General features: G+C 71.1%; 52 protein-coding genes and 1 pseudogene (2 of these 53 running past the window's edge). 23 read left to right on the top strand and 30 right to left on the bottom strand.

The window, feature by feature from the left end; all coding sequences use genetic code 11:
- Positions 1-609 carry the 5' portion of a deoxyribonuclease IV gene (locus O7597_RS11520; protein WP_269740575.1) on the bottom strand. Its footprint begins 183 nt before the window's first position, so only the first 609 of its 792 coding nucleotides appear in the window; the start codon lies at positions 607-609; the stop codon falls past the left edge of the window.
- A 511-nt stretch (positions 610-1,120) separates the two neighbouring features.
- Here O7597_RS11520 and rpsF point away from each other — a divergent pair.
- The 4 genes from rpsF to rplI all read left to right on the top strand — a co-directional run bounded on the left by rpsF (position 1,121) and on the right by rplI (position 2,761).
- Complete coding sequence (gene rpsF / locus O7597_RS11515) at positions 1,121-1,411, top strand: 30S ribosomal protein S6 (protein WP_093409369.1); 291 nt, start codon at positions 1,121-1,123, stop codon at positions 1,409-1,411.
- 99 nt (positions 1,412-1,510) lie between these two features.
- Positions 1,511-2,020, top strand: coding sequence for a single-stranded DNA-binding protein (locus O7597_RS11510; RefSeq protein WP_164448791.1), 510 nt, complete (start codon positions 1,511-1,513; stop codon positions 2,018-2,020).
- A gap of 41 nt (positions 2,021-2,061) precedes the next feature.
- The gene (gene rpsR, locus O7597_RS11505) at positions 2,062-2,301 is read left to right on the top strand and encodes a 30S ribosomal protein S18 (protein WP_007073789.1); all 240 of its coding nucleotides are present in this window, start codon (positions 2,062-2,064) and stop codon (positions 2,299-2,301) included.
- Positions 2,302-2,314: 13 nt separating this feature from the next.
- Positions 2,315-2,761 carry a 50S ribosomal protein L9 gene (rplI, locus tag O7597_RS11500; RefSeq protein ID WP_269740576.1) on the top strand — a complete coding sequence of 149 codons (447 nt, stop codon included), beginning with the start codon at positions 2,315-2,317 and terminating at the stop codon, positions 2,759-2,761.
- Positions 2,762-2,840: 79 nt separating this feature from the next.
- On the opposite strand, the gene O7597_RS11495 is transcribed toward rplI, so the two are convergent.
- On the bottom strand, positions 2,841-4,496 hold the full coding sequence (locus O7597_RS11495) for a hypothetical protein (protein ID WP_281582705.1): 1,656 nt from the start codon (positions 4,494-4,496) through the stop codon (positions 2,841-2,843).
- A 390-nt stretch (positions 4,497-4,886) separates the two neighbouring features.
- On the opposite strand from O7597_RS11495, the gene dnaB reads away from it, so the two are divergent.
- Positions 4,887-7,823: a replicative DNA helicase gene (gene dnaB / locus O7597_RS11490; protein ID WP_281582704.1), complete on the top strand. Its 2,937-nt coding sequence runs from the start codon at positions 4,887-4,889 to the stop codon at positions 7,821-7,823.
- Between the two features lie 25 nt (positions 7,824-7,848).
- Here the strand turns inward: dnaB and O7597_RS11485 are convergent, their stop codons facing one another.
- The 5 genes from O7597_RS11485 to O7597_RS11465 form a co-directional block, all read right to left on the bottom strand.
- Positions 7,849-8,523: a maleylpyruvate isomerase N-terminal domain-containing protein gene (locus tag O7597_RS11485; RefSeq protein ID WP_281582703.1), complete on the bottom strand. Its 675-nt coding sequence runs from the start codon at positions 8,521-8,523 to the stop codon at positions 7,849-7,851.
- A 139-nt stretch (positions 8,524-8,662) separates the two neighbouring features.
- Positions 8,663-9,052, bottom strand: a complete 390-nt coding sequence (locus tag O7597_RS11480) for a zf-TFIIB domain-containing protein (protein WP_269742694.1) — start codon at positions 9,050-9,052, stop codon at positions 8,663-8,665.
- Positions 9,053-9,071: 19 nt separating this feature from the next.
- Positions 9,072-9,704 (bottom strand): phosphoribosyltransferase family protein, encoded by a 633-nt coding sequence (locus tag O7597_RS11475; protein WP_281582702.1) that lies wholly within the window; start codon positions 9,702-9,704, stop codon positions 9,072-9,074.
- Positions 9,705-9,714: 10 nt separating this feature from the next.
- A complete protein-coding gene (locus O7597_RS11470) occupies positions 9,715-11,025 on the bottom strand; it encodes a glycosyltransferase 87 family protein (RefSeq protein WP_281582701.1) in 1,311 nt (436 codons plus the stop codon).
- Positions 11,026-11,038: 13 nt separating this feature from the next.
- The gene (locus O7597_RS11465; protein WP_281582700.1) at positions 11,039-13,549 is read right to left on the bottom strand and encodes a bifunctional diguanylate cyclase/phosphodiesterase; all 2,511 of its coding nucleotides are present in this window, start codon (positions 13,547-13,549) and stop codon (positions 11,039-11,041) included.
- A 689-nt stretch (positions 13,550-14,238) separates the two neighbouring features.
- Here O7597_RS11465 and O7597_RS11460 point away from each other — a divergent pair.
- From O7597_RS11460 to O7597_RS11435, 6 genes are all read left to right on the top strand, one after another.
- A complete protein-coding gene (locus O7597_RS11460) occupies positions 14,239-17,346 on the top strand; it encodes a BTAD domain-containing putative transcriptional regulator (RefSeq protein ID WP_281582699.1) in 3,108 nt (1,035 codons plus the stop codon).
- Positions 17,347-17,636: 290 nt separating this feature from the next.
- Positions 17,637-20,414 carry a BTAD domain-containing putative transcriptional regulator gene (locus O7597_RS11455; protein WP_281582698.1) on the top strand — a complete coding sequence of 926 codons (2,778 nt, stop codon included), beginning with the start codon at positions 17,637-17,639 and terminating at the stop codon, positions 20,412-20,414.
- A gap of 232 nt (positions 20,415-20,646) precedes the next feature.
- Positions 20,647-21,138: a cyclic pyranopterin monophosphate synthase MoaC gene (moaC, locus tag O7597_RS11450; RefSeq protein WP_269740585.1), complete on the top strand. Its 492-nt coding sequence runs from the start codon at positions 20,647-20,649 to the stop codon at positions 21,136-21,138.
- A complete protein-coding gene (locus O7597_RS11445) occupies positions 21,135-21,617 on the top strand; it encodes a MogA/MoaB family molybdenum cofactor biosynthesis protein (RefSeq protein ID WP_269740586.1) in 483 nt (160 codons plus the stop codon). The genes moaC and O7597_RS11445 overlap by 4 nt, the downstream gene beginning before the upstream one ends.
- A gap of 9 nt (positions 21,618-21,626) precedes the next feature.
- Positions 21,627-22,883: a molybdopterin molybdotransferase MoeA gene (locus tag O7597_RS11440; protein WP_269740587.1), complete on the top strand. Its 1,257-nt coding sequence runs from the start codon at positions 21,627-21,629 to the stop codon at positions 22,881-22,883.
- Positions 22,877-23,296, top strand: coding sequence for a molybdenum cofactor biosynthesis protein MoaE (locus tag O7597_RS11435; protein ID WP_269740588.1), 420 nt, complete (start codon positions 22,877-22,879; stop codon positions 23,294-23,296). Before O7597_RS11440 ends, O7597_RS11435 begins: the two co-directional genes overlap by 7 nt.
- Before the next feature lie 9 nt (positions 23,297-23,305).
- Here the strand turns inward: O7597_RS11435 and O7597_RS11430 are convergent, their stop codons facing one another.
- Together O7597_RS11430 and O7597_RS11425 are read right to left on the bottom strand one after the other, a co-directional pair.
- Positions 23,306-24,745, bottom strand: a complete 1,440-nt coding sequence (locus O7597_RS11430; protein ID WP_269740589.1) for a glycosyltransferase 87 family protein — start codon at positions 24,743-24,745, stop codon at positions 23,306-23,308.
- 233 nt (positions 24,746-24,978) lie between these two features.
- Entirely contained in the window at positions 24,979-25,524 is a 546-nt protein-coding gene (locus tag O7597_RS11425; RefSeq protein ID WP_164448805.1) for a DoxX family protein, read from the bottom strand.
- A gap of 137 nt (positions 25,525-25,661) precedes the next feature.
- On the opposite strand from O7597_RS11425, the gene O7597_RS11420 reads away from it, so the two are divergent.
- The gene (locus tag O7597_RS11420; protein WP_269740590.1) at positions 25,662-26,207 is read left to right on the top strand and encodes an N-acetyltransferase; all 546 of its coding nucleotides are present in this window, start codon (positions 25,662-25,664) and stop codon (positions 26,205-26,207) included.
- A gap of 319 nt (positions 26,208-26,526) precedes the next feature.
- Here O7597_RS11420 and O7597_RS11415 read toward each other — a convergent pair whose 3' ends face one another.
- The 7 genes and pseudogenes from O7597_RS11415 to O7597_RS11385 form a co-directional block, all read right to left on the bottom strand.
- Positions 26,527-27,768 carry an ATP-binding protein gene (locus O7597_RS11415; protein WP_269740591.1) on the bottom strand — a complete coding sequence of 414 codons (1,242 nt, stop codon included), beginning with the start codon at positions 27,766-27,768 and terminating at the stop codon, positions 26,527-26,529.
- A gap of 134 nt (positions 27,769-27,902) precedes the next feature.
- A pseudogene (locus O7597_RS11410) lies at positions 27,903-28,361 on the bottom strand (flagellar basal body protein FliL); the annotation flags it as partial.
- A gap of 612 nt (positions 28,362-28,973) precedes the next feature.
- Positions 28,974-32,195 carry a UvrD-helicase domain-containing protein gene (locus O7597_RS11405; RefSeq protein WP_269740592.1) on the bottom strand — a complete coding sequence of 1,074 codons (3,222 nt, stop codon included), beginning with the start codon at positions 32,193-32,195 and terminating at the stop codon, positions 28,974-28,976.
- Positions 32,196-32,256: 61 nt separating this feature from the next.
- Complete coding sequence (locus O7597_RS11400; protein ID WP_269740593.1) at positions 32,257-33,573, bottom strand: metallophosphoesterase; 1,317 nt, start codon at positions 33,571-33,573, stop codon at positions 32,257-32,259.
- Positions 33,574-33,586: 13 nt separating this feature from the next.
- Positions 33,587-33,841 (bottom strand): MoaD/ThiS family protein, encoded by a 255-nt coding sequence (locus O7597_RS11395; RefSeq protein WP_269742695.1) that lies wholly within the window; start codon positions 33,839-33,841, stop codon positions 33,587-33,589.
- Positions 33,838-34,845: a GTP 3',8-cyclase MoaA gene (gene moaA / locus O7597_RS11390; RefSeq protein WP_269740594.1), complete on the bottom strand. Its 1,008-nt coding sequence runs from the start codon at positions 34,843-34,845 to the stop codon at positions 33,838-33,840. The genes O7597_RS11395 and moaA overlap by 4 nt, the downstream gene beginning before the upstream one ends.
- Positions 34,842-35,756: a fructosamine kinase family protein gene (locus tag O7597_RS11385; RefSeq protein ID WP_269740595.1), complete on the bottom strand. Its 915-nt coding sequence runs from the start codon at positions 35,754-35,756 to the stop codon at positions 34,842-34,844. Before O7597_RS11385 ends, moaA begins: the two co-directional genes overlap by 4 nt.
- Before the next feature lie 150 nt (positions 35,757-35,906).
- On the opposite strand from O7597_RS11385, the gene O7597_RS11380 reads away from it, so the two are divergent.
- A complete protein-coding gene (locus O7597_RS11380) occupies positions 35,907-36,941 on the top strand; it encodes a DUF4192 domain-containing protein (RefSeq protein ID WP_269740596.1) in 1,035 nt (344 codons plus the stop codon).
- A gap of 162 nt (positions 36,942-37,103) precedes the next feature.
- Entirely contained in the window at positions 37,104-37,814 is a 711-nt protein-coding gene (locus O7597_RS11375) for a GAP family protein (RefSeq protein ID WP_281582697.1), read from the top strand.
- 19 nt (positions 37,815-37,833) lie between these two features.
- Here O7597_RS11375 and fdhD read toward each other — a convergent pair whose 3' ends face one another.
- Positions 37,834-38,688 (bottom strand): formate dehydrogenase accessory sulfurtransferase FdhD, encoded by an 855-nt coding sequence (fdhD, locus tag O7597_RS11370; RefSeq protein WP_281582696.1) that lies wholly within the window; start codon positions 38,686-38,688, stop codon positions 37,834-37,836.
- 221 nt (positions 38,689-38,909) lie between these two features.
- On the opposite strand from fdhD, the gene O7597_RS11365 reads away from it, so the two are divergent.
- The 3 genes from O7597_RS11365 (at position 38,910) to O7597_RS11355 (ending at position 40,953) form a co-directional block, all read left to right on the top strand.
- A complete protein-coding gene (locus O7597_RS11365) occupies positions 38,910-39,509 on the top strand; it encodes an NTP transferase domain-containing protein (protein ID WP_281582695.1) in 600 nt (199 codons plus the stop codon).
- Complete coding sequence (locus tag O7597_RS11360; protein WP_281582694.1) at positions 39,506-39,790, top strand: DUF6457 domain-containing protein; 285 nt, start codon at positions 39,506-39,508, stop codon at positions 39,788-39,790. The genes O7597_RS11365 and O7597_RS11360 overlap by 4 nt, the downstream gene beginning before the upstream one ends.
- Before the next feature lie 83 nt (positions 39,791-39,873).
- Positions 39,874-40,953, top strand: coding sequence for a hypothetical protein (locus O7597_RS11355; protein WP_281582693.1), 1,080 nt, complete (start codon positions 39,874-39,876; stop codon positions 40,951-40,953).
- A gap of 6 nt (positions 40,954-40,959) precedes the next feature.
- Here the strand turns inward: O7597_RS11355 and O7597_RS11350 are convergent, their stop codons facing one another.
- From O7597_RS11350 to O7597_RS11340, 3 genes are all read right to left on the bottom strand, one after another.
- Positions 40,960-41,916 carry a zinc-binding dehydrogenase gene (locus O7597_RS11350; RefSeq protein ID WP_281582692.1) on the bottom strand — a complete coding sequence of 319 codons (957 nt, stop codon included), beginning with the start codon at positions 41,914-41,916 and terminating at the stop codon, positions 40,960-40,962.
- Between the two features lie 115 nt (positions 41,917-42,031).
- A complete protein-coding gene (locus tag O7597_RS11345) occupies positions 42,032-43,948 on the bottom strand; it encodes a beta-propeller domain-containing protein (protein ID WP_281582691.1) in 1,917 nt (638 codons plus the stop codon).
- 58 nt (positions 43,949-44,006) lie between these two features.
- Positions 44,007-44,465 (bottom strand): Lrp/AsnC family transcriptional regulator, encoded by a 459-nt coding sequence (locus tag O7597_RS11340; protein ID WP_164448819.1) that lies wholly within the window; start codon positions 44,463-44,465, stop codon positions 44,007-44,009.
- A gap of 59 nt (positions 44,466-44,524) precedes the next feature.
- Here O7597_RS11340 and ddaH point away from each other — a divergent pair, with 59 nt between their 5' ends.
- Positions 44,525-45,358: a dimethylargininase gene (gene ddaH, locus O7597_RS11335; RefSeq protein ID WP_348650799.1), complete on the top strand. Its 834-nt coding sequence runs from the start codon at positions 44,525-44,527 to the stop codon at positions 45,356-45,358.
- Positions 45,359-45,418: 60 nt separating this feature from the next.
- On the opposite strand, the gene O7597_RS11330 is transcribed toward ddaH, so the two are convergent.
- Together O7597_RS11330 and O7597_RS11325 are read right to left on the bottom strand one after the other, a co-directional pair.
- On the bottom strand, positions 45,419-46,618 hold the full coding sequence (locus tag O7597_RS11330) for an ABC transporter substrate-binding protein (protein WP_269740604.1): 1,200 nt from the start codon (positions 46,616-46,618) through the stop codon (positions 45,419-45,421).
- A 77-nt stretch (positions 46,619-46,695) separates the two neighbouring features.
- On the bottom strand, positions 46,696-47,493 hold the full coding sequence (locus O7597_RS11325; protein ID WP_269740605.1) for a prolyl oligopeptidase family serine peptidase: 798 nt from the start codon (positions 47,491-47,493) through the stop codon (positions 46,696-46,698).
- A gap of 100 nt (positions 47,494-47,593) precedes the next feature.
- Between O7597_RS11325 and O7597_RS11320 the strand changes: the two genes are divergently transcribed.
- Positions 47,594-48,196: a bacterial proteasome activator family protein gene (locus O7597_RS11320; protein ID WP_269742697.1), complete on the top strand. Its 603-nt coding sequence runs from the start codon at positions 47,594-47,596 to the stop codon at positions 48,194-48,196.
- A gap of 48 nt (positions 48,197-48,244) precedes the next feature.
- Here the strand turns inward: O7597_RS11320 and O7597_RS11315 are convergent, their stop codons facing one another.
- The 3 genes from O7597_RS11315 to O7597_RS11305 all read right to left on the bottom strand — a co-directional run bounded on the left by O7597_RS11315 (position 48,245) and on the right by O7597_RS11305 (position 50,768).
- Positions 48,245-49,057 carry an HAD family hydrolase gene (locus tag O7597_RS11315; RefSeq protein WP_269740606.1) on the bottom strand — a complete coding sequence of 271 codons (813 nt, stop codon included), beginning with the start codon at positions 49,055-49,057 and terminating at the stop codon, positions 48,245-48,247.
- Positions 49,057-49,878, bottom strand: a complete 822-nt coding sequence (locus O7597_RS11310) for an HAD-IIB family hydrolase (protein ID WP_269740607.1) — start codon at positions 49,876-49,878, stop codon at positions 49,057-49,059. The genes O7597_RS11315 and O7597_RS11310 overlap by 1 nt, the downstream gene beginning before the upstream one ends.
- A 176-nt stretch (positions 49,879-50,054) precedes the next feature.
- Positions 50,055-50,768 carry a hypothetical protein gene (locus O7597_RS11305; RefSeq protein WP_281582690.1) on the bottom strand — a complete coding sequence of 238 codons (714 nt, stop codon included), beginning with the start codon at positions 50,766-50,768 and terminating at the stop codon, positions 50,055-50,057.
- Between the two features lie 156 nt (positions 50,769-50,924).
- Here O7597_RS11305 and O7597_RS11300 point away from each other — a divergent pair, with 156 nt between their 5' ends.
- The 3 genes from O7597_RS11300 to O7597_RS11290 all read left to right on the top strand — a co-directional run bounded on the left by O7597_RS11300 (position 50,925) and on the right by O7597_RS11290 (position 52,614).
- Positions 50,925-51,356 (top strand): OsmC family protein, encoded by a 432-nt coding sequence (locus tag O7597_RS11300; protein WP_269740609.1) that lies wholly within the window; start codon positions 50,925-50,927, stop codon positions 51,354-51,356.
- 128 nt (positions 51,357-51,484) lie between these two features.
- Positions 51,485-51,829 carry a metallopeptidase family protein gene (locus O7597_RS11295; protein WP_216592783.1) on the top strand — a complete coding sequence of 115 codons (345 nt, stop codon included), beginning with the start codon at positions 51,485-51,487 and terminating at the stop codon, positions 51,827-51,829.
- Between the two features lie 68 nt (positions 51,830-51,897).
- On the top strand, positions 51,898-52,614 hold the full coding sequence (locus tag O7597_RS11290) for an AIM24 family protein (protein WP_164448827.1): 717 nt from the start codon (positions 51,898-51,900) through the stop codon (positions 52,612-52,614).
- 76 nt (positions 52,615-52,690) lie between these two features.
- Here the strand turns inward: O7597_RS11290 and pheA are convergent, their stop codons facing one another.
- From pheA to O7597_RS11270, 4 genes are all read right to left on the bottom strand, one after another.
- The gene (pheA, locus tag O7597_RS11285; protein ID WP_269740610.1) at positions 52,691-53,647 is read right to left on the bottom strand and encodes a prephenate dehydratase; all 957 of its coding nucleotides are present in this window, start codon (positions 53,645-53,647) and stop codon (positions 52,691-52,693) included.
- 9 nt (positions 53,648-53,656) lie between these two features.
- Positions 53,657-54,337, bottom strand: coding sequence for a hypothetical protein (locus O7597_RS11280; RefSeq protein ID WP_348650798.1), 681 nt, complete (start codon positions 54,335-54,337; stop codon positions 53,657-53,659).
- A gap of 47 nt (positions 54,338-54,384) precedes the next feature.
- Positions 54,385-54,843, bottom strand: coding sequence for a PAS domain-containing protein (locus O7597_RS11275; protein ID WP_269740611.1), 459 nt, complete (start codon positions 54,841-54,843; stop codon positions 54,385-54,387).
- A 166-nt stretch (positions 54,844-55,009) separates the two neighbouring features.
- Positions 55,010-55,750 carry a hypothetical protein gene (locus O7597_RS11270; RefSeq protein WP_269740612.1) on the bottom strand — a complete coding sequence of 247 codons (741 nt, stop codon included), beginning with the start codon at positions 55,748-55,750 and terminating at the stop codon, positions 55,010-55,012.
- A gap of 163 nt (positions 55,751-55,913) precedes the next feature.
- Here O7597_RS11270 and O7597_RS11265 point away from each other — a divergent pair, with 163 nt between their 5' ends.
- Entirely contained in the window at positions 55,914-57,134 is a 1,221-nt protein-coding gene (locus tag O7597_RS11265; protein WP_281582689.1) for an arginine deiminase, read from the top strand.
- Between the two features lie 12 nt (positions 57,135-57,146).
- Here O7597_RS11265 and O7597_RS11260 read toward each other — a convergent pair whose 3' ends face one another.
- Positions 57,147-57,391: the 3' end of a DUF5926 family protein gene (locus O7597_RS11260; protein WP_269740614.1), read on the bottom strand. It continues 640 nt past the right edge of the window; only the last 245 of its 885 coding nucleotides appear in the window; its start codon lies beyond the right edge, outside the window; the stop codon is at positions 57,147-57,149.

The following is a 57,391-nucleotide window of genomic DNA, read 5'->3' as shown; positions in this document are numbered from 1 at the left end:
GAACCCGTCCTTCGAGTTGTTGGCGTGCACCAGGTCGATCCGACCGGTGATCGCCTTCACCCGATCGACCAGACCGAGCAGTTCCTCCCCGCCGGCATGCGCGTGGCAGGTGTCCAGGCAGAAGCCGACCTCCTGGTCACCGATGGTGTCCCAGAGCCGAGCGAGCGCATCCAGCCGTCGCGCACACGCGTTGTCACCACCGGCGGTGTTCTCGATCAGCACCGGAAGCCCGAAGCCGCCCGACTCGGCCGCGTACGACAGGGCCTTGCGCCAGTTGTCGAACCCGGTCGCCGGGTCGTCGCCGGCGTTCACGTGCCCGCCGTGCACGATCAGGCCTTTGGCGCCGATGGCGGAGGCCGCCTTCGCATGCGCGAGCAGCAGTTTGCGACTGGGGATCCGGATCCGGTTGTTGCCGGTGGCGACGTTGATGACGTACGGCGCGTGCACGTAGACGTCGACGTCGGCACCGCTCAGCACCGCCGCGTCGGCGCGGGGCTGCGGCGCCTTCCAGCCTTGAGGGTCGGAGAGAAAGAACTGCACGGCGTCTGCCGCTCGGGCGGTCGCCTCCGCCAGCGGGTCGGTCGGATCGACGTGGGCTCCGATACGCATGCAGGCGAGCCTACGTCCCGCCTCGGACGGTCGGGGCGATGCCCGCTGTCCGGCCGCGTCACCGGCACCGACGGTAGTCGTTGATACCAATGGATCCTCCGGTTCACGGCGACCCGACCGGAACTCGACAGGGAAATTGTCGGTAATTCCGGGATTTGCCCCGTGAAGCACCGGCTTCCGCGATAACGTCAGGTAACAACGTGATAAAGCTCCGCGGGGCGTCTCCGGTCCAACCTCATCGGTGTGGTCGTTCCTCCCCAGGTCCCACCCAAGGAATGCGGACCAGGCGCCCCGCGGCCCCGTGGCCGGGGGTCCGCGCCGACAGTGACGTCGGCGCGGACCCCCGGTTCGCGTGCCCCGTCACCTCGGTGATGGTGATCGTCGGGGCCGGGTATCCTGGTCCGGTTGTCCGTCCCCGGTCGGGTTCCCCCGGTGCCGGAACGGGCCACGACGCACGACCTCCTGCCACGGAAGGACCGTGGCCGCATAGCCCACAGGAGGTGAGCACGTCTTGCGTCATTACGAGATCATGGTGATCCTCGACCCCAGCCTCGAGGAGCGCACCGTCGCCCCGTCGCTCGACACGTACCTGAATGTGATCAGGACCGCGGGTGGCTCGGTGGAGAAGACCGATGTGTGGGGCCGCCGGCGCCTCGCCTACGAGATCAACAAGAAGGCCGAGGGCATCTACGCCGTCATCGACCTCCAGGCGACGCCGGAGGCGGTGGCCGAGCTGGACCGCCAGCTGCGGCTCAACGAGTCCGTGCTGCGTACGAAGGTCCTCCGGCCGGAGATGCGCTAGCAAACCCACCCCGGCCCCACCCGGATCAGCCTCACCGTCACTGTCGGAGGGTTCTGAGAACCTGTACGGCGGAACGGATGAGCGCGCGAGGAGTTGGTCATGGCAGGAGACACCACCATCACGGTCATCGGCAACCTGACCGATGACCCCGAGTTGCGGTTCACCCCCTCCGGTGCCGCGGTCGCCAAGTTCCGGGTCGCCTCGACGCCCCGGTTCATGGACAAGGCGTCCGGTGAGTGGAAGGACGGCGAGCCGCTGTTCCTTTCGTGCACCGTCTGGCGGCAGGCCGCGGAGCACGTGGCGGAGTCGCTACAGCGCGGCGCCCGCGTGATCGTCTCGGGTCGGCTGCGTCAGCGGTCCTACGAGACCCGCGAGGGTGAGAAGCGCACCGTCATCGAGCTGGAGGTCGACGAGATCGGCCCGTCACTGCGCTACGCCACGGCGAAGGTGCAGAAGATGTCCCGGTCCGGCGGCGGTGGCGGCGGCTTCGGTAGTGGTGGCGGTGGTGGCCAGGGCGGCGGAGGCAACTTCGACGACCCCTGGGCTTCGGCCGCACCGGCTCCCGCACGTTCGGGTGGCGGCAACTTCGACGAGGAGCCTCCGTTCTAATGGCGCCGAGCGCCCGTGATCGTAAACCAGGAGCAAGAGCAATGGCGAAGGCTGCGGCACTGCGCAAGCCGAAGAAGAAGGTGAACCCGCTCGACAAGGACGGGATCACCTACATCGACTACAAGGACACCGCGCTGCTGCGCAAGTTCATCTCCGACCGCGGCAAGATCCGCGCTCGGCGGGTGACCGGCGTCACCTCGCAGCAGCAGCGGCAGATCGCGCGTGCGGTCAAGAACGCCCGTGAGATGGCGCTCCTGCCGTACACCGCGACGGCCCGCTGAGAGAGGCACCGACATGAAGATCATCCTGACGCAGGAGGTGTCCGGGCTCGGTGCCCCGGGCGACATCGTGGAGGTCAAGAACGGCTACGGCCGTAACTACCTGCTCCCGCAGGGCTTCGCGATCGCCTGGACCAAGGGCGCGGAGAAGCAGGTCACCCTCATCAAGCGGGCCCGTTCGGCCCGCGAGATCCGCGACCTGGATCACGCCAACGAGGTGAAGGCGCAGCTCGAGGCCCTCAAGGTGAACATGAAGGCCCGTGCCGGCGAAGGTGGCCGGCTCTTCGGCTCGGTCACCCCGGCCGAGATCGTCGACGCCGTCAAGGCGGCCGGCGGCCCGTCCCTCGACCGGCGGCGGCTGGAGGTTTCCGGTCACATCAAGTCGATCGGGTCGCACCCCGTGCGGATCAAGCTGCACCCCGAGGTGACCGCCACGTTCAACCTCAACGTCGTGCAGGGCTGATACCCGGCACCGGCGAACGACGCGGGGCCCGCACCGTCCACCGGTGCGGGCCCCGCGTCGTCTTCCACGGAATACCCGGTCAACCGATGGGCTGGCCGGTCACCGCGCTGATCATCACCGTCGAGAGGCCGCCACCCACCACGGCGGCGGCGAGCGCCACAGTGGTCGGACGCCAGGTCGTACCCACCCGACGCAGCAGCGTCGCGATCGCCAGGCTGCTGACCAGGGCCAGGCCGAACCGCGGCAGCCCGCCCACCATCGCCCCGAACGCCCGCGCCCGGGGTGACTCACACCCGCCGCCGCTGATGTCGGTCACACAGCCCACGGGTGGCGCCCCGTCCAGGGTCAGCAGCCAGACGAAGACCACGACCGCCGGTAGGACGTAACAGGCCGCCGTGTAGAGCAGCGGCAGCCAGGGACCACCCGGATCGGGATCGAGCAGGTCGTCTTCCAGCCGGCGGTTCCAACTGGCGTTGCCCACCGACTCGATGCGGCGCCGTACCGCCGCCATGCCGACCGGCCCAGGCTGCGGCACCGCAGCCGTACGTCGCCGGGGCACCGCCCGGGGACGCGGCGCCGTGTAGCCCACCACCGGCGACCGGGGTGCCGACGCGGGCGCGTCCACCCACCGTGGATCATCACCGGCAAGTCGGGTGCCCGGCCAGAAGGTCTCCTGCGGTGGCTCCGGCTCCGGCCGGGTGCTCCACGACCACTGCTGGACACCCGGTGCGCCATCCGACCGGGGGTGCTCCGTACGATCCCAGCGGTCCGGCTCGGAATAATCCTCCCACCGGTTACGGTCCCGCTGCCGTTCCCGTCGATCGAGCTCGGGGTCGCGGTCCCACTGGCCCGTGCTGTCCGGCTCCAGCCACTGCTCTGACGCCGACGACTGAAGCCACTGGCTCGTGCTGTCCGCGTCCCAGGGGTCGACCGGGGCGGAATCGGCACGCCGGTTGGGACCGGCGGGCTGCTGCCAGGCGTGCAGACCGGAGGCGTCCCACGGATCCACCGCGGGCGGTCGTACCTCGGGTTCCGCGGCCCGATCCCACGGCTCCGCCGCCCGCTCCCAGGGATCCACGGCCGAACCGGGTGCCGGTTCCGCCGCCCGCCGCCGACGTCGCGGCGTCGGGGCGGCGGCCGACTCCGAGTCGGACGTCTGCTCGGCCTCGTCCTCCAGCCCGGACCAGGTCACCTGGCGTTGCCGGGACTGTGCGCGGCGGGGCCGGCTCTGCGGCGTCACACCGGAGACCGGATCGTCCTCCTCGGCCCGCCGGCTGCCGACGTACCCCTCCTCCTGTGGACGGTCGAAGGTCCACTCGCGGGTATGGTCGGACTGCGGTGGCACCGCCGGCGACGAGGCGATGGCGCGGGGTTGGGAATCGCGCCAGTCGGCCTCCTGGGAGCGCCGGCTGCTCTCGCTCCGGTAGACCCCTGACGATCGGCGGCCGCCGTCGCCGTAGCGCGGCCGGTCGTCGTCATCGTCGTCCGGCGCGGCATGCCGACCACCACCGTCGACGCTGCTGACGCCCGACTCCAGCGCCCAGCGCGGCAGATAAGGCTCGGCCGGTTCCTCCTGGCCACGCTCGATCGCTCGCCGACGGCTCGGGGTGCGGTAACGCTCGACCGCCGAGTCGTAACGTGCGGCCCGTGGCTCCTCGACGGGCTCGGCCCACGAAGCGGTCGGTCGCCGCTCGCGCGGACCGTCCTCCCCGCGTGCCCAGTCCCGGTAACTCACGGCCGGAGCGTGACCCTTCTCAACCGAACGTGCAATCCGCTGTCCAGGTGTAGCCGTAGGCCACCGATCTTACGGGAGGTTCAGGACAAAGCCCTACCCGGAAATTCCCTCCACAGGCTGGGGAAAGAGTTTGCGCAGGTCAGAGGGCCTTCGCCAAGAATTCCCCATCCGTTATCCACACCCTGTGCACACGCTGCGCACATGCTTGTCCACCTGAGTCCACAGGTTGTCCCGAGGCTCATCCACCGCCACGGTTGAGTGGCCGACCTCGGACTCCGTATGGTGGCCACGACCTGCTGATCCGATGGCCCCCGATCGAAGCGGCCGGTCGACGTTGTCGCACCCGGGCGGTAAGCCTGGAACCGATCCGACGCAGTGGAGGGGGGCCCGGTGTCGGTCACCGACGACAGGCGGACGGAGTCGTTTCCGGCCGGTGGGCAGCAGCCCGGCAACGGGCCACACGACGGTCAGTTCGACAAGACGCCGCCGCAGGATGTGGCCGCGGAGCAGTGCGTCCTCGGCGGCATGCTGCTCTCCAAGGACGCCATCGCCGACGTCGTCGAGATCCTCAAGACCAACGACTTCTACCGCCCGGTGCACGCCACCATCTTCGACACCATCCTGGAGATCTACGGCAGGGGCGAGCCGGCCGACGCCATCACCGTCGCGGCGGCACTCGCCGACTCCGGCGACCTGGCTCGGGTGGGTGGCGCTCCATACCTGCACACGTTGATCGCGAGCGTGCCGACCGCCGCGAACGCCGCCTACTACGCCCGGATCGTCAGCGAACGCGCGGTGCTCCGACGTCTGGTCGAGGCCGGCACCCGGATCGTCCAACTCGGCTACGGCACCGCGAGCGGCGGCAGCCGGGACGTGGACGACATCGTCGACCTGGCTCAGCAGGCCGTCTACGACGTCACGGAACGTCGGGTCAGCGAGGACTTCGCGATCCTGGCCGACATGCTGCAACCGACGCTCGACGAGATCGAGGCGGTCGGCGCCCAGGGCGGCGTGATGACCGGCGTGCCGACCGGCTTCACCGACCTGGACCGCCTGCTCAACGGGCTGCACGCCGGTCAGTTGATCATTGTGGCGGGGCGACCTGGCCTTGGAAAGGCGCTGGCACTCGACACACCCCTGCCGACCCCCACCGGCTGGACGACGATGGGTGAGGTGCAGGTAGGCGATCAGCTGATCGGTGCGGACGGCCGCCCCACCACCGTCACGCACGCCTACGAGGTGCGCCACGACCGCCCCTGCTACGAGGTCGAGTTCTCCGACGGATCAGTCATCGTCGCCGATGCCGAGCACCTGTGGACGACGACCACCCGGGCCTCACGCCACCAACAGAATGAGCTCCGGCCGCGCTACCAGTGGGATGCCTCGGCACGCGCCAAGGCGGCAGCCGTACACCGGGCTGTCACCGCCATCCCCGACCGGCTTGTCACCCACCGGGAAGCCGTGGAGATCGCCGGATCCCGGTTCCGGTACGTCCTGCACGTAGTGGCGGCCAAGGTGGGCATCGCCGGCACTGTCGAACGTCAGTACTCGCGAAACGGCAAGCCCTGGCGTCGGACGGTCGACGCCTACAGCGCCCATGCCCTGTTCGACGCCCACCTGAGCCGGGTGAGTCGGGTCATGAACAGCAATACGACTGTGGCACACCCTCGGGCCGTAACTACCGAACACATCGTCGCGACACTGCGGCATCCGGCTGACGGGCGCGCAAACCACGCGGTGACCAATGCTCAACCGCTGTCCCTTCCCGCCCGCGAGGACCTGCCGATCCCCCCGTACACGCTTGGCGTGTGGCTGGGCGACGGGCACTCGGCAGGTGCCCGGTTCACGTCGGCGGACCCGGAGATCGCACAGTATGTCGAAGCCGATGGCTTCATCGTCGCCCCGGGAAGCGGGACCTACTCCTACGGCATCAAGCTGCCACCGCGGGCACCACTCGACGATCGTCGCTGCATCGTCTGCGGCGTCATCTTCACTCCCCGCGCGTCTGCGGTAAGAACCTGCGGAAGGACGTGTGGCGCCAGGTCGAGGGGCATGGTCGGGACCGCCGACCGCGGAGGCTGCGAGACCTGCGGTACGACAACGAAGTCGAGCTGGAACGGCGCCCGCCACTGCGCAACGTGTCGCCGGTTGCGTGGCTCGTTCACCGGGCTGCTTCGAGCCGCCGGTGTCCTGAACGACAAGCACATTCCGCAGCCTTACCTCCGAGCGTCGGAGGAGCAGCGACGGGAGCTGCTGGCGGGACTGCTCGACACCGACGGTACTGCTGCGGCAGCCGGACACGTCCAGTACACCACCACCTCGGAGCGGCTAGCCAAGGATGTGTACGAGCTCGTCGTCAGCCTGGGCTACCGATGCTCGATCAACCGCAAGCGAGTCAACGGCCGTACCCCCGAAAGCTCGACGGCTTTCACATTGAGCTTCTCGACGGCGGACGAGGTATTCCGGCTGACCAGGAAGCGGGAGTCGCACGCTACGCGCCGACACGCGGTCGGCCGGGCGGGTACCCGATCCCGCTACATCGTGGATGTGCGACCGGTGCCGAGTGTCCCCGTGCGGTGCGTCACGGTCGACAATGAGGATCACCTTTACTTGGCCGGTCGATCAATGATTCCCACGCACAACAGCACCGCGAGCATGGACTTCGCGCGCAACGCCGCGATCCGTGCCAACCAGGCATCGGCGATCTTCTCGTTGGAAATGAGCAAGGTCGAGATCGTCATGCGGCTGCTCTCGGCCGAGGCCCGAGTGCCACTGCACGTGCTGCGAAGCGGGCAACTGTCCGACGACGACTGGACCAAGCTCGCCCGATGCATGGGTGAGATCAGCGAGGCGCCGCTGTTCGTCGACGACACGCCCAGCATGAACCTGATGGAGATCCGGGCGAAGGCCCGTCGGCTCAAGCAGCGGCATGACCTCAAGTTGATTGTGGTCGACTATCTTCAGCTGATGACGTCGCCGAAGCGTACCGAGAGCCGGCAGCAGGAGGTCGCGGACCTGTCGCGTGGCCTGAAGCTGTTGGCCAAGGAGGTCGAGTGTCCGGTCATCGCGGTCAGCCAGCTGAACCGTGGCCCGGAACAGCGCACCGACAAGCGCCCACAATTGTCTGATTTGCGCGAGTCTGGCTCAATTGAGCAAGATGCTGACGTTGTCATACTTCTGCACCGTGACGACTACTACGACAAGGAGTCGCCGCGGGCCGGGGAGGCGGATTTCATCGTCGCCAAGCACCGGAATGGTCCGACCGACACGGTGACCGTCGCCGCTCAGCTGCACCTGTCGCGCTTCGTCGACATGGCGATCGTCTGACCTGGCCCAACCGAGTCCGACGGGCTCAGCCGAGCACCGGGAAGCGGGCGGCGTATTCGCCGAAAGCGCGCCGCTCCGGCCCGGTGAGCGGCAGCCGCCCGGTGGCCCTGAGCAGGTAGTCGTGGTCGTTCCAGCCGTCCGGTCGGGTAACGGCGCCGCCGAGCAGGGCGTCCACGGTGGCCACCGCGACCCGGGTCGCGGCCGGCCCGGGCGCGGGCGCGTCCGGTAGATCCAGGACCAGGTCGAGGTGGTGGACTACAGCTTCGGTGGTGAAGGTGTCCAGCAGGTCGGCTACCCGCAACACGTGCCCTTGAGTGGTGACGAAACCGGCCGGATCCGCCTTACCTGCGGCGCGCGCGGCGGCCGGCGCGGTGTCGGCCCAGAGCCGGACCACCCCGGACGGGCGGTCGAACGCGGCAGCCGAGCGACGGGCCCACCAGGCGTGCCGGGCGCTCCCGTCGCCGCCCGGAAAAGAGTGCCAGTAGCTGACCGAGTCCACGGTGGCCGGTCCGTCGGCGGGGCTGGCCAGCGCGACGAGCGCCCGCTGCGCGTCGCAGAGCACGTGGAAGAGCAGGTCAGCGACCAGCCATCCCCGACAGCGGGTCGGTCGCTGAAGATCGCTGTCGTCCAGGTCTGCCACCACGGTGCTGATGCCGTCGTACGCGTTGGCCAGTGCGATGTGCGAAGCTCGCGACCCCATGCCGGCAGCGTCCCACAACCGGTGTCGTCCCGCGCTTCGAGACCCGGATGCCGAGGACACGATCAGCCGAGGACGCGATCGGTGGTGCGGGATGGAGGACCGGGCCGGTCAGGCGGCCCGGTCACCCAGGTTGTGCCGCTCAGCCGAACATCTCGTCGAGGAAGCTCTTGCGCTTCTTCCGGCGGTAGTGCCCGTGGTAGCCGTAGTGCTGCTGACCGTGGCCGTAGGCAGGTGCCGGGGCCGGGTAGCCGTGCGACGGGGGCGGGGGCGGGGGCACGGCACCGTAGCCCGGCTGGTGTGGCGCGGGCGGCGGAGGTGGGGGCTGGTAGCCGCCGCCCGGACGGGGCGCTTGCTGGGCCGGGGCAGGGGTCTGCTGCGCGCTCCAGTTGGCCTCCGCCTCGAACAGCTTCTCCAGCTCACCGCGGTCGAGGAAGATCCCCCGGCACTCGCCGCACTGGTCGATGACGACGCCGCTGCGCTCGTACTGACGCATTTCTCCGTGACACTTGGGACAGGTCAGGCTCATTATTCGACGGTACCTGGTCCACTCACGCGGAGGCGGTCAGCGCCTCCGTCACCTCGTCGTCCGAAACCTCGTGGAAGTCGTCGTAGTACGCCCCGACGGCGGTGAAGGCCTCCGGACGCTGAGCACAGATCACCTGGTCGGCCTCGCCGGCGAGCGTCTCGTACGCGTCCTGGGCACCGACCGGTACGGCGACCAGCACCCGACGGGCGTCGAGCTGACGGGCCACTGCCACGGCGGCCCGGGCGGTCGCCCCGGTGGCCAGCCCGTCGTCGACGATGACGGCGGTTCGGCCGGTCAGCTCCAGTGGCCCCCGGCCAGCTCGGTAGAGCTGTTCGCGCCGGTCCAGTTCCGCCTGCTCCCGGCGCTGTACGTCGGCCATGTCGGCGGAGCTGAGCTGCCCGGCCACCACGTCGTTGAGTACGCGTACGCCGGCCGGGCCGAGCGCGCCGAAGGCGACCTCGGGGGCCCACGGCATGCCGAGCTTGCGGACCACCAGCACGTCCAGCGGCGCGCCGAGGCGTTCGGCGACGACCCGGGCCACCGGCACGCCCCCGCGTACCAGGCCCAGTACGACGACGTCCGGTTCGCCGATCAGGGCGGTGAGTCGGTCGGCGAGCACCCGGCCCGCCTCGGTGCGGTCGCGGTAGGTGGTCATGCCTTCAGGTCTACGCCCTGCGAGTCGTCTTCGCTCGCCGGTTGCCGGATCCCGGGACGTCAAGTGCTGCTGCCCAGACGAGGAACGCCACCGGATAGAGCAGATAGCCGAACCGGGTGCTCGGCATCAGCAGGATCGCCACGAGCAACCCGTACCCGCAGACGAGCGCCGCCGTGCGCGCGGTTCGGGGCGGACGGCGGGCGAGCCGGACGGCGATCGCCACCGCCGCGGCGACCAGCAGGCCCGCAGCCACGGCCCGACCCGCCGGCAGCGCCTCGGCGATCAGGTGACCGGGGAACGGTGACTGTGCCGGGCTGGAGACCAGGCCGTGCCCGAGGGGGAACCGCAGCACGTTCTCCACCAGGGCGTCTGAGTCCACCAGCAGGGTGGGCAGCAGCGCGGCGGCGGGTACGCCGAGGGCGCCAGCGGCCACCCGCAGCCCCGCCCGGCGGCAGATGCCCCAGCTGACCAGCACGGCGGCGACCGGCCAGGCGAAGAGTTTCAGCGCACCGGCGAGCCCGACGGCGACGCCGGCCCAACCGGGTCGAGCGGTGGCGGCGAACGCGAGGGCCAGCAGGCAGAGTGCGAGTACGGGTAGATCGTCGCCGCCGGTGGCGAGGGTCAGTGCGCAGATCGGCAGGACGGTCGCGGCCTGTACCCCGCGCAGTACGGCCGCGTCGTGCCCGACCGTCGCGGCCGTCCGCTCGGGTCGGCGCAGGACGCGGACGGCGAGCAGCAGGGCGAGGGCGGTGCCGACCGCGAACCAGACCCGGGCGTCGCTCCACCACGCCTCGCTGGCGGCGCGGGGCAGCCCGAACAGGGCCATGCCCGGTTGGTACGGCGTGTAGCCGAGCAGTTGTTCGCCGAGCGGCAGCGCGGCGATGGCGTCCGGCCCCAGGTAGGGGGTGCCGGTCTCCACCAGTCGCCGCCCGGACTCCTCGACGACGAGCACCTCCTCCTGGGCCCGGTCGGTGCGTCCTGCCGCGCGCTGCACGCTCTGCACGACGAGGGGGAGCAGGGCGACGGTGGTCCAGGTCAGGACGGTGACCAGCCAGCGGGCGGGCAGCCCGGTGAACGCCGAGCCGGGCCGGTACCGCCGCAGCAGGAGTTGACCGAGCGCCATGATCGCCGCGGCGAGGTAGCCGAGCGCGGCCACGCCGCCCCAGGCGCGGTGCGGTAGGAGGGTGGAGGTGGCTGCGGTGACCGCGGCGAAGCCGGCGGAGACCGCGTAGAGGCCGAGGTCGAGAGCGAGTCCTCCGGCGGCGGTGTCGATCCGGTGCCACCACCCGGTACGGGGGCGGGTGGGGGTGGTGGTGCTCACCCGGGCAAGTCTGTCAGGCCGGCTGGTGACGACCCCGGCCACCCTGTCGGCGTCCCTGCGGTAGCCGGACCACCGCGCCAACGTCGTGCAGGGCGACCGCCAGGCAGCCGACCCGGCCGCCGGTACCGCGCTGGAGTGCGGCGAGCAGCGTTCCAGCCGGCAGCGGGCGCGCGAAGAGATGACCCTGGCCGGCGACACAGCCCAGTTCCCAGAGGGTGTGTCGCTGCGCCTCCCGCTCCACACCCTCGGCCACCACGGCGAGGTCGAGGCTGCGGCCGAGATCGAGGGTGGAACGGATGATCGCGGCGGCCTCGGTGGAGGATTCCATGCCGGTGACGAAGCTCCGGTCGATCTTCAGTTGGTGCACCGGGATCCGGGAGAGCAGCGAGAGCGAGGAGTAGCCGGTGCCGAAGTCGTCCAGGGCGAGCCGGACGCCGGCAGCACGTAGCCGGGTGAGGACCCGGTCGACGACGTCGAGCTGACTGAGGGTGAGGGTCTCGGTCAGTTCCAGGATCAGCCGGTCGGGTGGCAGGTCGTGGGCGCGCAGGCGAGCCAGCACCGAGTCGGGGAACCGGGTGTCGAGCAGGCTGCGGGGGGAGACGTTCACCGCCACGGGTACGTCGAAGCCGGCGTCGCGCCAGGTGCCGGCCGCGACCAGGGCCTGGTCGAGGATGGCCTCGGCGAAGGCCGGGAGCAGGCCCGAACGTTCGACCGTCTCCAGGAAGCGCAGCGGGTCGATCATCCCGTGGGTGGGGTGACGCCATCGGGCCAGCGCTTCGGCGGCGATGACCTCGCCGGTGCCGAGGTCGACGATCGGCTGGAACTTGACGGTGAACTCGTGGTCGGTCACGGCCCGGGTCAGGTCCCCGCCGAGCGTGAGACGACCCAGGTCGGCGGTGTCCCGGGCGGACGCGTAGCTGGCCAGCCGCTGCCCGGCCCGCTTGGCCTGGTACATCGCCACGTCCGCACGCCGGAGCAGTTCGACCATGCCGCCGGTGGCGGGGGCGGCGGCGATGCCGCCGCTGGCCTCCACGTTGATCCGCATGCCGTCGATGTCGAAGGGTTCGTGCAGCGCCGCCAGCAGCGTCTCGGCCCGGTGGGCAGCGACTGCGGGCGCGGGCAGGGCGCGCAGGAGTACGGCGAACTCGTCGCCACCGAGCCGGGCGACCAGGTCGTCGGCGTGGGCGGCGGCGCGCAGTCGTTCGGCGACAGCGGCCAGCATCTGATCACCGGCGGTGTGGCCGAGGGTGTCGTTGACCTCCTTGAAGTGGTTCAGGTCGATCAGCACGAGGGCGGTGACCCCGTCGGCGTGCCGTTGGTTCAGGTGGTCGTTGCCCGCGTCGAGCAGGTGACGCCGGTTCGGCAGGCCGGTCAGCGCGTCGTGTGTCGCGTCGTGCGCGTGCGCCTGGGCTACCCGGGCGAGTTCCGCGTACGCCTGAGCATTGCGGATGGCGGTGCACAGTGCTGAGGCGAAGGTGTAGAGGGTGTACTGCTCCCGCTCGGAAAGCTTCACCGGTCCGCGGAAGCGCAGCCGCAGCATGCCCACGTCGACCGTCTTGTCGTGCCCTTCGAGGCGGGCAGGGACCACCGCGCCCTGGACGGTGGTGGGCTCGGCTGCCGACCCGTCGTAGGTGACGCCGTCGGCGCCGCCGCGTACCACCCGGTCGGTGTCACGCAGCTCGACCTCCACCTCGTCGGCGGAGAAGAGTTCGGCCGCCCGGGTGACCGCGGTGGTGAGGACCTCGTCCAGCTCGACCACGTTGAGCGCGTCGGTCGTCTGGGCGAGCCGCTGCCACACCTGCTGCTCGGTGCGCTGCCGAATCCGGCCGGAGTACGCCAAATGCAGACTGAGCACCAGCGGCGGAACGGCGAGCAGCAACCGAGTGTCGATCTCCAGCAGTAGGAGCGTGCAGAGGGCGACGGCGAAACGTACGCAGAAGCCACCGACGCGGAGGTCCAGGTTGTCCCGGAATTGTCGGGAAATCCTGGTTCCGGTGGCCAGGGCGATGACCGGAATGGCGAGGAGGTCGTCGACGAGTGCGGCGGCCAGGTAGGCCAGCGCCAGCATCAGCGACATGCGGAGCAGGTCCTCCGCTGGCCGGGACCAGTCCAGGAGCGCCAGGGTCGCGCCGGCGGCCCCGGCGACGAGGATGTTCTTGCCAATGCTGAAGGCCATCTTGATGACTGGCAGCCGGAACGATGCGATCGCGACGCCGAGCCCGGTACACAGCACCACCCAGGATGTCGGAGCGACGGCCACTCCGATCACGATGGCCATCTCGTTCCAGTTGATCTGGTGGGTGGTCGACCGGATGCGTATCCGCGCCTTGACCGACGTGCCCACCGCGATCATGAAGACCACCGTCGCGATGGTCGCGAAGTCGTCCAGCGACCTCGGTGTGGTGGAGGTCAGGATGAGTCTTGTCGATGCGAGGACGACTATCCCTGCAGATACGACGACGAGACCGACTAGCAGCCGTAGCCGCCGATCGGTCTCAGTGCCGCCTTGCCTGGAAAGTGTCATGACACCTCAGGTCGCGCCCTTACCTCAGGTCACCCTACCTCGGTAAGGCCGGTCGGGAAGTTTGTTGGAGCCTCAGCCCCACTCGCTGCCTTTCACGCCCTACTCCTCACTCGTCGGGAAGCGGGAATCCTGATTGAACGTGCCCGCCTCGCGTGTTGGGAGGAGCTTAAGTAGAAAATCTGATGCTTAGCGATAATAAATGTCGCTATGCTCTCTATCAGCCAATACCGTCCTGATTCGTGACGTTCTGTCTATGATGTCCGTGCGCAGCGTTCGATCAGGAGTGCGCGTACAGGTTGTTTTCGGGTGTAAGGCCGAACGCAAAGAAGATCCTGCTACCCGTCAGTGTGACGGTCAAACAGGCGCTGTGCACCGACGAAGTGGGTCGACTGCAATGCCGATACGTCCGCTGCTCGACGTCGGGGTCGACGATCTGTGAGTGCGCCGTTCAACGGCTGACCCCCTCGTCCGCACACCATTGTCCGCCGGGCGGAGGAGGCGAGAGCGCCTGAAGATTCGAAGCGCTTCGTCTTCAGCTGTTCCCTAAGACGTAACCTGTGCTCCCACCCGGAAAGCCGGCTCCGTTTCTTGTCGCTCCGGTCGAGCTCGCCGTACCGATTGCAACGTGGCGGGTGCCGGCGGCGCTAAGCTGCATACAGTGATCCTTTGAATGCGGTCAGAGGGGTCGGGTGCAGATTCAGCTTCTCGGCGGTCTCGCGGTGCGCCTCGGCCCACAGGCGTTGCCGCCCGGAACGCCCAAGCAGCAGACCGTCCTGGCCATGCTGGCCTGCAACGCGGGGCAGTTGGTGTCGGTCGAACAACTCGTCGACGAGCTGTGGTCCGATAACCCGCCTCCCTCGGCTATCCCGAATGTCCGTACTTATGCAGCTAATTTACGACGCGGCCTTGAGGCGATGTTTCCTGATCGGGACGTGCTGATCCGCGCTCGAAACGGTTACCGGCTCGATGTCGAGTGCTCGGACGTGGACCTTTGCGCCTTCCGCGCAGAGGTGACCGAGGCGCGGCGGCTCCTCAGCGCGGACGAGCGGGAGGCGCTCCGACTCGTATCCCGTGCGCTGGCCCGCTGGCGCGGACCGATGCTCGCCGGGACAGCCCTCGGACCCGGGCTCGCCGCCCAGGTGGCCGCCGCGACCGAGGACCGGCTGCTGGCCACCGAGTTGTACGGCGAGCTGCAAGTCCGGCTCGGCCACTATGACGAGGCACTGCCGGTGCTACGGGAACTGCTGACCATGCATCCGCTGCGGGAGCCGGCTCACCTGTTGCTCATGCGGGCGCTCCACCTGGGGGGAGACTCCGCCGGTGCCGTGGCGGCCTACACCGCAGCTCGTCGAACCCTGCGGGAGCAACTGAACGTCGAGCCCGGTGAGGAACTGCAACGGTTGTATCGCCGTATCAGCCGGCAGGACGGCCGGTCTCGCCGGTCCGGAGCAGCCGGAGCGCTGGGTAGGGAGTCGACTGTTGCCGACGACCAGGAGCGTCGACTGCTCTCCTACCTCCCGCGGACGGTTCCGGACTTCGTGGGCCGTGCCGACGCCGTTGAGCACCTGCTGTCCATGACCCTGCGGACCGGCGAGCAGAACTGCGCAGTCCATCTCGTCGACGGCATGGCCGGCAGCGGCAAGACGACGCTTGCGGTACACGTCGCCAACCGGCTCATCGACCGATTTCCGGACGCCCAGTTGTTCATCGACCTCAAAGGCCACGACCCCGCCGAGAAGCTGGACAGTTCGACGGCTCTGGCGGCCTTGCTGCGGCAACTCGGCACACCCGCCGGTCGGATACCGCCGGACCCCGGAGACCGGCTCGACCGATGGCGTCGTGCCCTGGCTGGTCGCAAGGTGATCATCGTGCTGGACAATGCCGCCGACGCCGAGCAGGTCCAGCCCCTGCTGCCTACGGCGTCGGGAAGCCTGGTGATCGTGACGTCGCGTCGGCGGATCAGCGGGCTGGACGTCGGTCCGCCGGTGTCCCTGCCGCTACTCGACCCGGCGGAGGGTGTCGCACTGCTGGCGTCCACAGCAGGGGCGGAGCGGGTGGCTGCGGAGCCCGAGGCGGCAGTGGCGGTGGTGCAGAGCTGTGGTCACCTGCCGCTGGCGATCCGGCTTGCCGGTTCACGGCTCGCGCATCGTCCGAACTGGCGGGTGGCGGACCCGGCAACGCTGCTGGCGAGTAAGGCGCGCCGGCTGGATCACCTGACCTCGGGGGACCGTAGTGTGGCCGGCGCGTTCGCCGCCCTGTACGCCGCACTGAACGAACCAGCGCAGCGACTTTTCCGACTGCTCAGCGTGCATCCGGGAGACGAGTTCGGCCTGCTGGCCGCCAGCGCGTTGGCCGGCCTGTCACGCGACGAAACCGCCGAGATACTGGACGCCCTGCTGGACTCCCACCTGATCGAGGAGTTGACGGTGGGGCGTTATCGGATGCACGACCTGATTCGGCAGTACGCCAACGAACTGTCCAACCGGGTGGACCAGACAAGTGTGCGAAGAGAAGCGCTCGCGGATCTTCTCGATCTGATGCTGCACATCTCTCTTCCGGTGGCCGACAACCTCGAGGTAGGCCGTCTCGGTATCCATGTCTCGCTCGGGTCCGCGCGTCGCCCGGACCTGGTCAAGATGCCGTACGACGCTGCCGAGAAGTGGTTGGAGACCGAGCGGTTCAACATGGTCATGCTCGTCGGCAGAGCCCACGACTGGGGCTTCTACCAGGAAACGTGGCAGTTGGCGCGGGTCCTGTGGCGTTTTCTGTACACCCGGGGATGCTATGACGACATCGTCGGAACAAATCGTCAGGGTCTTGCGGCCGCGGAAACGATCGGCGACGAGAAGGCCATGGCCGTGATGCACAACTACCTCGCCTCGGCCTATCTGCGGACCGGCAACTATACAGGTGCGCTGGCGCACGTGGACAAGGCCGTGGAGATTTGTGAGCGCCGTGGTGACCGAATCAACCATGCGCGCTACGAGGCGAATCTCGTAGCAATTTACTGGCTCCTCGGTGAACCGGAGAAGGCGGTGACCACGGGACTGCACCGCATGCGAAGAGGCGTCATCGCGGATACCCATGGGACCGCTCACCTGCCGAACCTGGGCTTGGCGTTGGCGCTACTCGGCAGATACGACGAGGCGCTGCGTGTGCATCGCCTGCACCTCTATCTCGGACGCCAGTTAGGTAGTCAGTTCCATATTCTCAACGCGCTCGGTCACATCGGTGCGGTGAAGTGTCGCATGGGGAAGTACGACGTGGCAGCCCGCGCGTTGCGTGCGGCGCTCGTCATGCGGCAACGCACCGGACACCGTTACGCGGAGCCCGAGGTCCGGAACGACCTCGGGGTGGCCCTACGTGGTCTCGGGCGCACGGGTGAAGCGGTCCGCGAGCACGAGACCGCCCGAAGAATGGCAGCCGATGCCGGCGAACCTCACGTGGAGGCGGCGGCCCTGAACGACCTCGCGCTGACCCTTGCCGAATCCGCGAAAACCCCGAGACTGATCGAACTGCACCGCGAGGCGCTGCGGATTGCCACTCGCGTGGCGCACCCCTATGAACAGGGGCGCGCCCTAACCGGATTGGCCGAGCACATGTGGGGCATCGATCCAACCGAGGCCCTCCGGCACTGGACGCGGGCGCTGGCGATCTTCCGACGGATGGGGGTGCCAGAGCGGATTGACGTGGCCCGGCGTTTGGCGGAAGCCGAAGTCCAGCAGCCGCCGGAAGGCCTGCAATCGACCGCCGCCGCGCTGTCTCCAGCCCTGCTTGACAAGGGGTTGCAAGAGTGAAGATCGAGGTGCTTGGCGGCTTTCGAGTCTCGTTCGGTTCGTCCGGAGTGGACCTCGGCACGCCGAAGCAACGAACCGTCCTGGCCAAGCTGGTGATGAGCCCGCGCCGGACGGTCGCCATAGAGGAACTGATCGACGAGATCTGGCCCGGCGATCCACCGCGTTCGGCCGTACCGAATGTCCGGACCTACGCCGCAAACCTTCGACGGACCTTCGAGGCGCACGACGCTGGCCGGGGGGTGCTGGTACGTCAACGCGGTGGGTACCGACTGGAGATCGCCACCGACGACGTGGACCTGTTCCACTTCCTCGACCAGGTCGAGCGGGCTCGTCAGCTCCACCTCCGCGACGACCCGGAGACCGCGCGGTCGCTGCTGAGGCGGGCGGTGCCCCTCTGGCACGGGCCACCCCTGCTGGGTGTGCCTCTCGGGGCTTCGCTGGCTGCCCACGTGGCGGCGGCCCAGGAACAGCACCTCCTCGCGGTGGAATTTCTCGCGGACCTTCACCTTGCGGCGGACCGCGCCGAGGAGGCCCTTTCGCTGCTGTGGCCGACGGTTACCGCCCATCCCATTCGTGAGCCCGCGCTGCTGCTGCTCATGAGAGCCCTGCATCGACGCGGTGACGTGACCGGCGCGATCTCGGTATTTCGGTCCGCGGCCCGAGTGATGCGGACCGAACTCGGCGTCGAACCTGGACCGGATCTCCGGCGTCTGCATCAGGAGATGACCAAGCACCGACCAGGTGCGGTGTCTGACGCCGTGTCGGCGGCATCCGGCGGCAGCGACGGGTCGAGCGCGCGGACCGCGACGGAGCCAGACACCGGTCGGACGGATTGGGACTGGCTGCCCAGACCGGTGGCTCATTTCGTTGGCCGGGAGGCCCTCGTCGAGCGGATGGTCGACCGGAGTCGGGACGTCGCAGGCTCGGCACCCGTCGTTCACCTGATCGACGGGATGGCGGGTAGCGGCAAGACGACCCTCGCCGTGCAGGTCGCCAGACGGCTGGCGGCTTCCCATCCGGATGGCCAACTCTTCATCGACCTGCGCGGTCACGACGAGGGCAACGTGATGGATCCCGCCACCGCCCTCGTGGTGCTCCTGCGCCAGTTGGGTGTGCCGGCCCCCCGAATTCCAGTTGATGTCGACGAACGGCGAGGGTTGTGGCGCAGGGAACTGTCCGCTCGCCGTGCGGTCGTCGTGCTCGACAACGCGGCGGACAGTGACCAGGTTGCTCCGCTGTTGCCGGTCACCGCGTCGTCGGTCATCCTGATCACCTCCCGTCGTCGACTTCTCGACCTGGATGTCGGGCCGCCCGAATCGCTGTCGGTGCTGTCGCCAGAAGAGGGTGTCCGCCTGCTCGCGGTCAGCGCCGGAGACGAGCGGGTGCACGCGGAACCTGAGTCCGCCGCAGAGATCGTCCGCAGCTGTGGTTACCTGCCGCTGGCGATCCGGCTGGTCGGCTCGCGACTGGCTCACCGGCGCAACCGCCGGCTGGTCGACCTGGCCGCTCGTCTGGCCGCGAATGACTCTGGACTGGCCAGCTTCGGAACGGGTGAACGCAGCGTCGCTGCCGCCTTCACCGCCTCGTATGAGCCGTTGCACGAGGTGAGTAAACGGGTGTTCCGCTTACTGGGTCTACACACTGGACATTTCTGCATCAGCATGGTCGCGGCGATGTCCGGCTTGTCCTACGCGAAAGCGAGTCACATCCTCGACGATCTGGTCGACTGTCACCTGCTCGAAGAGTCGGAGGATGGTCGTTACCGAATGCACGACCTGGTCCGCCAGTTCGCCCGCGGAAAATGCCTGGAGACGGATTCGTCGGAGCTGCGGGCAGCTGCCCTCACTAGTCTGCTCGACCAGGTCATGCAACTGTCGATCGTCGCGACGAAGTCCTTGAACAGGCTCGTCGACATCTACGGCGACATCGGCGACGTGGCGCCGGAGCGACCCGATCTCCTACCCGGACCAGAGACGGTCGACATCGACTGGGTTGAGCGGGAGCGGGGCAACCTGAATCTGTTCATCGAACTGGCGGCGAAGAACTCACTACACGGCTACACCTGGAAGATGGCGCGAGTGCTGTGGCGCTTCTACTACGTACGCGGCTACTTCGAGGATATCCAGTGTACGCACGAGTTGGGGCTGATCGCCGCAGAGCAGGCGGGGGACCGTCGTGCCGTCGGCGTCATGCAAAATTACCTAGCCTCGGCGCTGATCAAGACCGGTTCGCATGACCAGACGGTTCGGTGGCTGAAATCTGCGCTGGTGGAGGCTGAGTCAGTCGGCCGCCGTGGGGACATCGCCCGGATCCGGGGGAATTTGAGCGTGGTGCACTGCTTGATGGGTGATTTTCAGGAGTCCGCCGATCTCGCCATGGCGGCCCTGCGCGACCTCCCGATGCGGCTGATAAGCCGGGTTCGAATACACCTGCCGAACGTCGGCATCGCCCTCACCTGGCTGGGTCGCTACGAGGAAGCGCTGCGGGTGCACCGCCGTCATCTGCTCTGGGCCCGGGTGGAAGGTGACCGATACCAGATCGCCAACGCATTGAGCCACATCGCCGCCGTTCGGACCCGCAAGGGCGAGCACGCCCAGGCACTACGGCTGCTGCGGTCCGCCATGATCCTCTACGCTGAGACGGGGCATCGGTACGGAGAGGCCGACGCGCGCAACGTGATGGGCATGGCGTATCGGGGCGTGGGTCTGCTCGCGGAGGCCCGGCGGCAGCACGAACTGGCGCTGGAACTCACCGCCCACTCGGCCGAGCGGCAGGCGGAGTGCACCGCGTTGAACGAGTTCGGCCTGACCCTGGCTGCTGACGGCGACATCGACGCCGCCGTGCGGGCCCACCAGCGAGCGCTCGACCTGGCGGTCCGGATCGACAACCGTTACGAGCAGGCCCGGGCGCTGGCTGGTCTGGGCGAGCACCTGCTGGTCGCGGACCCGGCCGAGGCTCGGCGACACTTGGAGCGCGCACTGGTGCTCGTCGTGCCGACCGGAGCACCGGAGCGGTTCGACATCGAGCGCCGGCTCGCCGAGTTGAAGCAGAGCGCGTCGACTTGTTGAGGGCCGTTACCCCGGCCGTCGTCCTTATCGATTTCTTATCGCCGGGGTCGTTAGCCTCCGGGACGTTCGCCGACGGGGGGAGATCCGACAGTTGCCGGATCTCGTCGCGACCCCTGCCGCCGGGTCTACCCCAGCAACCCGAGGCAGGTCGGTCTCGGAAGGAGCGGCGCGGGAGCGCCGCTCCTTCCGAGCGCCGTACCGACTGTCGCACGGCACGGATAGGCTCGCGACCGTGACCGAACCCGCCCAGCTCACCCACGTCGACACCGCCGGAGCGGCACGCATGGTCGATGTCTCCGCCAAACAGGTCACCGGTCGGGCGGCGACGGCCGCCGGCCGGCTGCGGACCACCCGTGAGGTGATCGACCTGCTGCGTGGAGACGGTCTGCCGAAGGGCGATGCCCTGGCGGTGGGGCGGCTCGCCGGCATCATGGGCGCCAAGCGCACCCCCGACCTGATTCCGCTGTGCCACCCGATCGCCCTGCACGGCGTCACCGTCGACCTGACGCTGACCGCCGACACGGTCGAGATCACCGCCACCGCCCGTACCGCCGACCGCACCGGCGTGGAGATGGAGGCGCTGACCGCGGTCGCGGTCGCCGGGTTGGCTCTGGTCGACATGGTCAAGGCCGTTGATCCGGCAGCAAGCGTCGACGCGGTCCGGGTGCTGCGCAAGGAAGGCGGCAAGACCGGCCTGTGGGAACGCCCGGAGGATCGGCAGTGATCCGCGCCCGGGTGGTGGTGGCCTCCAACCGGGCCGCCGCCGGTGTCTACACCGACACCAGCGGCCCGCTCCTCGTCGCTGGCCTGCGGGAGTTGGGCTGCACGGTCGACGAACCGGTGGTCGTGCCGGACGGCGAGCCGGTCGGCCAGGCGGTCTGGGCGGCCGTGGCGGACGGCGTCGAGGTGGTGTTGACCAGCGGTGGCACCGGGGTCACCCCCACCGATCGCACCCCCGACGTGACCCGGGCCCTGCTCGACTACGAGATTCCCGGCATCGCCGAGGCGGTCCGCGCCTACAGCCGCGACAAGGTGCCCACCGCCGTGCTCTCCCGAGGGGTGGCCGGAGTGGCCGGCCGGACGCTTGTGGTGAACCTGCCCGGCTCGACCGGCGGGGCACGGGACGGCCTCGCCGTGCTGGGGCCGATTCTGGCCCACACGGTCGATCAGTTGCGCGGTGGCGACCACCCGGCGGCCGGTTAGGCTCGGCCGGTGAGAACGGAAACCGCCTCCACCGATGAGGTCTCCGCGCCACCGCCGGCCGACTGGGCGCAGGCCCGCTCCCGGGTGCACGCGGCCGGCCTGGCCGTCGCGCTGCCCGCCGTCGAGCTGCCACTCGCCGAGGCCGACGGACACACTCTCGCCGAACCACTCACCCCCCGGACCCACCTGCCGGCGTTCCCGACGTCGAGTGTGGACGGCTGGGCGGTACGCGGTGCCGGCCCGTGGCGGGTCGTCGGGCGGGTCCTCGCCGGCAGTACGGCTGCCCCGTTGACCGAGGACGGGACGACGGTCGAGATCGCCACCGGGGCGATGGTGCCGTCGGGTGCCACGGCGGTGCTCCGGGTGGAGGAGTCGAGACGTACCCCGGCGGGGCTTGTCGACGGCGTGCCGCGTGCCACGCCGGAGTGGCGGCAGCCCGGCGAGGAGGCGACCGCCGGTGAGGAACTGCTGCCGGCCGGCACCCCCGTCGACCCGGCGGTGATCGGGCTGGCCGCCTCGTGTGGCCTCGACACGCTGCGGGTACGCCGGCAGCCCCGGGCCGCGTTGCTGGTCTTCGGCGACGAGCTGCTCACGGCCGGTCCGCCGGGCGACGGGCGGGTCCGTGACGCGCTGGGCCCGGCGGTGCCGGGCTGGCTGCGCCGGTACGGCTGTCAGGTGGCCCCGGACGGCGTGGTCGGGCCCGTCGCCGACACGCTTGACGCTCACGTGGCCGCGCTGCGCGCCGCCCTGGCCGACGCCGATCTGGTCTGCACCACCGGCGGCACCATGCACGGCCCGGTCGACCACCTGCACCCGGCGCTGGCGACGTTGGGCGCGGAATACGTGGTCAACACGGTCGCGGTGCGTCCTGGGTTTCCGATGCTGCTGTCCCGGTTGGTCGGTGCCGACGGGCAGGTCCGGTTCGTGGCCGGACTGCCCGGCAATCCGCAGTCCGCCGTCATCGCGTTGGTGTCGCTTGTTGCTCCGCTGCTGGCCGGGCTCGCCGGTCGGGCGTTGCCGACGCTTCCGCACGCCGTCCTCGCCGAGCCCGTCGCCGGTCGGGGCGACCACACCCACCTGGCGCTGGTGCGACTCGACCGGGCCGCCGGGACGGCGCACCCGGTCCGGCATGTCGGTTCGGCCATGCTGCGTGGGCTCGCCAACGCGGACGGGTTCGCCGTTGTCAGCCCCGGCACCACCGGCTCGGTGGGTGATCGGGTTCCGATCGTGCCGTTGCCGCTGCTACCCGGGGAGCGGGCATGGTGACCGTCATCAGCGCCGTCACCGACCAGCCACTGGATCTCGCCGCCCACGAGGCGGCGGTCGCCGACCCTCGGGCCGGCGCGGTGGTGTCGTTCGCCGGGGTGGTGCGCGATCACGACCACGGGCGGTCGGTGGTCAGCCTGGAGTACGAGGGCCATCCGAACGCCGCGAAGGTGCTCCAGGAGGTCGCCGACGAGATCGCTGCCGACCCCGACGTGTACGCCGTGGCGGTGTCGCACCGCATCGGCCCACTGGCCATCGGCGACGTGGCCCTGGCGGCGGCGGTCAGCACCGCCCACCGCGCCGCCGCGTTCGCCGCCTGCGCCCGGCTGGTGGACGAGGCGAAGGCCCGGCTGCCGATCTGGAAGCGGCAGGTCTTCACCGACGGCACCGAGGAGTGGGTGAACTGCCCCTGAGCGGTGGGCCTAACGCCGTCCGTACAGCATCGAGGCGCGCGCCGCCCGGTCGGTGTGGAAGGCCGGTTCCGCCCCGGGCCGCCAGGGCAGTGCGGCGACCAGCAGGATCAGCGCCAGCGCCAGGGAGTTCTCCATCAACGCGCCGAACAGGCCGTCCTGGTAGTGCGAGACCTCCGGCAGCTGGTGCTCGTACGGCCAGATGGGGGAGATCAGGAAGAGCAGGTAGAGCCCGATGGCGGCGATGCCGTGGCGGAACCCGGTGAGCGTCGGATACCAGATCGGTGGTCGGAGGGTGGTGACTCCCGGCGGCCCACCGTACGGCGTCGACGCGGATCGGACCGGCCCCCGGCTGGCATCGTGCCGACGGATCGCGGTGTCGGCCAGGACGATGATCGCCGGGATCACCCAGACGAGGTGGTGCGTCCAGGAGATCGGGCTGATCACGTTGGCGGTCAGGCCGACAAGCGTGAAGGCGGTCAACTCGTCGCCGTCGGAGTGGGCGTTGGACGCCCGGGACAGCCCGAGCGCCAGCACCAGCACGGAGAAGGCGAGCCAGAGCAGGCCGGGGGTCTCGATCGAGTCGTAGAGCCGGGCCAGCAGGCCGGCCAGCGACTGGTTCGGCGTCATGTCGGCGGCGCCCACCCGCTCGGTCTGCCACAGCACGCTGCCGAAGTAGTCGCGGGACTCGGCGCCGACGATGCCGAAGCTGCCGATGGTCACTCCGACGGCGGTGCCGATGGCCGTCGCGGCCACCCGCCACTGTCGAGTGATCATCAGGTAGAAGATGAACAGGGCCGGGGTCAGCTTGACGGCGGTGGCCAGGCCGATGCCCACGCCGGCCCAGGCGCCGCCGTAGACGAACCGCAGCAGCGGTCCGTCGTTCTCGGCCTGGTGGGTGCCGCGGCGTGACCGCCAGCGCAGGGCGACCAGGTCGGCCAGGATCAGGGCGAACAGCAGCAGGTTGACCTGCCCGTAGCCGAGCGTCTCCCGGGTGGGTTCGATGGCGGCGGCCAGCGGCGTGGCGATGGCCACCGTGTACCACAGTGGCCAGCCCAGCCGGTCGACGATCGGGCGCAGCAGCGCGGCCAGCACCACGGCCAGCGCGGCGATGCTGACCGCGGCGTTGACCAGACCGGCCAGGGTGACCGGCAGGTGCGCCATCGGCAGCATGGCCAGCCCGGCGAAGGGTGGGTAGGTGAAACCCAGGGTTGTGTCGGGCGCGACGAACTCGTACAGCTCGTGACCGCTCGCCCACCAGACCACCGCGCCGTGGTAGATCTTCATGTCGAAGAAGTTGTACGGACGCCCGAAAGCGCCGATGGCAAGCCATGCGGCGTAGGCGACGGCGGCGACGATGCCCGCCCGTACGACTGTCCTACGATCGATCCCACGCGTTACGCGACGGACTGTGGCGAGGCGGTCCAGCCCTCTACCGACGATCGTCGGCATGGCGTGGCCACCCCCGTACCAAGGTCGTCCTACCCGTCCAGGTCCAGTACGGAGCCTAGAACGGCGCCTCACGTCAGTGCCTCCCGCGTTATGCGACCGTGTCCGATCCCACACATTCTTTTGACATTTCCACCGCGTTAACGCCTACCGGGCGGTTCAGGTGATTCGCGGCCTTAGCCTGAGTGGGGGTGGTTGGATCGCAGGTCAGCGGGGGTGAGGGGATCTCCTACCGCTCAACCGGGCAACCGCCGAGCGGTGGCGGCGGACCGGAGGGCGATCCGGGCCTCCCGGCGGGCGGTCCGGACGGCGCGGCGTACCGACCGTCGCGAGTGGCCGATGCGGTGACCGGCCCGCCAGCGTAGCCCGGGCTTACCCTCCGTGTCCGCGGCGGCGAGCAGCAACCCACCGAAGAGACCGAGGTTCTTCAGGAAGTGGATCTGGTTGTTGCTCTTCGCCGCCGGGTCGTCGTTGAGCCAGAAGGGGTGCCCGGCGAGGGTGACCGGGATCAGCGTCCCGGCCAGCACCAGGGCCGCCGGCCGGGTGAACCGCCCGGTGGCCAGCATCAGCCCGGCGCCGAGCTGCACGGCCGAGTTGGCTCGGATCAGGGTTTCAGTATCCGTGGGAATCCGCGGATGCGCCCGCTCCAGCAGCGGCGTCACCCGATCGGTTATCGGTTTCGCGGTGGGCGTCAGGCGGCCGGGGTTGGCGAAGTTGCGGGCGCCGCTGACCACGAAGATGCCGCTCAGCATGGCGCGGGCGAGGGATCGTACGGGCGTCATGGAACAGTCATACCCTGTCCGGGGCGTTACTACGCCCCGCAACGGGGTATGTCGATCGGTCGAGTGTGTCGGTGCCGCCGCGCCCGGGATCGAGGACCGTCGCGGATGGACGGGTCTTCCGGGGTACCCTACGCCGCGTGACGACCCTGCGGCTGCGACCCGAGGACCCGGCCGACACCGGCGCGATCCGCCGGGTGCTGGCCGCAGCGTTCGCCCGACCCGACGTCGCCGTCCCACCGGAGGTACGCCTCGTCGACGAGCTGCGGGGCAGCGACGCGTGGCTCCCGGAGCTGGCGATGGTCGCCGAGTACGGCGGGGAGATCGTCGGTTGTGCCCTGCTCACCCGGGTGTTGGTCAGCTCGGGCACGGCCAGCACACCGGCGCTGGCACTGGGACCGGTGGCGGTGGCGCCGCACCGGCAGCGGATCGGGCTCGGCACCTCGGTGGTGCAGGCCGCCTTGGAGGCGGCTACCGAACTCGGTGAGCGGCTGGTGGTGGTCCTCGGCGACCCGGCCTACTACCGGCGTTTCGGCTTCAGCCGGGCCGACCAGTTGGGCCTGACCAGTCCCTGGTCCGGCCTTGGTGAGCCGTGGCAGGCACTGGTGCTGCCGCCGGCCACCAGCGGCGAGCCGCCACCCCCGCGCGGCGAGGTGCTCTTCCCACCACCCTGGTCCAAGGTCTGACCCCCCGGGGGCCCTTGCCCCAGCCGCCACCGCAGGTCGGTCCCGAAATATGAGAGCTAGATGCGGAAACTTGGACAGTTCCCGTTAGCGACGAACGCGAACCTTCCAAGATCTAGGTTGAACGTGGGGCCGGTGGCACGTTGACGTCCAGCGAGTTCGGGGAGCTTCGTCGAGCTGGCGAAGGCCATCCGCCCGACCGCCTGACGCACTCGCGGAAGCCCTTGGCCGCCCGGCCGAGGAGGGACATCGACCGCCGGTCGCGGTGCCATGTGCGCGCCGCGGCCGTGCCAACTCTGGCCGGTCTCCGTGGAGATCCAGCTCAGGCGGGCTGGGTGCGCAGGTAGCGGCCGAAGTGCGGGACGGTGAAGGCGACCGTGCCGCGTTCCCCGGAGTAGATCAGCCCCTTCTTGATCAACGCATCCCGAGCCGGCGAGAGGCTGGCAGGTTTGCGGCCGAGGGCACGGGCGATCTCCGAGGTCGGCACCGCCGCGTCCATGTCGTCCCGGCCGCCGCCGTCGTGCTCCCCTTCGACGAGTGACAGCGTCGCCATCGCGCGCATGTACTCCCGCTCGGCGGGGGTGGCCCGCTCGAAGCGGGAGCCGAAGAAGCCCACGGCCAGCTCCGCCTCGGCCTCCGGTGCCGCGACGCGTACGTCGGCCGGGGTGATCGGTGACCGGGGGGCGTGGTCCCAGGTCGCCTTCCCGTACGCCTGCACGAAGTACGGATAACCGCCGGACTTCTCGTAGAGCAGGTCGAGGGCCTTCGCCTCGTACGCGACGTCCTCCCGCTCGGCCGGCGCGCAGAGTGCGTGGTCGGCGGCGATCCGGTCGAGGCGGTCGATGCGCTGGTAGCGGAACAACCGCTCGGAGTACGACTTCGCCGCGCTCAGCACCGCCGGCAGGTGCGGCAGCCCGGCCCCGACCACGATCAGGGGTGCGCCGAGCTGCGAAAGCTCGTGGCAGGCGGCGCAGAGCGCGGAGACGTCCTCCGCTCCGAGGTCCTGCATCTCGTCGATGAAGATGGCCACGCCGGTGCCCACGTCGCTGGCGACGGAGGCGGCATCGGTGAGCAGCTCCACCAGGTCGATCTCGATGTCGCCGGAGTCGGCCCGCCCGCTGGCCGCCGGTACGTCGATGCCGGGCTGCCACCGGTCGCGCAGCTTCGGAGCGGCCCCACCCCGACCGGTCGGCGCGCCACGTTGGGCGAAGGCCTTGAGCACCCCGAGGAAGGCGTCGATCCGCTCCGGGGCCCGGTGCCTCGGCGCCAGCTCCCGAACGGCCATGTGCAGGGCGGCGGCGATTGGTCGGCGCAACGACTGATCCGGTCGTGCCTCGATCTTCCCGCTGCCCCAGAGCCGGTTGATCGCCTGCGAGCGCAACGTGTTCAGCAGGACGGTCTTGCCGACGCCGCGCAGCCCGGTGAGCATCAGGCTGCGTTCCGGTCGGCCCCGGGCGATGCGTTCCAGAACGATGTCGAAGACGTCCAGTTCCCGCCCCCGCCCGGCGAGTTCGGGCGGACGCTGGCCGGCGCCCGGCGCGTAGGGGTTGCGGACCGGATCCACGCATCGCAGAGTATCGGGCCGTCTAGAGGGGAGACTAGACATGGATAGACGGCGGTACCGGCGTGTTGCCCTCGACCAAAAACTAGTGCTGTCTAGCCTCCACGCTAGACAGCACTAGTTTCGGTGATAGGTCGTCAGCCGCGCTGCTTGAGGCAGAGCACGAAGTCGAGCGAGTCCAACTCGCTGTCGTAGAAGTACCAGTTGGTGTAGCCGTCGACCGCCGCGCACTTCTCCTCGGCGTCCCGCTCTCCGCTGGTCTTGCCGTCGATGCGCCGCAGCACCTCGTACGACCTCGGCGCACACTCACTCAACAGCAGCCTGGGCTTGCCGCCGGCCCCTGAGTCGTTGCGGACACACTGCCCCGCCTGCACGAAGCGGGGGTCGGCGGAGGAGGCGGCGGCCGGGTCGTCGGGCGGAGTCTCCTCGTCCTGCGCGTCCGGGGCGGGTGCCACCTCCCCGGTCGGCGCGGCCACCGGGGTCGGTGCCTCGCCGTCCCGTCCGAGCAGGTAGAACGCCGTCGCGCCGCCCAGCATCAGCACCAGCACGGCTGCCAGCACGACGAGCATCCGTCCGCGCCGGCGCGGTGGCGGTGGCGCGGGGGCGCCGGCGTACCCGGTCTCCGCGTCGTGCTGGTGGGCGGACCGCGCCCAGGTATCCGGAGCCTGTGGGAGGTGTCCCGGGCCGGTGCTGCCGTACCGACCGCCGCCGTGACCTGCCGGGTCGTAGGACTCGCCGGGCTGGTAACCCGCGCCGTATCCGTGGTCCTGACCGCCGCCGTGGTGCGGGCTCGACCCGTAGTCCTGGCTGGACCCGTAGTCCTGGCTGGACCCGTAGTCCTGGCTCGATGCGTAGTTCGGGCTCGAGCCGTAGGTCTGTCCGGGGGCGCGGCCGTGGGACTGGTCACCGTACGGGCGGCCGAACTCGCGGGTCTGGTCCGGGTCGTGGGGCGACGGTGCGTCGGGCGGCCGGCCGTGGCCGTACCACTCGCCGGGTTGCGGCTCGTGCCACGGCTGCGGGCCCGGCCCCGGTGGTCCGTAGTTCGCCATGCACGCCCTCCTGAGCCTCGGGTGGAGCCGGTGGTCGGTCGACCAACCGGCACCGCCACCGTCACCGTAGTGCGTGCGGCCGATCCCCGGTGGCACAGCCGCCGAGCCGGTCGGCAACCCGACCGGCCCGGGTGCGCTGTCCTGGCCACCGCACCGGCGTCAGATGAGGCGCAACTGGCGGTCCTTGGGCCGCCGGGGGCCCTCGCTGTCGCCGAGGCGTTCGAACAGGCCCGGGTCCACCGCGTCGATGAACGGTGACGGGCGGCAGTCCCGCTCCGAGCCGTGCCGGAACCGACGGGCGGCGTGGCTGACGTAGAGCCGGTCCTGGGCCCGGGTCAACCCGACGAAGAAGAGCCGCCGCTCCTCGGCCACCGCTGCCTCATCGGGCGTGGCGCCGGGCCAACGCAGAGGCAGCAGCCCGTCCTCGACACCGACCAGGAAGACCACCGGAAACTCCAGACCCTTCGCGGCGTGCAGGGTCAGCAGGGTGACCGCCTCCGCACGCGGGTCGATCGCGTCCACCTCGGCGCCGGTGGCGAGCTGTGACAGGAACATCTCCAGGTCGTCGCCGCACCGGCGGGCCAGCGGTGTCAGCAGGTCGACGGCGGTCCGGACGTCCTCCGGGCGTACCCCGCCGGACCCGTCCAGGGTCGGGATGGCGAACCGGTCCGCGAGCACCTGGCCGGCGAGGCGTACCCGGGCGGGCAGGGCACCCTCGACGCCGGGGGCGTGCCGCAGCTCGCGAGCGATGGCGGCCACCCCGGGACGGTCGCGAAGCCGGTCGTGCGAGCGCTTCTGCACCGGGATGTTGGCCCGGGCCAGCGCGTCCACGATCGGGGCCGCCTGCGAGTCGGTGCGGTACAGCACGGCGATGTCCGAGAAGGACAGCGTGGTCGACCGGCCGTCGATCCGGCCCGAGTCGAGGGAGCGGTGGGACAGGCCACCGACCAGCTCGTCGATGGTGCGTACCACGAAGTCGGCCTCGTCGGCGACGGAGCTGGCGGCGTACCGGCCGACCAGCGGAGCCTCCGGGTCGAGCCGGGCCGGATCCAACCGGCGGCCCCGCACCAGCGATGACGGCGCGATGGCCTGCACCGCGGCGGCCAGGATCGGCGCGGAAGAGCGGTAGTTGCGGTTGAGCCGGACCAGCCGGGCATCGGTGAAGTCCTGCGAGAAGCGCAGGAAGTACCCGACGTCGGCACCACGGAACGAGTAGATCGCCTGGTCCGGGTCGCCGATCGCGCACAGGTTCCCGTCGGGTGGACAGAGCAGGCGCAGCAGCTCGTACTGCACCGCGTCGACGTCCTGGTACTCGTCGACGAAGATCCACCGCCAGCGCTCGCGGTACCGGTCGACCAGCCGCCGGTCCTGCTGCAGCAGCGCCACCGGCAGGGTGAGCAATTCGTCCAGGTCCACCAGACCCTGTTTGCGCAGCAGCGCGGTGTAACGGGCCGGATCGTCGCCGGCCTCCGCCCGCACGGCGGCCCGCTCCGCGTCGTCGGCGATCCGGAAGCCCTCGACCAGCCCGGCGGCCTGGGTGTTCTCCCGCAGGATGGTCAGCCCGAGCGAGTGGAAGGTGCCGACGGTGACGTCCTCGGCGACCGGGCCCAGCAGGCCGTCCAGGCGGTGCCGCAGTTCCTCGGCGGCCCGCCGGGTGAACGTGATGGCCAGGCACTGCTCGGGAAAGACGTTCAACTCGGCGCACAGGTACGCGATGCGGTGGGTCAACGTGCGGGTCTTGCCGGTACCGGGACCGGCGACGATCAACAGCGGACCTCCGGGGGCCGAGGCGGCCACCCGCTGCATCGCGTCGAGCCGGTCGAGCAGGCCGGTGCCGACCTCCTCCATGCCGGCGAGCATCGGTTCGAACGGCTCGTGCGGAGAGGGCGCCGGCGCGATCGGCGGTGCCGGGACGGCCGGCCTGCGCTTGGGCTCGGGCTTCGCCGGCGGGCGCTGCGCACCGGTCGCCGGCTTCGTCGCCGCCCCCGTCTTCGCCGTGGACTCCGGGGCACGTCGCGGCGCGGGCACCACCGGTACGTCGAACAGCGTCTCCTGCCCGGCGGACACCCCGGTGGCGTCGGCCAGCTCGGTCGGGTCGAACAGGGTGATCACGCCGTACTCGCCGTCGTAGCCCGGCACCCGGCGGACCTCACCGCGACGGAGCCGGCCGATGCCCTCGGCGAGCAGCTCGCCGCCGATCCGACCGATCTCGTCCAGCGGAACGCGCGTCAGGATCTCCAACTCCGTGCCGAGCCCGGCGACCAGCTCGGTGAGCTTTCCTTCGACCCGCTTGGAGCGCGGACCAACCTTGTGGATCTCGCCGAGGATCTCGGCGAGCTGGATCAGATGGGTCACCTCGGGAGCCTGCTGCGGCCGGTACCCCTCGGGCCGGTCGGCCAGCTCCTCGACCCGGCTCAACACGCCCACCGTCAACGGCTTGCCGCACTCCGGGCAGCGTCCGCCGGCCTCCCGGGTGCGTTCCGGTGCCCAGTTCACCCCGCACAGCCGGTGGCCGTCGGCGTGGTACTTGCCCTCCTCCGGGAAGAACTCGATCGTCCCGGCCAGCCCGTCACCGGTACGCAGCGCCTCCCGGATGGCGAAGTAGTCCCGGGCCGAGGCGAAGACGGTGGCCTCCCGGGCGAGGGCGGGTGGTGAGTGCGCGTCGGAGTTGGAGACCAGCCGGTAGCGGTCCAGGCTGCCCACCCGCCAGTTCATCGCCGGGTCCGAGGAGAGCCCGGTCTCCACGGCGAAGATGTGTTCGGCCAGGTCGGCGTAGCAGTCGGCGATCGCGTCGAAGCCGGACTTCGAGCCCAGCGCGGAGAACCACGGCGTCCAGATGTGCGCCGGTACCAGGTACCCGTCCCCGCTCGCCTCCAGCGTGATCTCCAGCAGATCGCGCGAGTCGAGACCGAGGATGGGCCGGCCGTCCGAGCCGAGGTTGCCGATCCGGCCGAGCGCGGCGTTGAACCGACCCACCGCGTCCAGGTCCGGCAGGTAGACCAGGTGATGGACCTTGCGGGTCCGGTCGTCCCGCTTGTAGATCGTGGAGATCTCCACGCTGAGCATGAACCGGACCGGATCGCTCTCCGCCTCGCTGGCCAGCCGGGGCGGCAGCCGACGGGCGATGTCCCGCTCCGCCTCCGGCGACAGCCGGTACAGGCCCGGCTCGGCGGGATGCAGGGTCTCCCGCAGGTGGTCGTACCAGGCGGGATGGGTGAAGTCACCGGTGCCGAGGACCGCGATGCCCTTGCGCCGCGCCCACCAGCCCAGGTTCGGCAGGGTCAGGTCGCGGCTACAGGCCCGCGAGTACTTCGAGTGGATGTGCAGGTCCGCGACGAAGGGCGAAAGGCCACCGGGGGGTACGGCGCTGAACGGGGGCACGCCGCATCCTGTCACGACCGGCCGCGCTGCCGCGCGCCGCCACGCACGGAGGTGAGCTGCGCTATTCCGAACGAAGCTCGACGAGGGTGACCTGAGGCTCCGCGCCGACCCGTACCGGAGGCCCCCAGAAGCCGGCGCCGTTGGTCACGTAGACCTTCGTCCCGTCCACCTCACCGAGCCCGGAGACGACCGGCTGTTCGAGCTTCACCAGCAGGTTGAAGGGAACGATCTGACCGCCGTGCGTGTGGCCGGACAGTTGCAGGTCGACCCCGTACCGGGCCGCCTCCAGGGCGGCCACCGGCTGGTGGGCGAGCAGCACCACCGGCCGGGACGGGTCCCGGTCACCAAGCGCCGCGTCGTAGTCCGGCGGCGCCGAGACACCGTTGCCGACGGCGGAGACGTCGTTGACGCCGGCCAGGTCGATCGCCCCACCACGGGAGGCGATCTCCAGTCGTTGGTTCTGGAGCACCCGCAGCCCGAGCCGGTCGACCTCGGCGACCCACTCCTCCACCCCGGAGTAGTACTCGTGGTTGCCGGTCACGAAGTAGCTGCCGTGGCGTGCTCGCAGGTCACGCAGCGGTGCGGCGTCGTCGCCCAGCTCGGCCACCGTGCCGTCGACCAGGTCGCCGACCACGGCGACGATGTCGGCGTCCAGCCGGTTGATCGCGGCCACGATCCGCTCGGTGTGCGCCCGGCCGGTCAGCGGACCGATGTGGATGTCCGAGACGGTGGCGATGCGTAGGCCGTCCATGCCGCGGGGCAGCTTGGCCAGCGGGATCTGCACCCGGTCCAGCCGGGGCGGACCCAGCGCGGTGCGTACGCCGTAGCCGACCAGGCCGGTGGCGGTGAGCCCGGCGAAGATCGCGGCACCCCGGGCGAGCAGCAGGCGGCGGCCGGGATCGTGGTCGGGGCCGACCGCGCCGGCGGCCGGTCGGTCCGCCGGTCCGTCGGCGGTCGGCTGGGCCGGTGCACCCGGCGCGGCCGGCTCGTCGTCGGCGCTCGGCCGGTCGGTAGACGGGCCGGGTACGGGCGCGGCGGCCGGGCCGACCAGGACCGGCTCCGGAGCGACCAGGGCCGACCGGCGGCGCAGTACCAGCCGCGTCACCACCATCGGGACTTCCAGCACGACGAGCAGCACCAGCAGGTAGAACATCAGCGCGAGCCAGAGGTAGCCCGGCCAGGCGAGCCAGTACATTCCGGCTCGGGTGCCGACCATCGTGGCCGGCACCAGCAGGGCCAGCACCACGGCGGTGACCGTGCCGGCCCGCCGCCAGCGTCCGGCGGTGGTGGTGTCCTTCACCAACCGCTTCCACAGGTAGAGATGGATCAACCCGGTGATCACGGCAAGGGTGGTGACGAAGCCGAGTACCGCGAACACGTGTGGGTCCCCCTCAGCCGCCGGCGAAGGGAGGCAGGACGTCGATCGTCGCCCCGGCCGGCAGCGGCTTCTGCCGATCATGACAGGTCACGCCGTCGATCAGAAAACTCGACACCGCCAGCACCGGCGCCAACCGGTCGCCGTGCCGCTCGGCCAGCTCGGCCACCAGTTCGTCGAGCGATCGACCAGCAGTGGTGGTCTCCTCGGCGCGGCCGGCGGCGGCCCGGGCCCCGGCGAAATAGCGGACGGTGACGCTGGCCACGGTCAGCCTCCGATGGCCGACATCGGCCGGGTCGGTTGCAGGAAGGACGGGTCGTCGATGCCGTGCCCGGCCCGCTTGCCGAGCGTCGCCGCCCGCCAGCGGCGGGCCAGCTCCTCGTCGTCGGCACCGGCCCGCAGCGCACCGCGCAGGTCCGACTCGTCGGTGGCGAACAGGCAGTTGCGGATCTGCCCGTCGGCGGTGAGGCGGGTCCGGTCGCAGTCGCCGCAGAAGGGCCGGGTCACCGTGCCGATCACCCCGACCCGGGCCGGGCCGCCGTCGACCAGCCAGGTCTCGGCGGGCGCGGTGCCGCGTTCGGTCGGGTCCGGGCTGAGGTCGTACGCGGCCCGCAGCGCGGCCAGGATCTCGTCGGCGGTCACCATGGCGGCGCGATCCCAGCCGTGCTGCGCGTCCAGCGGCATCTGCTCGATGAACCGGAGTTCGTAGCCGTGGTCGAGGGCGAAGCGCAGCAGCGCCGGTGCCTCGTCCTCGTTGACACCGCGCATCAACACGGCATTGATCTTGACTGGTGTCAGCCCGGCGGCGGCCGCGCCGGCCAGACCGGCCAGCACGTCGGCCAGCCGGTCCCGCCGGGTGAGTCGGGTGAACCGTTCCTGATCCAGCGTGTCGAGCGAGACGTTCACCCGGTCCAGTCCGGCGGCGCGTAGTGCGGGGGCGAGCCGGTTCAGGCCGATGCCGTTCGTGGTCAGCGAGATCCGGGGGCGCGGGTCGAGGGCCGCGACGGCTTCGACGATGCCGACCAGACCGGGGCGGATGAGCGGTTCACCGCCGGTGAACCGCACCTCGTCGACCCCGAGCCGGCACACCGCGACCCGGATCAGCCGGACCACCTCGTCGTCGGTGAGCAGTTGCGGCCCGGCCAGCCAGGGCAGCCCTTCGGCGGGCATGCAGTAGGTGCAGCGCAGGTTGCACTTGTCGGTCAGGGACACCCGCAGGTCTCGGGCGACGCGGCCGTACCGGTCGACGAGGCCGGTGGGCGGGGGCAGGCTCACTGGTCGACGGTAGCGCGCCACACCCCGCTCAGGGCGTCCCGGGCGCTCCGGGTTACCGAATCGCGGTACGCGGCACCGAACAGCACGGTGTGCACGAGCAGCAGGTGCAGCTGGTGCAGCGGCACCCGGGCCCGCCATCCGTCGGCGAGCGGCCAGCTCTCCCGGTACGCCGCCATGATCCGATCGTGGTGCGGCGGGCCGCCGAAGAGGGCCAACTGGGCCAGGTCGGTCTCCCGGTGCCCACCGTGCGCCGCCGGGTCGACCAGCCAGACCCGGTCGTCGTCGCCCCAGAGCAGGTTGCCCGGCCACAGGTCACCGTGGACGCGGGCGGGCGGCTCGTCACCGCCGAATTCGCCGATCCGGGCGATGACCTGCTCGACCAGAGCCGCGTCGGCGCTGGTGAGGGCTCCGCCGTCGACCGACAGGCGTAGGTAGGGCAGCAGCCTGGCCCGAGCGAACCACTGCGCCCACGGGCCGTCGTCGGGCGTGTTGTCCGCCGGTAGCGCGCCGAAGAAGCCGGGCCAGCGGGCACCGAACGCATCGGCACCGGCCCGGTGCAGTCCGGCCAGTTCCCGCCCGAGACGCTCGGCCGCCGCCGGGCTCGGCTCCCCCGGCTCGACCCACTGCAGGGCCAACAGCTCCGGCAACGCGACCAGCACCTCAGGTACGGCGACCGCACCGGCGTCGCGTAGCCAGCACAGCCCGGCCGCCTCCGCGGCGAAGAATCCCTCCGGCACCGGCCGGTCCGCGTGCTCCGGCCAGGACTTCGCGAACACCGAGTGACCGTCGTCCAAGGTCAACCGGGTGGCCGCGCAGATGTCGCCGCCGGACACCGGCGTCTCCCGGATCCGCTGATGGGTCAGGAAGGTGGGCAACTGCTCGGGATGCGCCCGCAGGTACGCCAGATCCATCCCCGCAACGTATCGCCATCGGACCGCCACCGGCTTCGGTACCGCCGCCGATCGTGCGTGAGCTGCAAGAACACTGTGCGTGACTGTGGATAACCGGCGTGTCGTCCACAGGGGCAGCGGCGCGGGACGCCGGGCTCGCAGGCTGCCTGCATGAACTCGACCGAGCTGCCCCGACTGTCCGTACGCTCTCCCGCCGACCTCATCGCGGCCGTGCCGTACCTGCTCGGCTTCCATCCCGCCGACAGCATCGTGGTGGTGGCGCTGTCCGGCAAGCGGATCGTCTTCGCCGCGCGCGGCGACCTGCCCGGCGACACCGACCCCTACGAGCCCGGTCGACACATCGCCGCGGTGACCGCCCGACAGGGTGCCGACTCGGCCACCGTCGTCGGGTACGGCCCGGCCGCCCGGGTGACCCCGGCGGTGGACGCGGTCCGGGCCGCGCTGGCCGAGGCGGGGCTGGCCGTGCTCGACGCGCTGCGGGTCACCGACGGGCGGTGGTGGTCCTACCTCTGCGCGGAACCGGAGTGCTGCCCGCCGGAGGGCACCCGGTACGACCCGCAGGCCAGCGCGGTGCCGGCAGCGGCGGTCTTCGCCGGACAGGTCGCCCTGCCCGACCGGGCGGCGCTCGCCGCACAGGTGGCTCCGGCTGGCGGGGAGGCGATGCGGCACGCCGTCCGACGCGCTGAGCAACGGCTCACCGACCTGTTGACGGCAGCGCCCGCCACGGACCTGCTCGGTGCCCGGGCGCTCAGAACGGCCGGTACGGCGGCGCTGCGGGCCACCAGGCGTCGCCACCGTGGCGGGGAGCGACTGACCGACGACGAGGTGGCCTGGCTCTGCCTGCTCCTGACTCATCTTCCGGTGCGCGACCACGCCTGGGAGCGCACCGACGGCCGGGACGAGGACGTCGCGTTCTGGGCCGAGCTGCTGCGCCGGGCCGAGCCGGAGCTGATCGCCGCCCCGGGTGCGCTGCTCGCGTTCGCCGCCTGGCGTGACGGGCAGGGCGCGTTGGCGGCGGTGGCGCTGGAGCGGGTGCTGGCCGAGCATCCGGACTACTCGCTCGCCCTGCTGCTGGACGATCTGCTGCGTCGGGGAGTGCCCCCGTCGCGGCTGGACGGTTGGCCGGCCACCGGGCTGCCCCGGGCGCGACGGCGGGCGAAGCGCCGCGCACGACGACGTCCGTGACGGCCGGCTGCCCTACAGACCCCGACCGGCAGGTGCCGACGGCGTCTGCTCCGATACCGGCGCTACCGCCCAGGGCGGTGGCGACGCGGGCGGTCGGCGGGTCACCGCCCTGGCGGCGGTGCCGGATAATCGCCGCATGCCCGAGCTTGCTCCTGGTACGGCATGAGCCTTGCCCTGCTGCTTTCCCTCGTCGGCCTGGCGCTGGTGGACAGCACCAGCATCGGCACTCTGTTCATCCCGGTGTGGCTGCTGCTGGCACCGGGGCCGGTGCGCGTCCGACGGGTCATGATCTACCTCGGCACCATCGCCGGTTGCTACTTCGTGGTCGGGCTGCTGCTGTACTTCGGCGGCAGCGGTCTGGCCGAGTTGCTGGGCGGTGCGCTGGACAACCGGCCGGTGCTCTGGGGGCAGTTGGTGCTCGGGGTGGGTCTGCTCGTGCTCAGCTTCCGGTACGACGGCAAGCGGGGGGCCGGCACGGGTCGGGTGCTGCGCTGGCGGGACCGGGTGACCGCCGGTGACTCGTCGTCGCGCTGGCTGGTGGGGCTGGCGCTGTTCGCCGCGCTGGCCGAGGTGGCGACAATGCTGCCGTACCTCGGCGCGCTGGGTCTACTCGCCACCTCCGGCCTGGCGGTGCCCACCAGCATGGCGCTGCTCGTCGGTTACTGCCTGGTCATGGTGGTGCCGGCGATGCTGCTGCTGGGCGCCCGGGTGGCCTGGCCGAGGCTTGTCGAGCCGGTGCTCGCCCGGCTCAACGCGTGGATCATCCGCTCCTCGGGCAGCATGCTCGGCTGGGTGCTGGGCATCGCGGGTTTCCTGATCGCTCGGGACGCCGCAGCCCGGCTGGAGCTGTTCGAGATGCTGGCCAACCGCTGACGGTGGGGCCGGAGCCCGGTCAGTCGGTGACCCGGTGCTCGCCGGTGTAGACGTTCATCGTCCGCCCCCGCAGGAACCCGACCAGGGTCATTCCCGCCTCGGCGGCCACGTCGACCGCGAGGGTGCTCGGTGCCGACACCGCGGCGAGCAGCGGCACCCCCGCCATCCACGCCTTCTGGGTCAGCTCGAAACTGGCCCGACCCGACACGAGCAGCACCTGCCCGGTCAGCGGCAGCCGGCGTTCGCGTACCGCCCAGCCCACCACCTTGTCGACCGCGTTGTGCCGCCCCACGTCCTCGCGCAACACCACCAGCTCGCCGGCAGCGGAGAACAGGCCCGCCGCGTGCAGACCGCCGGTGCGGTCGAAGCCCCGCTGCCCGGCCCGCAGCCGCTGGGGCAGCTCGGCCAACAGCTCCGCCGGCACGTTGAGCGGGTCGTCGCCGACGCCGTACCGGGACCGGGTACGGACCGCGTCGATGCTCGCCTTGCCGCACACCCCGCAGGCGCTCGTGGTGGGGAAGTGCCGGGTCGGGTTGGTCACCGGGTCCGGAACCCCGGGCGCCAGGGTCACGTCGACCACGTTGTAGGTGTTCGGGGCGTCGGTGCCGGCACACAGCTGCGCGGTGGACACGTCGTCCGCGGAGCGGATCAGACCCTCGTTGAACAGGAAACCGATGGCCAGGTCGAGATCGGCACCGGGGGTACGCATGGTGACGGTCAGCGGCGGACGTCGTCCCGGTCCGGCGGAACCGACCCGGATCTCCAACGGCTCCTCGGCGGCGAGCGTGTCCGGCCGCCGCATCCGGCGTCGGCCGGTCTCAACCGCGCCCAGATCCACCCGCACCACCGCACGCCGATCCGAAGCCCGTCCCACGTCACCCATCCTGCCTCGGATCGCCGGACGCCACGCACCCCGTCCCGAACGCCACACGCCGATTCATTCGTGGCATCGGAGCGTGCGCGGTGCGTGATCCGTCCGTGCGTTCAGCTCGACAGGAGCCGCACCTGTACCTGCTCGCCACTTGTACCTGCTCGCCACCTGTGCCTGCCGGTCGCGGTGGCTTTCGGCGTGGTGTGGGCGGTTAACGTGGCGGCATGACGGCGTACGCGGCGGTGGTGCTAGCCGGAGGTGCGGGGCGTCGAATGGGCGGGCGGGACAAGCCGGTGCTACCGGTCGGCGGGGTGCCGATGCGGGAGCGGGTGCTGACCGCCGTGGCCGATGCGTCGCCCCGGATCCTGGTCGGCCCCGGACCGGCGATCACCGGCGTTCGGCTGACCCGGGAGACACCACCGGGCGGTGGGCCGGTGGCCGCCGTCGCGGCCGGGCTGGCCCTGCTCGACCCGGAGGTACCCGTCGTCGCCCTGCTCGCCGCCGACCTGCCCCTGCTGACCCGGGACGCCGTCGGCGACCTGCTGGACCATCTCCCGGGCTCGGCGGCCCTCGACGGGGCCTGCTACGTGGACCGGTCGGGGCGACGGCAGACGCTGTGCGGGGTGTGGCGGTCACCGGCCCTGCGGGCGGCCGTCGACCAACTCACCGTTCGACGCGGCGGTGAGGTGGCCGGTGCGCCGCTGCGGGAGCTGCTCGCCGGCCTCACCGTGCGCGAGGTGACGTGGCACGGTGCCGGCCCGGAGCCCTGGTTCGACTGCGACACTGAGCGTGACCTACGCCGGGCGGAGGAGTGGACACGATGACGGTGCTGGACGACTGGGTCACGGCCGCCTGTGCGGAGCTGGCTCTCGATCCGGCGGAGGTGCCGGTGCCGACCGTGCTGGATCTGGCCCGCGACGTGGCTCACCAGGTGCTGCGGCCCGGTGCGCCGGTCTCCGCGTACCTGCTCGGTCTGGCCGTCGGGCGCGGCGCTGATCCGGCCGTGGCCGTGGCCCGGCTCGCCGGGTTGGCCGCCACCTGGCCGGTGGAGCTGGGCGGCGATCCGCATCCGCGGGCCGACCCGGCCGGCCCCGACCACGGTTGACGACCGCGTTGTCCGATCACGGTCCGGGCTGATCCGTCCCGGCAGCCTGCTGGGTAGGGTGACCGGAACGGACGGAGGCGATCATGACGGCTGACCACCCCTCGGCACCGCCCGGCACGCCGGCGCACCACGAGTCGATCCTGCTCGACGAGCCGAGCACGGCCGACCTGCGGGCGAAGGTGACCGAGGCGTGGCGGGACTTCGCCCGGGCGCTGGCGGAGCGGCTGTCCACGCTGCCGCCGGGCGCGGAGGCGGCCCTGACCCTCGACCCGACCGCCTCCGGCACCGACGACGCGGTCTACTCCGTCTACGTCGAGGTACGCGGCGACGGAAGGTTCGCCGCCCGGGCAGTGGGCAACGCGGCCCTGCCGCAGGGGTACCGGCTGGACCGGGCGGCCGTCGCCGACATGGTCGCGCTGGGCTGGTCACCGCCGGGTGTGGTGGACGGCTCGGGGGACCACTTCGGGTTGGACGCACCGGCGGACGGAGCCGCCCGGCTGGCCGCGCTGCTCTCCCGTACCCTGCGCGACATCTACGGTGCCCCGCACCCGGCCTTTCTGGTGTACGCATTCGCCGACGGCGAGGGCGAGCCGATTCCTGGCGAGGCGTTGGGGACGGCCCGCAGTGAGGTGAACCTGGCGCGGGAGATCGGCACCGAGCTGGAGAAGGCGCTGGCGGCGACCGACGAGGCCGATGCCGACACCGAGGTGCTGGATCTGGCCGAGCGGGTACGCACGGTCGTCTCGACCATGCTCAAGTCGGACTCCGACCGGCTCCAGGTCGACTCGGACGGCGACATCAACATCCGGGCCGGCTCGGCGATGGTCTTCGTCCGGGTGCGGGACAATCCGCCACTCGTCGACGTCTTCTCGCCGGTGCTGACCGAGGTCGAGCCGACCGAGCGGCTGTACGTGAAGCTCTCCGAGCTGACCAACCGGATGCCGATCGGGCGCCTCTACTGTGCCGACGACACGGTGTGGGCGTCGATCCCGGTCTTCGGCCGCAACTTCCAGCCGACCCACCTGATGCTCGCGGTGCAGGTGATGACCGGGCTCGCGGACGAGCTGGACGACCGCCTGCACGGCGAGTTCGGCGGTAAGCGGTTCTTCGGCGAGGGCGACAAGCCGGGCCGCGGCGAGCACCGCACCGGCATGTACCTCTGAGGGCGGTCAGCGCACGTCGAGCAGGGTCTTGCCGACCGTCGACCGGGCCTCGATGGCCGCGTGCGCCTCGGCCGCCCGAGCCAACGGGAAACGCTGGCCGATCACCGGGCGCAGCCGCCCGGCCGCGCCCTCCGCCAGCGCCCGCTCGGTGTACGCCCGCAGCTGGGCGGGGGTCGGCGTCGGCCGGACCAGCGTCACGCCCCGCTCGGCGGCGGCCCGCTCGTCGATGCCCGCCCACTCACCGCTGGCCAGCCCGAAGCTGAGCATCCGCCCGTCCCGGTCGAGCAGGTCGAACGCGTCCCGCCCGACCGTGCCCCCCACCCCGTCGAAGACCACGTCGACGGCACCGGTCGCCGACCGTACCCGCCCGACCCAGTCCGGCTGCCGGTAGTCGACGGCGATCTCGGTGCCCAGCGGAGGCAGCAGGGCGACCTTGCGGGTACCGCCGGCGAGGCCGACCACCCGTGCTCCGGCGGCTGCGGCGAGCTGGACGAGCAGGCTGCCCACCCCACCGGCGGCGGCCTCGATCAGCACCCGGTCTCCCGACCGGACATCGGCCGCCTCGGCGAGCATCAAGGCCGTACGCCCGTCGGCGAGCAGGGCGACCGCCTGGTCGAGCGGCAGCCCGTCCGGCACCACCACCGGCAGCGCCGCGTCCACCACGACCCGCTCGGCGTACGCGCCGGTGCCGCCGGTGCCGCTGACCACCTGTCGGCCGACCAGGTCCGGGTCGACGCCCGGTCCGACGTCGTCGATCAGACCGCCGACGCCGTTGCCCGGGATCACCGGCAGCGTCGCGCCCGACGGGCCGAAGCCCGTCGCCCGGAACTGGGTCTCCACGAAGGTGATGTTGGTGTGTACGACGTCGATCAGCACCTGTCCCGGTCCGGGCACGGGATCGGGTGCGGTACCCGGCACCAGCTTCTCCGGACCGCCGAACTCGTGGATCCACACCGCCCGCATGACTCCCCCTTCACCGCCGCTTCCGCCGAGTCGACCAGTTGAAGCGTGGTTGAGGTCAAGGCGGGTGGGGCCCGGAAACCCCGAGAAACCGGGCCCCACCCGCGGGGAGGAAGGTTCAGGTTGCGGCGATCCAGGCCAGGCTCCGGGCCGACGCCGGGTCGGTGGCGCGCAGGCCCGCCTCGGAGACCGTCCAGAGCACGTCGCCGACCACGAGGGACCGTCGTACCGGCGGGTGCCACTGCCGCCGGCTGCTGTCGCCGCCGACCGGGTGGGTCACCTCGCCGATCTCGCCGATGGTGTCGCCGCTGACCCGCAGCAGCCGGACACCGGCGTCGACCGGCAGCGCCACCAGGCCGGTGTCCGGGCGGTACAGGAAGGCGTGCGGGTCGTGCTCGGCGTAGGACCACCCGCCGGGCAGGTGCCACTGGTCCAACCGGTCCGGCCGGGTGGGATCACCGACGTCGAAGAGCGAGACCTGCACTCCCTTGGTCCTGCCCCGGGCGTCGGCCTCCTGACCGACGCCCAGCAGGCGCCCCTCGGACAGCGGATGCAGGTACGCGGAGTAGCCGGTGATCTTCAGCTCGCCGGTGACCACGGGTGCGGCCGGGTCGGCGAGGTCGAGCGCGTAGAGCGGATCGGTCTGCCGGAACGTCACGACGTACGCGACCGGGCCGAGGTAGCGCACCGAGTAGATCCGCTCACCCCGCCCGAGGCCGCCGACCGCGCCGACCGGCACCAGCGCCCCGTCGTCGTGGCGTAGCACCCGAACCGCCGACTCGGATTCGCTGCCGTCGTCCCGGAATTCGCCGGTGGTGGTGGCCACCCGAAGGTGTCCCGCCCACTCGGAGAGCGCGTACTGGTTGATCAGTCGGCCGGGGACCGAACCGGCGGCCAGGAAGCGGGGACGCCCCGGCGCGGCGGTGTCGAACTGGTAGATGTCGGTGACCGCCTCGGCCGACGACGGCCGCCAGCGCGGCTTACCGGTGATCGGCTCCGGACGCGGACCCGCCAGGTAGAGGCTGGTCGCCGTGCCGTAGACGGTGTCGGCGTCGGCGGCCACCGAGACCGGATCACCGTCGCCCAGCCGGTCGCGGGTGAGATCGAAGCTGAGCACGGTGAGGGTGGACCAGCCGGTCATCCGCTCGGGTCGACTGAGCCGGTCGCAGCCGACCCGACCGGTGTGCCGCTCCGGTCCGGCGGTCCACTCGTACTCCGGCAGCCACGCCTCGACACCGGCCCGGGCGATCACCTGGCGGTTGCGTTCGGTGCGGACCTGGTCGGTGCCCTCGGCCGCCAGCGGGAATTCCAACTGGGCGTACGAACGGACCGCGACCCGGGCCGTGTCGCCGGTGAGCCGGGCGTCGACCGTGCTGCCCTGGATGCGGTACGTGCCGAGCACCACGGGACGACCGGACAGGCCGATCAGCAGCAGGCGGGCGCCGCCGGGACGCCTGATCGAGCGCAGCGCGTCGGCCGGACGCGGCGGATCCTCGCCGAGCACCAGCGCGCGGTCGCCGAGCAGCAACAGCCGGTGGTCCTGCCAGCGCAGTTCCTCCCGACCGCCGGCCAGGTCGAGTCGCCCGGTGACGCGGCGGCTCACCGGATCGACCACCCGCAACACCCCGCCGGTGACGGTGACGATCCGTCGGCCGTCGGTCTTCACCAGGTCGGGTTCGTCGGCGCCGGCCTCGTGGTTGTTCGTCGTCGAATAGTCTGCCCCGGCGGCGTCTGCCGGGGCTCCGGCGAAGGTGCGGGCCGCCGACTCCGCGCCACCGATCGCCGCCGTCCGGTCGCCGAACAGCGCCACGTCACCGGCGAAGCCGTACGGGCCGACCGAGGCGGTGGCCGCCGCCCGCAGCTCCGTGAGGGCGTCGGCGCAGGAGTCGAAGGAGACCAGGCCGACCGGCACCATCGGTGCTCCGGTGGTGTCCGGTCCGGTCGGCGGAGGTTGCGTCACGGTCATGCTGCCGGCGAGCAGAGCGAGCGCGACAAGCGAACCGCCCGCCGTGGCGACCTTGGTTCCCCGTTCCATGGCCGATTCGACGCGGTGGCTCCGCGTTCGGTTCCAGCCCGAATGGGCTGTTGCGGCTTCAGCCGGTGGAGGGGCCCACGCCGGGAGACTCGACCAGCCGGGAGAGCACGATGGTGCTGCGGCTGGAGGTCACGAACGTCTCGGCCCGCAGCCGCTCCAGCGCCTCCTCAAGGTGGGCGATGTCGGCGGCCCGCAGGTGCACCAGGGCGTCGGCCTCCCCGGAGACGGTGTACGCACCGACCACCTCGGGATGACGGCGCACGGCGGCGCCGATCTGCGCCGGGGTGGTCCGTCCGGCACAGAACAGCTCCACGAAGGCCTCGGTGGTCCAGCCGACCGAGGCCGGATCCACGATGGCCGTGAATCCCCGGATCACGCCGGCGGACCGCAGTCGATCGACCCGCCGTTTCACCGCCGGAGCCGAGAGCGACACCCGGGTGCCGATGTCGGCGTACGAGGCGCGGGCGTCCGCGACGAGCAACGCAATGATTCGCTGGTCAACGGCGTCGATCTGCAATGTTCCGCCTCTGGGAAGCAATGTTTGCGGCTGTTACCAAAGTTCTACCCTACCTACTCTTGGTGACCGTGAACCAGCAGCGCGTGCCGCGAAAGCGGACATATCTCATGTGCTCCCCCGAGCACTTCGCGGTCGAGTACGCGATCAACCCGTGGATGGACGTGACCGCCACGGTCGACGTGGAGCTGGCGGTCAAGCAGTGGGACCGCCTGCGGGAGACCCTGGTCGACCTCGGCCACGAGGTGCATCTGCTGGTACCGGAACCAGGTCTGCCCGACATGGTCTACGCGGCCAACGGTGCGTTCATGGTCGACGGCACGGTCTACGGGGCTCGGTTCAAGCACCAGCAGCGGGCCGCCGAGGCGGCCACGCACCGGGCCTTCCACGAGTCGCAGGGCTGGCGGTTCATCGCGCCGAACGAGACGAACGAGGGCGAGGGCGACTTCGCGTACCTGCCGGAGGCGCACGGCGGGCTGATTTTGGCCGGGCACGGCTTCCGTACCGAGTTGCCGGCGCACGCCGAGGCACAGGAGGCGCTCGGTCGGCCGGTGATCTCACTGCGGTTGGTCGACCCGCGCTTCTACCACCTGGACGTGGCGCTCGCCTCGATCGACGACGGGAACGTCGTCTACTACCCCGGTGCCTTCTCCGCCGCCAGTCAGCGGGTGCTCGCCCAGCTCTTCCCGGACGCGGTGCTGGCGGACGACGAGGATGCCCTCGCCTTCGGGCTGAACCTGGTCAGCGACGGCGCCAACGTGGTGCTCAACAGCGAGGCCACCCGGCTCGCCGGTCGGCTCAAGGTGGCCGGCTACACCCCGGTGCCGGTGGAGCTGGCCGAGCTGAAGAAGGGCGGTGGCAGCGTGAAGTGCTGCGTCGCCGAGCTCCGACACTGAGCCCAGGCAGAGCGACGAGGCCGTCCCCGGACCGGGGACGGCCTCGTTTCCGTCGCACAGTCAGCCGAGCGTGGCCAACTCGTTGACCAGCACGTTCGACACCACCTGGCCGTCGCGCTGCACCTCGCGCAGGTACCACTTCTGCTGCGGCGTACGCGGCTGGTTGAACTGCCAGGCACCGCGTGGACTGTCGATCTGCCCGATCCGGCCCAGCGCGAGGTTCACCTGCTGCGGGGTGGGCGCCTCGCCGGCGAGACGGATCGCCTGGTCGAGCACCTTGGCCGCGTCGTACGAGGCCATCGCGTACGTGGTCGGCGAGGTGTTGTGCTTCTTGCGGTAGGCCGAGGCGAACCGGCGGTTGGCGGCGTTGTTGAGGTCGGCGGAGTAGTTCAATGCGGTGCGGATGCCGAGTGCGTCGCTCGTCGGGCGGATGTCCTCCAGCACCGAGCCTTCGGTGAGGAAACCGGGGGCGTAGATCCGGCCCCGGAACCCGGCGTCGCGCAGCTGCATGATGAACTCCACTGCCGCCGTGCCGGAGTAGAAGCAGAAGACGACCGACGGGTTGCCGGCCAGCGCGCGGTTGATGTCCGAGACGTAGGTGGTCCTGCTGGGACTGCTGTCGCCGGAGGTCCAGACCACCGGGGAGGCGATCCGCGGGTCGGATTCGCCGAACTCCTCGCGGAACCCACGGAGCACGTCCTCGACGCCGAGAACCCCTTCCGGCAGGATCGTGGCGACCCGGTCGGAGGCGGCGAGTTCGTCCTTCAGGTAGCGACCGAGCGCCCGGCCCGCCTCGTCCAGCACGTACGAGGTACGCCAGATGTACACGACGCTCTGCAGGCTCGGCGGGGAGGCGTTGGAACCGATCAACGGAACTCGGGCCTGTTCCACGATGTCCCGGATCCCGAACATCACCGCCGAGCTGGCGACCCCGGTCAGGGCGAGGACGCCCTGCTTGAGCAGTCCCTCGACGGCGGCCTGTCCGGACTTGACGTCGTCGCCCTCGTCGGCCGTGATCAGGTCGACCGGGTGGCCGCCGAGCTGCCTGTCGTTCAGGTCCAGGTACAGCTCGAAGCCGTTGCCGAGTTCGTCGCCGACGGCCTTGCCCGCACCGGACTGTGGCGCGATGAGCCCGATCTTGATCGGGCTCGCTGAGCTGGTGGCCTCGGGCTCGGCGTCGGAGCCGCACCCGGCGACGAGTCCGCTCGTACCGATCGCGGCCAGCAGCTGGAGTGCCCGCCTGCGGTTCATCTGCGACACCGGGTTCCCTTCGAATGTGTTGCCGGGCGCATCCGCCCCTTCGGCGTTCTACCTGCTCGGCGACGCTGCGTCAATGGCTAGTGATCTTCGTGCAGAGACCGCAACGCGGCGGTAACTTCCGGCCATGCGGACGAGCCGGGGGCGATAAGACCGAAATGCTCGCAATCTGGCAGCTCAATCAGGCGGATATCGGTGCCCGCGGCGCGGGCGGAAGCCACGTAATTTCGAGATAGGTCGATGGGTACCTGCTGATCCAGCGTGCCGTGCATCACTACCGTGCGTGGCCGCAGGGGAACCAGGGACCGTGGATCCGTGGTCGCGTACCGCTCCGGCACGTCGGCCGGGCCGCCGCCGAGCAGCGCGGCCACCGCACCGGCGTCCAGGTCCAGCCGGTACGCCTCGGCCAGGTCGGCGACCGGGGCGAGGGCCAGCACCCCGCCGACGGCACCGGGTGCGTGGGCCGCCGCGTACAACGCGAGGTGCCCGCCGGCCGAGTGACCGAGCAGCAGCGGGGCCGTCGAGGCGATCCGGTCCGACAGTGCGGACTCGGCCAGCCGGGGCAGCGCGGAGACTCCGGCCAGCACGTCGGTGAGGGTGCCGGGCCAGCCACCACCGGGCTGCCCGGTCCGCCGGTACTCCAACTGGGCCACCGGGTAGCCGCTCGCGGCCAGTGCGCTCGCCAGCGGCCCGGTGTGCCGCCGGTCGTACTCCGCACGCCAGAAACCGCCGTGCACCACCACCACCAGCGGCCGGGGTGGCCCGGAGCCGGCCGGGCGGCGCAGGTCGGCGATCTGGTCCGGATGGTCGCCGTAGGCGACGGTGACGTCCGGTTCGGGCGCGGGGCGAGTCAGCACCGCCCGGGGATCGGAGGGCATCGGGCGACGGTAGCGCGGTTCACGACCAGCCGGGGGATGGGTGCCCGACCGGGGCCGCAGCAGCGGGCCGGCGGGCAGGGCGGGCGGCGACTGGGTAAAGATGGAGGGCATGACCGAAGCGCGCTCCGCTGGACAGAACGACGAGCCCGACCGGGACGGTGCCGGGCGGTCCGGAACCGTGGTGGTGGTCGGACCGGACGGCCGGCCCGTCGGCACCGTGCAGACCGAGGACGGACCCGGCGAGGATCCGTCGCGCCTGGTCGAACAGCCGGCCAAGGTGATGCGGATCGGCAGCATGATCAAGCAGCTGTTGGAGGAGGTCAAGGCCGCTCCCCTGGACGACGCCAGCCGGCACCGGATGCGGGAGATCCACCAACGGTCGATCGTCGAGCTGAAGGAGGGACTCGCCCCCGAGTTGCGCGAGGAACTGGAACGGATCTCGCTGCCGTTCTCCGAGGACCAGGCACCGAGTGAGGGCGAGCTGCGCATCGCCCACGCCCAGCTGGTCGGCTGGCTGGAAGGACTGTTCCACGGCATCCAGGCAGCGCTGGTCGCGCAGCAGATGGCGGCCCGGGTGCAACTGGAGCAGATGCGCTCCGGCCGGCAGGCGCTGCCCAGCGGACCGGCCGGGGCGATGCTGCCCGGGATGCCCGGCATGGGTCAGCCGAGTGGTGAAGGACACAGCACCGGCCAGTACCTCTGACCACCGTCCCGGTGCGGTCGCGCTCGCCGCGCGTCGCACCGGGACGACTCACCGCACTCCGAAGACCTTCTCCAGGTATGCGGCCACCCCGTCGGACGAGTTCGCCGGAGCGACCTCGTCGGCGATCGCCAGCACGTCCGGGTGCGCGTTGCCCACCGCGACGGCGCGTCCCGCCCAGGTGAGCATCGGCAGGTCGTTGGGCATGTCGCCGAAGGCCAGCACGTCCGGCGCCGCGACGCCGATGCGGTGGCAGTACCAGGCCAGGCCGGCGGCCTTCGTGACCCCCGCCGCCGAGATCTCCACCAGCCCGGAGTGCGAGGAGTGGGTGGCCTCCGCGAGCCCGGCGAGGGCGGCGGCGACCAGTCGGGTGAAGCGGTCCGGGTCCTGCTCACCGGCCCGCGCGAGCAGTTTGACCGCCGGCACCGACAACAGCTCCTCAGCGGTCTGCACGGCCCGGATCGCCTCGTCGTCGGCGTCCCACCGCAACGGGTAGTGCGCCTCGTGACGCATCTCCCGACCGTCGACGATCTCCACGGCCAGGCTCACCCCGGGTACCTCGGCCCGCAGGCGGCGGACCACCTCGGCGAGCAGTTCCGGGGCCAGCGGGTCGGCCCGCAGCACCTCGTCGGTGGTCGGGTCGTAGACCACCGCGCCGTTGGCGCAGACCGCCGGCAACGGCGCGGCCAGCTGGTCGTACACCAGCCGGAGCCAGCGGATCGGTCGGCCGGTGACCAGCACGACCGGCGTGCCCTGGTCGGAGATCCGGGCCAGCACCGCGGCGGTGCGGGCGCTGAGGGTGCGGTCGTCGCGCAGGAGTGTCCCGTCGATGTCGGTGGCGACCAGGTGTGGCGTGGAATCCATCACCGGGACAGTAGCCGGTCGAGATAGATCGCCACCCCGTCGTCGTCGTTGCGTAGGGTGATCTCGTCGGCGACCGCGCGCAGGCTCGGATGGGCGTTGGCCACGGCCACCCGCCCCCAGCCGGCCCACTCGAACATCGGCAGGTCGTTCGGCATGTCACCGAAGACCAGCACGTCCGCCGGGTCCACGCCGAGGGTCTGCGCGATGACACTGAGCCCGGACGCCTTGTCCACCCCGGGTGGGCAGATCTCGATGAAGCCCAGGCCCGCCTGGGTGAGGGTGGCGAGGTGCGGCGGGACGATCTCGCGGGCGGTGGCCAGCAGCTCGTCCACGTGGTGGTCGGCGGTACGCGCGAACGCCTTGATCACGTCACCGGCGAGGCACTCGGCGCGGCTGCGCACCTCGAACGCGTCCTGATAGGGCCAGGCGGGGTGGTAGTCACCCCAGAGCGGGGCGTCGTGCTCGTCCGACGCCTCGACCATGACCGTCAGCGGGCCGACCGCGGCCTCCAGTTCGGCCAGCAGGACGGCCAGCACCTCGCTGGAGAGGCGTTCGTCACGGAGCACCACCGGTCCGTCCGGGTCGCTCTGGTCGACCACCCGGCCACCGCCCGCCAGCACGAGGAAATCGGCGGCGCGGATGTCGTTGCGGGTCAGTTCGGTGAGCCGGGGGCCGCGACCGGTGGCGCCGACCACCGGGATACCGGCGGCGCGTACCCGGTCGAGGACCTCGTGAGTGAAGGCCGACACGGTGTCGTCGCTGCGGACGAGCGTCCCGTCGAGGTCGGTGGCGATCAGCTTGGGCAGGCCCGGGCGGGTCATCGTTCCTCCTTCGCCCGCCGCCGTCGCGACCAGCCGTTCACCTCGTCGATTGGCGACCCGGCGTGACGGCGGGCAGCAACCGTACCTCGTGGAACCGGTCGCAACCATGGCTTCCAGGCGAATCGGGTGCCAACGGGCGACGCACCGGAGATGACCTCTCGACCAGGGGCGGAGGGTCAGTCGGGCGGTGCCTCCCGGGCGAAGGGCACCGTCGGTGTGACGGTGATGTCCGCAGGCGGGCGGTCCCCTTCCGGCTCCACGTCCGCCGGTGTCCGGCGACGGCGACGGCGCGGCCCGTCCACCTCTGGCCGGGCTTCGGCCGCTCCGGGCGAGGCCCGCAGGAGCGCGGCGGCGAACAGCCCGACGGCGACGAAGGCGACGATCAGGCCGCGGCCGTACTCGACGTCCACGGTCATTTCCGGGTTCAGGTACATCCCCCGTCCCAGCGTGTCGTCGAGCGCCGTCGCGGTCGTCGCCAGCAGCGCGAGCACACCCGCGGCGAGGGCGAGTCCGGCCACCCGGGCATTCGCCCGAACGGACTCCGTGCCGCGCAGCGCGAGCGCCACCGTGGCACCGAGCGCTAGCAGCCCGACCAGGTACGCCGAGCCCAGCCCGACGTCGGAGACGCCGCTTGTCACCTGGAGCGGGGTCGCCGGGTCCGGTCCGCCGTTGGGGATGGTGAGCGTCGACCATTCGCCCAGCAGCGACGCCAGGGCTGCCGCCGCACCGAGCCCGGCCAGCAGCACCGGCACCCGGTGGTCCCCGCCGAGGCCACCGAGAGCCCGCCGGAACCGGCCGGTCGCCGGCGACTCGTCCTCCGCACCCCACTCGATGACGCTGGCACTGTCGGAACGGTCGTCCTGACGGGGGATGGGGAGGTCGTGGGTCATCACTCACCCTCTCCTGGTGGCCGGGGCGCCGCGCGTCCGCCGCGCTGCGGGGTCCGGGTCGCATCATGACACAGCCGGGACGCGACGCCGAGGAACGACCACGTGGCCACCGGCGGTCGGTCGCCTGCCGGCCGCCGGTGGACTAGCGTCAGGTGCATGCCTATTCGTACCGCTTCCGCACGCTGGCAGGGCAACCTCACCGAGGGCTCCGGCACCATCCGCACCGGCAAGGGCGGCTTGGAGGGGAACTACTCCTTCAAGTCCCGCTTCGAGGAGGGTGAGGGCACCAACCCCGAGGAACTGATCGGTGCCGCCCACGCCGGCTGCTTCTCGATGGCCTTCTCCAAGGCGCTGGCCGACGCCGGCACGACGCCCACCTCCGTGGAGACCACCGCGAAGGTTCACCTCGACAAGACCGACGCCGGCATGACCGTGACCCGGATCGAGCTGGACACCGTCGGCGAGGTGCCCGGCATCGACGAGGGGCAGTTCGCCAAGCTGGCCGAGACCGCCAAGCAGAACTGCCCGATCTCCCGCCTGCTCTCGCCCGGCGCCGAGATCACCCTCACCGCCCGCCTCACCTCCTGACCAACCCCCTCTCCCTTCCGCGTCGATCTTGCGCTTCCGGTCGGCTCCGTTACGCGGCTTCTGTGCCGGTTCGCGGCGACCGGAAGTGCAAGATCGCGGGCGGGGTGGGGAAGAATGGGGGCGTGGCGGTGGAGATGGGGCGGGAGCGGTTCGAGGAGCTCGTGGGGGAGGCGCTCGACGAGGTTCCGGAGGAACTGCTGGCGCTGATGAACAACGTGGTGATCCTGGTCGAGGACGACCCGCCGCCCGGGGAGGATCTGCTCGGCCTGTACGAGGGACACGCGTTGACCGAGCGCGGCTGGGACTACGCGGGCGTACTGCCGGACCGGATCCTCATCTACCGCAATCCGATCCTGCGCATCTGTGCCAGCGACGAGGACGTGGTCGACGAGGTGGCCGTCACGGTGGTGCACGAGATCGCCCACCACTTCGGCATCGACGACGCGCGCCTGCACGAGCTGGGCTGGGGCTGAGGGCCGCCGCCCGGGGTTGCGGGCCGGCCCTACCGTCTCGGCCAGGTACGGCGAGTACGGGAGGAAACATGCGCAGCGAGCTGTTCTCGGCGGCGAATCTGGAGCAGGAGTCGACGCAACCCGGCATGCGGTTGCAGAACTCCAAGATGTTGAAGATCGAACTCGACGGTGAGGCGATGGCCCGGGTCGGCTCGATGGTGGCCTACCAGGGGCAGGTGCAGTTTCAGGCGCTCGGCTCCGGCGGACTGGGCAACTTCATCAAGCAGAAGCTCACCGGTGAGGGCGTACCGCTGATGAAACTCACCGGACGCGGCGACGTCTTCCTCGCCGACTTCGCCAAGGATGTGCACGTCATCGACCTGGAGCCGGGCGACGCCCTGTCCATCAACGGCTCGAGCGTGCTCGCCTTCGACGCCACCCTCCGTTATGACATCAAGATGGTCGGCGGGGCCGGCATGGCCTCGTCCGGCCTGTTCAACTGCGTCTTCACCGGGCACGGCAGGATCGCCGTCACCACCCGGGGGACGCCGGTCGTACTCAACGTCGACGCGCCCACCTACGTCGACCCGCAGGCCGCCGTCTGCTGGTCGGCGAGCCTGCAGACCGGCTACCACCGGGCCGACCAGCTCGGGCTCGGCACGCTGCTCGGCCGCACCACCGGTGAGGCGTACACGATGAGCTTCGCCGGTCACGGCTTCGTCGTCGTCCAGCCCTCCGAGGAGCCACCGATCATGGGTAGCGGCCAGCAGGACCAGGGCGGAGTGCTCGGCGGCCTGTTCCGGTAGCCGGTCCTGGCGGCGCTCACGCCGGCCGGCAAAGCCAGGGCCCGGTTGCGCCGGCAGGCGGCGCGCGCGGAGCCGCTCAGGTCAGCTCGCCCGCGCGTAGCCGGGCGAGCCAGGCCGCGGCGTCGGTGTAGTCCGCATCGGAAAGGCCTGCCGGTGCGGCCACCGGCCGTTCCCTGGTCGACGCGTCCCAGCGGTGTCGGGGATACGAGCCGAGGAAGCGTACGTCGGCGCAGATCCGGCGCAGCCCCTGCAACGCCTCGCCCATCCGCACATCGGCGACGTGACCGGTGCAGTCGAGGAAGAAGACGTACCGGCCGAGCGCCTCGCCCGTGGGCCGGGACTCGATCCGGGTCAGGTTGACCCCGCGGACCGCCAGCTCCATCAGCACGGACAGCAGCGCGCCCACCCGGTCGTGCGCGATGTAGACGGCGAGCGACGTCACGTCGTCGCCGGTGGGCGGCGGAGGTGGCCCGGGCCGCGACAACAGCGCGAAGCGGGTCACCGCGTCCGGATGGTCAGCGATCTTGTCAGCCAGGACGGCGAGCCGGTGTCGGGTCGCGCCGATGGGGGCGCAGATGGCCGCGTCGAACTCACCGTTGGCCGCGCCGGCCGCCGCCGCACCGTTGGACAGCACATCCACCACGACCGCGTCCGGCAGGTGCGTACGCAGCCAACCTCGGCACTGGGTGGACGCCTGGGGGTGGGCGGCGACGCTACGCACCGACGGCAGCAGGGTTCCCGCGCGTGCCCCGAGTACGAACTCCACCGGCAGGATCACTTCTCGGGTGATGACCAGCGGCTCGCCCTCGGCCAACTCGTCGAGGGTGACCCCGACCGCGCCGCCGATCGAATTCTCCAGGGGCACCAGAGCCGCGTCGGCCTCGGCGGCGCGGACCGCCTCCAGCGCCTCACCGACGCTGCGGGCCGACGTGCGGCTGCCCCGCTCTGCGGCCGGCAACGTACGCAGTGCCTGCTCGGCGAAGGTGCCCTCGGGACCGAGGTAGACGAAACGGGTCGGCGGCGTTCCCGGCATGTGCTCAGCCTACGCACCCGGAGTCGGCGACGAGCCCGACGGCGTGGGTGACGGGGTCGACGGCGTCGGGACCGGCACCGGAACACCGCCGTCACTGCCACAGGTCAACGCCTGGATACCGGGCGGACTGGCGACCCGCACCTCGGCCGTGCACACGTCGGTGCCGGCGGTCACCAGGCGCAGCGTTCCGGCCCGGTCCCGGGTGACCACCTGGAGCGGCTCGTAGCCGGCCACGTCGAGCGTGGTCAGGTGCCAGTCGGCGGCACACAACGGACCCTTGCTGACGCTGACCCGGGCGCTGCCGGGCAGCAGCCCACGTCGACCCCGCACCAACTCGATGATCCGTTTCGCGGACGGTTCCCCGGTGCAGGCCACCGCGACCAACCCGGGGTCGGCCGACGGCATGGTCGGAACGGCGCCGGGAAGTGCGCCGAACGACGGGGTGGCGGGGCTGGTCGGGCTGCTCGGTGTCCGGGTGGGCGCCAGGGTCGGCAGGCCGCCGCTGTCGCGGACCTCCGGGGGCGCGCCGCATCCGACGGTCAGCAGTGCGGCCAGCATGGTGACACCGACCAGTCGGCGGTGCCGCCGGCCGAGGCGGAGGGCCACGTGGGCACCGGAACGGAAGCCGGTGGTCGTCCGGCCGGGGACGGCGTGGAACGGCGAGGAGGGCGGCACGGGGGTGGTCCTCATGACGGGAGACACGGACTGGCGGGGGCCGAGCCCATGGTAGGAGGAAGTCAGACCTCGGAGAAGAAGGTGAGGGAGCCGGCCACCGCGCCGTCGGCGACCACGGGGGTGGAGATCGCGTCCACCGTCGCGTCCGGTGCGTCCTCCGTCGCCGCCTCGATCCGGAGCAGACCACGAGCCAGCCGGCCGGAGGTGAGCGCCAGCAGCGGCGGAATCTTGTCGATCTCGGGCTCGGCCAACTCGCCCCGGTAGGCGGTGAAGTCGAGCAGCCGCAGCCCGCCGTCGAGCAGCGGCAGACCGATCACGTCCTCCGGTGCGCCCAGTTGGAGCAGCTCACAACCGGCGGCGGAGACGGCCAGCACCCGGGTCTCGGCGTCGATCAGCAGGCAGGGCTCGTGCGCACTGGAGACCGTGGCCGACCAGCGGCTGATGTTGTCGCACTCAGGCTCTGTCGGTGTCCCCCCGGAGGGCGCGAACACTTCCGATAGCGAGAGTTCGACGTGGGCCACCGAGCCTCCTATGCACACCGACGATGCGTCCACGCTAGCCGGTCGCGGCAGCGACCGCCGACCGCGTTGGGCGTACGGTTGCGTCGGTGTCGATCAGTGCCCGGTCGGCGACGGCGCGGGCCGGCGGGAGCTGGGCCGCCCCGGCCGCGTGGCGTCGCCGCTGACGTTACCGGCGGCCGGCCGGCTTGTCAGCGGCCATTCGGCCGTCCTCGTACCACCGGTAGTCGGCCGCCGGTGGGTAGCCACCGTTGCCCCAGGTCCCGGGGTGCTGCGCGACCCGGGAGAGCTTCTCGGCGGTGGCCGGGCTGATCCGGTTACCGCCGGCCACCAGCAGTCGGTCGAGTTCCCGGTGGGTCGCCATCAGGCAGTCCTTGGGCAGGCCGTAGACGCTGATCACCCCAGATCCCACGAAGGTGAGCACCGGGGTCACCGGGATCGGATGGCCGACCGCGGCGGTCAGCGCCTTGCTCGCCCGCCGGGCGTCGCGGCGGGCCTCGGCCACGTAAGGCGGGCGCTTGCCGTTGATCTGCACCACGTCACCGGCGACCAGAACGCGGGCGCGACCGTGGTCGGCGATGGTGACGGCGAAGAGCCCACTCGGGCCGATGGCCAGGAACCCGGCCCGGTTGTCCGCGGGGTCGTCGAGCAGGACGTCGGCCGCGTCGGTGCGGGGCCAGTCGATGACGTGCCAGGCCGGCCCGAGATGGTCGAGCTGACCGAGTGCGCGGGCGCCGGCCGCTTCCAGCCGTCGCGCGCCGCGCTCCGCCCGACGGCGGCGGGCCCACTCCAGCGGGGACGGGCGAGGAGTCGCGACCACCCCGGGAGACTCGACCCGGGGGTGCGGTACCGCCACTGGCGGCAGCGCCCTGGCGGACGGTACGGCTCGACGTGCGGGGAAAACAGTCATCGCGACCTCCGGCAAAAGGTCCCTCGAAGTTACGTTCTCACTACCCTACGTTGCCAGTCCCGGTGGTCGGCAAGCCGGAGCGCCGGAATGACTGTGGATGAATGCCATATTCACCCACGGTTGTTTTACCGGATACCGCCAAACCCTGCCCTACGCTGCGGGGGTGAGCCACTACGTGGACAGTGAAGTCGGCCCGCTCGGCACCGTCCTGTTGCACCGGCCGGGGCCGGAACTCGCCCGGCTCACCCCACGCAACAACGATTCGTTGCTCTTCGACGCGATCCCGTGGGTGGGGCGGGCACAGGAGGAGCACGACGCCTTCGCGGCGGCCCTGCGGGAACGCGGCGTCGAGGTGCTCTACCTCACCGACCTGCTCACCGAGACGCTGGCCGTGCCGGCCGCCCGGAACGAGCTGACCGACGAGGTGCTCGACTCGCCCCGGCTCGGCGACACCCTGCGCGCCCGGGTCGCCGCGCACCTGGCGTACCTCGATCCGGCCGCGCTGGCCGGCGTCCTCGTGGCCGGACTGGCCCACGAGGAGTTGCGGGTCGGCCGGGACCGTCGGGGTGGCCTCGTCTACACCCTGATGGACCGACACGACTTCATCATCGACCCGCTGCCCAACTTGTTGTTCACCCGTGACTCGTCACTGTGGATCGGTGACCGGGTCGGCGTGACGAGCCTGGCGATGCCCGCCCGGCGACGGGAGACCACGCTCACCGACGCCATCTACCGCCACCACCCCCGGTTCGCCGGCACCGAGTTCGTCTACCGGCCGGGCCTGGAGCCCCTGGAGGGCGGTGACGTACTACTGCTGGCGCCCGGGGTACTGGCCGTCGGTGTCGGCGAGCGGACGACTCCCGCCGGTGCCGAACGCCTCGCGCGGCGGGTCTTCGCGGCCGGGCTGGCGCACACCATCCTGGTCGTGCCGATCGCCCAGGAGCGGGCCACCATGCACCTGGACACGATCTGCACGATGGTCGACACCGATGCGGTGCTGATGTACCCGAACGTGGCCAGCGCCCTGTCGGCGTACACCGTCATCGCCGGCGCCGACGGCGAGGACCCGCGGGTGGACGGACCGTCGCCGTTCCTGCGGGCCGCCGCCGACGCGATGGACCTGGATCGGCTCCGGGTGATCGACACCGGGCTCGACCCGGTGACCGCCGAACGGGAACAGTGGGACGACGGCAACAACACCTTGGCCCTCGCGCCCCGACTCTGCGTCGGCTACGAGCGCAACGTCGAGACCAACGCCCAGTTGGAGCGGGCCGGCATCGAACTCATCCCGATCGCCGGCTCGGAGCTGGGCTCGGGGCGTGGTGGCCCCCGTTGCATGTCCTGCCCGATGCTGCGGGAGCGGAGCCCGGTCCGGTCCGGATGACCGGCGGGTGGCTCAGCGGAGGGTGAGTTGCCGGCCGAGCAGCCCCTGCCGGGACCGGCGGGCATCGGCGTCGAGCGGGCCGGTCTCGGACAGGGCGTCGGCGTACCGCTTGGCGAAGTCGGCTACCGGCTGCTCCCAGTCACCCGCCGGAATCTCCTCGGGCAGATCCCAGACCGGCACGAGCCGTCCGTGCGCCCGGAACATGCCGGCGAACCGGGTCGCCTCGCCGAGGGTCAGTGAGCCGGCCGCGCCGAGCC

Source organism: Verrucosispora sp. WMMC514 (assembly GCF_027497295.1).
Taxonomy (GTDB): domain Bacteria; phylum Actinomycetota; class Actinomycetes; order Mycobacteriales; family Micromonosporaceae; genus Micromonospora; species Micromonospora palythoicola.
Note: the sequence above shows the minus strand (reverse complement) of the source record. Positions and strands in the feature narration are given on the sequence as shown.

Bases quoted from the DNA above. Each gene is read 5' to 3' on its own strand.
- O7597_RS11465 (WP_281582700.1), bottom strand. From the start codon at position 13,549: ATGACACTTTCCAGGCAAGGCGGCACTGAGACCGATCGGCGGCTACGG.
- O7597_RS11350 (WP_281582692.1), bottom strand. From the start codon at position 41,916: ATGCGGGCGGTGTGGATCCACGAGTTCGGCGGTCCGGAGAAGCTGGTG.
- rpsR (WP_007073789.1), top strand. From the start codon at position 2,062: ATGGCGAAGGCTGCGGCACTGCGCAAGCCGAAGAAGAAGGTGAACCCG.
- O7597_RS11315 (WP_269740606.1), bottom strand. From the start codon at position 49,057: ATGGATTCCACGCCACACCTGGTCGCCACCGACATCGACGGGACACTC.
- O7597_RS11280 (WP_348650798.1), bottom strand. From the start codon at position 54,337: ATGAGGACCACCCCCGTGCCGCCCTCCTCGCCGTTCCACGCCGTCCCC.
- O7597_RS11375 (WP_281582697.1), top strand. From the start codon at position 37,104: ATGAGCCTTGCCCTGCTGCTTTCCCTCGTCGGCCTGGCGCTGGTGGAC.
- O7597_RS11355 (WP_281582693.1), top strand. From the start codon at position 39,874: ATGACGGCTGACCACCCCTCGGCACCGCCCGGCACGCCGGCGCACCAC.
- O7597_RS11380 (WP_269740596.1), top strand. From the start codon at position 35,907: ATGAACTCGACCGAGCTGCCCCGACTGTCCGTACGCTCTCCCGCCGAC.
- O7597_RS11385 (WP_269740595.1), bottom strand. From the start codon at position 35,756: ATGGATCTGGCGTACCTGCGGGCGCATCCCGAGCAGTTGCCCACCTTC.
- pheA (WP_269740610.1), bottom strand. From the start codon at position 53,647: ATGCCGGGAACGCCGCCGACCCGTTTCGTCTACCTCGGTCCCGAGGGC.
- rplI (WP_269740576.1), top strand. From the start codon at position 2,315: ATGAAGATCATCCTGACGCAGGAGGTGTCCGGGCTCGGTGCCCCGGGC.
- O7597_RS11435 (WP_269740588.1), top strand. From the start codon at position 22,877: ATGGTGACCGTCATCAGCGCCGTCACCGACCAGCCACTGGATCTCGCC.
- O7597_RS11290 (WP_164448827.1), top strand. From the start codon at position 51,898: ATGCGCAGCGAGCTGTTCTCGGCGGCGAATCTGGAGCAGGAGTCGACG.
- O7597_RS11360 (WP_281582694.1), top strand. From the start codon at position 39,506: ATGACGGTGCTGGACGACTGGGTCACGGCCGCCTGTGCGGAGCTGGCT.
- O7597_RS11425 (WP_164448805.1), bottom strand. From the start codon at position 25,524: ATGACGCCCGTACGATCCCTCGCCCGCGCCATGCTGAGCGGCATCTTC.
- O7597_RS11345 (WP_281582691.1), bottom strand. From the start codon at position 43,948: ATGGAACGGGGAACCAAGGTCGCCACGGCGGGCGGTTCGCTTGTCGCG.
- O7597_RS11485 (WP_281582703.1), bottom strand. From the start codon at position 8,523: ATGGGGTCGCGAGCTTCGCACATCGCACTGGCCAACGCGTACGACGGC.
- O7597_RS11270 (WP_269740612.1), bottom strand. From the start codon at position 55,750: ATGACTGTTTTCCCCGCACGTCGAGCCGTACCGTCCGCCAGGGCGCTG.
- O7597_RS11475 (WP_281582702.1), bottom strand. From the start codon at position 9,704: ATGACCACCTACCGCGACCGCACCGAGGCGGGCCGGGTGCTCGCCGAC.
- O7597_RS11325 (WP_269740605.1), bottom strand. From the start codon at position 47,493: ATGCCCTCCGATCCCCGGGCGGTGCTGACTCGCCCCGCGCCCGAACCG.
- O7597_RS11430 (WP_269740589.1), bottom strand. From the start codon at position 24,745: ATGCCGACGATCGTCGGTAGAGGGCTGGACCGCCTCGCCACAGTCCGT.
- O7597_RS11365 (WP_281582695.1), top strand. From the start codon at position 38,910: ATGACGGCGTACGCGGCGGTGGTGCTAGCCGGAGGTGCGGGGCGTCGA.
- O7597_RS11300 (WP_269740609.1), top strand. From the start codon at position 50,925: ATGCCTATTCGTACCGCTTCCGCACGCTGGCAGGGCAACCTCACCGAG.
- O7597_RS11305 (WP_281582690.1), bottom strand. From the start codon at position 50,768: ATGACCCACGACCTCCCCATCCCCCGTCAGGACGACCGTTCCGACAGT.
- O7597_RS11310 (WP_269740607.1), bottom strand. From the start codon at position 49,878: ATGACCCGCCCGGGCCTGCCCAAGCTGATCGCCACCGACCTCGACGGG.
- O7597_RS11510 (WP_164448791.1), top strand. From the start codon at position 1,511: ATGGCAGGAGACACCACCATCACGGTCATCGGCAACCTGACCGATGAC.
- O7597_RS11320 (WP_269742697.1), top strand. From the start codon at position 47,594: ATGGAGGGCATGACCGAAGCGCGCTCCGCTGGACAGAACGACGAGCCC.